Here is a 56,952-nt window from a genome sequence, read left to right as displayed (position 1 = left end):
AGGACATCGCCCAGCACACCGCCGCGATGGCGCCGAAGTACCTCAGCCCCGCCGAGGTGCCCGCCGAGGTCATCGAGAAGGAGCGGTCGCTGTTCGAGCAGATGACCCGCGAGGAGGGCAAGCCCGAGGGCGCCATCCCGAAGATCGTCGAGGGCCGGGTCAACGGCTGGTACAAGGACTTCACCCTGCTGGAGCAGGCGTTCGTGAAGGACAACAAGAAGACGATCGCGAAGGTCGCGGACGAGGCCGGCGTCAAGGTCCTGGCCTTCACCCGCTACAAGGTCGGCCAGGCTTAGGCTTACTGCCAGGAGCTTTTCGACCCGCGCGAACATACGAGGAGGCCGCCGCCGTGCAGGAGAACACCAGACCCGCCACGCCGGCGGCTTCGTCGTACGACGGGCCGCTGCGCTGGAAGCGGGTGATGCTGAAGCTGTCGGGTGAGGCGTTCGCGGGCGGCGAGTCCCTCGGGATCGACCCGCGCGTCGTCGCCCAGCTGGCGGACTCGGTCGCCGAGGCCGTCCGTGAGGGCGTCCAGGTGGCGGTCGTCGTCGGCGGCGGCAACATGTTCCGCGGCGCCGCCCTGTCGCAGGGCGGCATGGACCGCGCCCGTGCCGACTACATGGGCATGCTCGGGACCGTGATCAACTGCCTCGCCCTGCAGGACTTCCTGGAGAAGCGCGGCATCGACACCCGTGTGCAGACCGCGATCACGATGCAGCAGGTGGCCGAGCCGTTCCTGCCGCGCCGCGCGATCCGCCACCTGGAGAAGGGCCGCGTGGTCATCTTCGGCGCCGGGCTCGGCTCGCCGTTCTTCTCGACCGACACCTGCGCGGCGCAGCGCGCGCTGGAGATCGGCGCCGAGGCGTTGCTCAAGGGCACCCAGGTCGACGGCGTGTACGACTCGGACCCGCGCAAGAACCCCGACGCGGTCCGGTTCGACCAGCTTGATTACGGCGAGGTGCTGACGCGGGGCCTCGGGGTCATGGACGCCACCGCGATCAGCCTGTGCATGGACAACGGCCTGCCCATCGTGGTCTTCGATCTCATGGGCGAGGGCAACATCCTCCGGGCGGTCCGTGGTGAGAAGATCGGCACGCTGGTGAGTCCGGCAGGGAAGTAGGGAGCCGCAGTGATCGACGAAACCCTCCTCGAGGCCGAGGAGAAGATGGACAAGGCGGTGACGGTCGCCAAGGACGACTTCGCGAGCATCCGCACCGGCCGTGTGACGCCCTCGATGTTCAACAAGATCAGTGTTGACTACTACGGATCGCAGACGCCGATCCAGCAGCTCGCGTCGTTCCACGTCCCCGAGGCGCGCATGGTGCTCGTGCAGCCGTACGACAAGGGCTCGCTGAACGCGGTCGAGAGGGCCATCCGCGACAGTGACCTCGGCGTCAACCCGAGCAACGACGGCATCGTGATCCGCGTGGTGTTCCCCGAGCTGTCGGAGGAGCGCCGCAAGGAGTACATCAAGGTCGCCCGCAACAAGGCGGAGCACGGCCGGGTGTCCGTCCGGAACATCCGCCGGCACGCCAAGGAGATCCTCGACAAGCTCGTCAAGGACGGCGAGGCCGGCGAGGACGAGGTCCATCGTGCGGTCAAGGAGCTCGACGACCTCACCCAGAAGCACGTCGCGAAGATCGACGAGCTGCTGAAGCACAAGGAAGCCGAGCTGCTCGAGGTCTGACGTCGCGGCTCGGAAAGCGGGCCGTACGGCACGACCGTGATCCTTGTGCCGCATTCGCGACAAGCGGGGCGGCGCAAGGATCACGCGCATATAGAGAGTGGGACGCTGTGGACGGAACCGCTGCCGCCGGCGACCGGAATCCGGCGGATAACCCGGTGGGAGGCCCGGCGGGCTCTTCCGATGCCGGACACGGCCCCGAGGCGAGTGGTGGCACCGGCGCCGGTCAGGCGTCCGGGCCGAACGGCCTCGGCCGTGCCGGCGCGAGCCGTGACGCCGGTCAGAGCGGCATGGCCGAAGCCGGCACCGGTTCCGCCGATTCCACTGCCGGGGCCGGCCGGGCCGCTGCGCCGAACGGCCTCGCGGACCCCCCGGGCGCCGGCGCGTCCGGCGATCCCGCCAAGAAGTCCTCGGGCCGCACGGGCCGCAATCTCCCGGCGGCGGTGGGGGTCGGCGTCGCGCTCGGCGCGGCGGTCATCGTCTCGCTCTACACCGCAAAGGCCGCCTTCCTCGTCGTGGTCCTGCTGGCCGTCGGCGTCGGCATCCACGAGCTCGTCAAGGCGTTGGGGGAGTTCGGCATCCGGGTGCCGCTGCCGCCCCTGCTGGCCGGCATGGCGGCCATGACGATCGGGCCGTTCTGGGGCGGCACGTCGTTCCTGGTCGGCGCGTTCGGCGTGACCGTGATGGTGCTGCTGGCCTGGCGCATGTTCCAGGGCGCGGAAGGCTTCGTCAGGGACGCGACCGCCGCGATGTTCGTCGCGGTCTACCCGGCGCTGCTCGCGGGGTTCGTGCCGTTGCTGCTGGCCCCCGATGACGGGCCGGATCGCGTGATCGTCTTCGTCGCGGTCACCGTGTGCAGCGACATCGGCGGATACTTCGCCGGGATCTTCTTCGGCAAGCACCGGATGTCGCCGCTCATCAGCCCCAAGAAGACCTGGGAGGGCTTCGCCGGGTCCACCCTCGCCTGCGTCGTGGGCGGCGCGTTACTGGTCCACTTCCTGCTGCAGGGCGAGTATTGGGAAGGCGCCGTCGTCGGCCTGGCGGGAGTCGTGTGCGCGACGCTCGGCGATCTGGTCGAGTCGGTGATCAAGCGGGACATCGGCATCAAAGACATGGGCACGCTGCTGCCCGGGCACGGCGGGGCCATGGACCGCCTCGACTCGCTGCTGTTCACGCTCGTCCCCGTGTGGCTGCTGCTCACGCTCCTGGTCCCGGTCGCCTGACAGCCGAGTTCGCTCACAACCCGGCCTGCCGCCAGGAGGGCCCGGGGAGGGCGTGCGGACGCGTCAGATCCGGCTCGTCAGCGCCAGCCGCTCGCGGATCACCTGATGGCCGTGATCGGCCACGAGGCGGAGCTCCGGCTCGGTGAGCGGAAGCAGCCACAGCCACCGTACGGCGTCGCCGCCGAACATGAATCCCGACATGTCCGGTAGCCCGGGCGGGTCCATCAGCATGAGCACCCCCTGGTGCCCGCCGTCCAGCGGAAACGTGGCCGGGTCCTGGAACCAGCGGGCCGTGTGCCCATGCCCCAGCCAGGTGACCGACCGCCACGGATACTGCCCCAGCCAGGCGAACAGCCGCGCGGCGGCCCTCGGATCCTGCCTGGTCGCCAGCGCGAGTTCCACCCGGCACGCCGTGTCGTACATCTCCGCGGCGGGCATCCGCTGGCAGCTCATGCCGACGGTGGACAGCACGCTGTAGTCCCGGGTGAACGTGGGCGGGCGCTCGCTGACGCCCACCAGGGGGAACCGGTCGCCGGAGACGTCCCAATAGCGGCCGGGCGCCCCGAGCCTGCTGTCCAGGTGCCCGAGCACGAACTGCTGGTAGGTGGCCCAGCTGCCCTCCGCCTGCCGCCACCGCCAGTACGCGCGGGCCTTGGCCACCCGGGGGGACAGGCCCTCCAGCGCCTCGCCCAACGGCCAGGCGAACGGAGACTCCCCGACGGCGTCCCGCGCGTACCCGGGCAGGCCGCGCTCCAGGCCGGCCCATGCCGGAATGACCGCCAGGAGTGCGTCGTTCTCGTACAGGGCGACGCCGTCGCCCTCCTCGAACCACAGCACCGACAGCGACCCGGCGTCCAGGGGCGGCCGGCCGGAGGGGTGCGCGGTGTGCGCCTCGGGCATCACCGGCGGCAGCCCTGCCTCGGCGCGGGCCGCATCGGCCTCGGTGGGCGCGGGGACGTGGTTGGCCAGCCAGACCGCTCCGTGGACGATCCCCTTCGCGTCACGAAGGTAAGCTACTGAGGAGGTCCGGTCGGCTTCGATCGTCAGTGTGCGGCTCCCGTAGGGGTTGGTGCTGGTGAGCACGACAGTGGTGTCCACACCTCACCTCTCGTACGCCTCCGGGATTCGACCGCCAGACAGAATGTAAAGCCGCGTGCGCCGGTCGTTAAGACCACGGCCGCGGATGATGGAAAGGGTTTTGCGTGAGCGAGCAGCCGAAGACCGGGCAGCTGACCTTCGTGGCGCCCCGCAGGGCCAAGCCGCAGCGCCACCTCGCCGACCTGACCATGGCCGAACGCAGGGCGGCCGTGGCGGAGCTGGGGGAGAAGCCGTTCCGCGCCGACCAGCTCTCCCGCCACTACTTCACCCGGCTGACCGGCTCTCCCGAGCAGATGACCGACCTGCCGGGCGCGCTGCGCGAGCGGCTGGTCGAGCAGCTCATGCCTCCGCTGCTGACCTCCGTACGCGAGATCACCTGTGACGACGGCATGACGCGCAAGACGCTGTGGAAGCTGTTCGACGGCTCGCTGGTCGAGTCGGTCCTGATGCGTTATCCCGACCGCGTCACCATGTGCGTCTCCTCCCAGGCCGGATGTGGCATGAACTGCCCGTTCTGCGCCACCGGGCAGGCCGGGCTCACCCGCAACATGTCCACCGCCGAGATCGTCGAGCAGGTCGTCGCCGGCGCCCGGGCGCTGGCGCGGGGCGAGGTCCCGGGCGGCCCTGGACGGGTGACCAACGTGGTCTTCATGGGCATGGGCGAGCCGATGGCCAACTACAAGGCCGTGATCGGCGCCGTCCGCCGCCTGGTCGACCCCGCGCCGGAGGGTCTGGGCATCTCGGCGCGCGGGATCACGGTCTCGACGGTCGGCCTGGTGCCCGCGATCGGCAAGCTCGCCGACGAGGGCCTGCCGGTGACGCTCGCCGTCTCCCTGCACGCCCCGGACGACGAGCTCAGGGACACGCTCGTGCCGATCAACACCCGGTGGAAGGTCGCCGAGGTGCTCGACGCGGCCTGGAGCTACGCGGCCAAGACCAAGCGGCGTGTGTCCATCGAGTATGCCCTGATCAAGGACATCAACGACCAGGAGTGGCGGGCCGACCTGCTCGGCCGCCTGCTCAAGGGCAAGCTCGTGCACGTCAACCTGATCCCGCTCAACCCCACGCCCGGCTCGAAGTGGACCGCATCGCGTCCCGAGGACGAGCGGGCGTTCGTACGCCGCCTGGAGTCCCACGGCGTCGCCGTCACCGTACGGGACACCCGGGGGCGGGAGATCGACGGGGCGTGCGGGCAGCTCGCCGCGGCGCCCCAATAACCGGCCCGATAACCGGCGTGGTGGTGCCTCAGGGGCGCGTGCGGCGCAGCCAGGTGTAGGCCGCCAGGCCGATCGCGGGCCACAGCAGCGACTGCACGGTGATCAGGGGCAGCCCGGACAGCAACACCCCGTGATGGGCGTCCCGCATCCAGCCCATGACCGGCACGGTGAGCCAGCGGGCCCCGGCCATGCTGAGCACCAGCATCGACAGATAGCCGAGGATCAGGGCGATCGTGGACACCGCAGGGGAGGGCAGGATCGGGCGGCTCGTCAGCGCCCCGAGCGCGAGGCCCGCCGTCGCGGACAGCAGATGCAGCCACACGCCCGCCAGCAGCACGGTGAGGGTGGGGGATCCCGCGAGGCGGAGGAGCAGCGCGCCCTCGCCGATCGCCGCCAGGACGAGCAGCGACGCGAACGCCGCCACCAGGCCGCCGGCCAGTTCCTTCGGACCCAGGGCCGAGATGGCGACGCTGCGCTGCTCGTCGGGCTCGGTGTCGAGCAGGCCGCGCGCGGCCCAGGCGAGCACCGGCACGAGCATGGCCGCCGAGTCCGCGGTGGCCGCGATCTCCTGACCGGCCGGAATGGAGCCCGCGTAGAGGACCGCGAGCAGCGCCAGCAGCGCGATCAGCGGTTGCAGCGCGCGGTGTGAGGCGGCGTATCCGGCCAGGCGGAACCTCGCCAGCGCCATCATGGCGGTCATCCTGCGACCTCCCGGGTGGCGCGGGCCGTGATGTTCACCGTGCAGCCCTCGGCGCGCAGACGGTCGGCCAGGTCCTGCGCCTTCGACGCGGCCACCGCCACCTCCAGCACGGTCAGGGCCGGCTCCGCGGCATCCTCGATCGGATCGACCGGATCGAGTTCCCGCAGGGCCCGGTCACGGACCTCGCAGCGGCGCAGGCCAGGGAAGTAACGCAGATCACCCTGGTGGTCGCTCGCCACGACGATGCCGCCGCGCGCGCTGATCTCCCCGATGATCCGGGGGAGTTCGGCCCGGGTGGCGGCGTCGAGACCGGCGAAGGGCTCGTCGAGCACGAGCAGCCCCGGCTCGGCGAGAAGCGCCTGCGCGAGGCCCACCTTGTGGGCGCTGCCCTTGGACAGGTCGGGCAGTCGCTGCCCGAGCAGGTGGTCCATGCCGAGCCGCTCGCTCCACCGGCCGATCGACTCCGTACTCACCCTCCGGACCGCCGCCATGTGCCGCAGGTAGGCGGCCACGGTGAACGGCTGGTCGGAGGGGAACCGCTCGGGGGCGTACCCGACGATCCGGGGGCGGTCCTCGACGCTTCCGCGTGTGGGCCGGAGCAGCCCGGCGACCAGTCGCAGGAGGGTGGACTTGCCGGTGCCGTTGGGCCCGGTGACCTCGACCACGTCGCCCGCGTCCAGGACCAGGCCGGCGTCGGACAGGATCCAGGGGGCGCGCCGTCCGTACCGGAAGGAGAGGCTGGCGATCCGCATAGTCATTTGAGCCTATCGGGATCGTTCCTCCCCGCGTACGAACTTCGGGCGATCATTGGGTCTCGCCTTTTTGTTCGGAGTCCCGTCAGAATGGACGGGCTTGAGCAACGGGCAGGGAGGTGTGGTGTGAACCGCTTTCCCCGCGTCATGGCCGCGCGGCTGGGATACGACCCCGCACAGGTCGACGAATTCGTGCGCAGGATCGAGCGGACGCTCGGCCTCGGCCCGCTCGACGGCCCGCCGGTGACCGCCGACGAGATCAGGAACGCCAGGTTCGCCGTCAAGCGCGGGGGTTACAACGAGACGGCCGTGGACTTCGCGCTCGACGCGTTCATCGTGGCGGTCGAGGCCAGAGGAGGCCGGGACACCGCCACCCCGGCCCTGAAGCCGCCGCCCACCACCCCGGCCGTGCCACCGCCACCCGCCCCCTCGGGGCCCACCGGCTCCGGATCCGCTGCCCTGGGGGCAGTCGCCGAAGATCGCGCACCGGCCGCCCGGCGGCCCGCCGGACAGGCCACTGCCGGAACGCCCCGGCCCGCCGCCTCGGGGTCCGCCGCCGTGTCCCAACCCGCCGGCGTGTCCCAACCCGCCGGCGTGTCCCAACCCGCCGCCGCCCGGGCCGCCTCGACGGCCCGGCCTCGCCGTACGCGTGCCGAGGACGCCGGCCCTGAGGAGAGGACGGGCACGCTCCCGCCGGAGCCGGGCTCTCCGGGCTGGCTGGAGACGCAGGCGGTGCGGGTGGAGCGGGTGGCCTTCCACCCCGGGCGGCTCGGCATGGGCTACCGGGAGGAGGAGGTCGACGCCTTCCTCGACAGGATGGTGGCGACGCTGCGCGGGACGGCGGCCGAGCCGCTCACGGCGGAGCAGGTCAGGAAGGCGACGTTCGCCACCGTGGTGTTCCGGCCGGGCTACGCGATCCACGAGGTGGACGGCTTCCTGGCCGAGATGGCGAACGTGCTGGAGCGCTGCCGCTGAGGCGATTCGCAAAGCTCGTCAGCGGCCGTCCGACGTGGGAGCCGGTTCGAACCCCGCCGTGCGATACCGCTCGACCTCCGACCACGCGGCGGACATCCCGGCCAGGCACCGGTCGAACACCTCCGCCTGCCGGACGTACGCCTCGCGGGCGGGACCGGGGCGGACGCACAGGTCGTCGCTGTCGCTGACCGACCACGGCACGTCGCTGTGCCCGAGCGCAGCGGGCAGCAGCGAGGCGACCCCGCGTGCGCCGAGTTCGCTGGTGAGCTGACGGCGGACGGGACGGCCGAGCACGTCGGCGAAGATCTGCGCCCAGACCTCCGACCGCGCGCCGCCCCCGGCCAGCCGCCAGGGAAGGTCGCCCACGGCGGCCCCGCTGGCCAGGACGCGGTCGAGTTGCACCCGGTGATACTGCGCGACCCCCTCGATGACCGCACGGGTGAGATGCCCGCGACGGTGTACGGCGGAGATGCCGAGGAAGGTCCCCGAGGCCGTCGGGTGCTCGGGGGCGCCGTTGACGAACGGCAGGAACAGCAGCCCGTCCGCGCCCGGCGCCACCGTCGCCGCCTCGGCCAGCAGGTCCGCCGCCGGAACGCCGGCGGTCGCCCGGTGCGGCGCCGACGCGGTGCTCAGCCAGTCGAGGTTGGCGGCCGACGTGGGGGCGACCTCCATGGCGAGCATCGTTCCCGAGTCGGGCATCAGCGCGCTGAGCGTGACCTCGGGCGCGGGGGTGGCGGCGGGGACGACGACCCCGTTGATGGCCCAGGTGCCCACGATGATCGTCACGTCGCCCGGCGCCCGGCCGCCCGCGCCCAGGGTGGCGGCCACGCAGTCCATGCAGCCCGCGATCACGGGCAGCCCCTCCGGCAGCCCGGTCAGCTCCGCGACCCGCGCGCTGAGTCCGGCCACGACCTGCCCGGACTCGCGCAACGGCGGGAAGCGGTCGAGGTCGCCGGCCGGAAGCCCCACCAGTTCGAGCGCCGTCGGCGTGTATTCGCGGGTGTCCAGCGCCACCATGCCGAACGCGCTCGCGTCGCTGTAGTCGGCGCTTGGCACGCCGGTGAGCTGCGAGGTCACCCAGTCCTTGCACGACAGCGCCCACCGGGTCGCGGCGTACGCCTCGGGTTCGGCGTCGTGCATCCAGCGCAGGAGCACGGACGGCTGGGCCGCCCAGGGGATGGAGCCGGTCTCGGCGGCCAGGCGGCGGGCGGCCTCCGGCTCGATCGCGTCCACGATGTGCTGGGCCCGGCTGTCCGACGACGCGATGGCCGGCCCGACGGGCCGCAGCGACGCGTCGACCGGGTAGAGCCCGTTGCCGTGCGCGGCCACGCCGATGCCGGCCGGCGCGTACCCGTCGGCGGCGAGTTTGCCCGCGAGGTCGCCGAGCAGCGACACGACGGTGCCGGCCAGCCCGATCATGTCCACGTCGTGCCGGTGGGCGGTCACGCTGGTGCGGGGAGTGCGGGCGTGCACCACCCCCACCTCGCGCCCCTCGGCGTCGAACGCGGCGGCCTTCGACGCGGTCAGGCCGACGTCGACCCCGACGTAACACGTGGCCAGGTTCGTCATGGTGTCCTCCCGTCGCTTGCCCTGCCTCCGGCCGCGCCTCCACCCGCCGCGGCGGCCAGCGCCCGGGGACGGTGGCGCCGCAGTTCGTTCTCGTAGGCGGCCACCTCGGCGCGGGCCCGCCCCTCGTCCCAGCCGAGGTGGCGTACGGCGACGTCGGCGCAGGTCGCGGCGCTGGAAAGGCCCATGTCGCCGTTGAGCCCGACAAGGATACGTCGCAGCATGACGTCGGCCAGCGTGACCGCGCCCTCCTCGCGTACGGCCATGACGACCTCGGCGGCCAGGGCGCCGGTCTCCTTGTCGACGACCTCGGCGAGCGAGGGGTCCTCCGCCGCGAGGTCGAGCACCCGGCGGGCGCGCACGCCGTAGAGCTGCAGCAGCCTGCGGGAGGACGCACCGTCCAGCGGCGACTCACGCAGGAAGTCGCGCACGAACTCCGGCCAGTCGGAGGTGTCCGCGCCGGGGAACGGCCGGGTCCGGGTGACGCACGGGCGGGGCCGCTTGCCGAGCACGCGCAGCGCCTCGTCGGTCACGTCCTCCGCGAGCGCCCTGTGGGTCGTGAGCTTGCCGCCGATGACCGTCAGCAGGCCCCGATAGGCGGGCGCGTGGTTGAGCACGGTGTGCCCACGGCTGATCTTGGCGTTGTCCGACACCTCGGCCGTGTACGGCAGGGGCCGGATCCCGGCGACGCTCCACAGCACGTCGGCGGGTGTGAGGTTCGCCTGCGGGAAGATCCGGTTGGTCTCGGCGAGCAGGTAGTCGATCTCGGCGTCGCCGGCCACCACCTCGTCCAGGTCGCCCTCGTAGGTGAGGTCGGTGCTGCCGAGCATGTAGCGGCCCTGCCAGGGGAAGACGAAGATGGGCCGGCCGTCGGCCGCCGCCTCGAAGAAGATGCAGGTGTCGGGGGCTCCGGGGAACGGGTCGAGGACGACGTGGCTGCCCTTGGTGCCGCCGTTCAGCCGCCGGCTCTCGATCTGCCCGTCGAGGATCCGGTCGATCCACGGCCCGGCGGCGTTGACGGTGACGGCGGCCCGGATCTCCCCGCGCTCCCCGGTCCGCACGTCCTCGGTGTGAAGGCCGGCGACCCGGTCGCTCTCGACGATCAGTCCGGTGACGGAGGTGTAGGTGAGGACGCGGGCGCCCAGGTGGCGGGCGTCGAGGAGCAGCTCGACGCAGAGGCGCTCCGCCCACGGCACCTGCGCGTCGTGGAACAGCGCCGCCCCGCGCAGGCCCTCGCGCGCCAGTGTGGGCCACCGGCGGGCCACCGTGCGGACCGGCACGCCCCGGCTGAGCCCGCGTCCCCGGCCCAGGGCCATCGTGTCGAACGCCAGCAGGCCGAGCCGGATCAGCGCTCCCGGCCGTGTGTTCCCCTCGTAGAAGGGGATCAGCATCGGGTAGTCGCGGATGAGGTGGGGAGCGGTGCGGAACAGCAGGTGCCGCTCCCGGATGGATTCGTGCACGAGCGTGAAGTCGTAGCGCTCGAGATACTTGAGGCCGCCGTGGATCAGCCGGCTGGAGGTGCTCGACGTGCCCGAGCCCACGTCGGCGCGGTCGACGACGACGACGCGCAGGCCGCGGGCGGCGGCGTCCCGGGCGATGGCGAGCCCGTTGATGCCGGCTCCGATGACGGCGAGATCGACGACGTCGGTCTCACCGAAGGGGACGTGTTGCGACATGGGTGGCTCCCGGAGGGTGACGGGCGCGGGTCCGCGGGCGGACCCGCGCCGGAGAAGGATCGGACTAGGCGGCGGAGCCGCCCGCCTTCTCCTTGTAGATCTCGTACGCCTCCTCGGGCTTGAGCCCGTCGTGCACGACCGCGCGGACCGCGGCGAGCATGCCGGCGGGGCTGTCGCTCTGGAAGATGTTGCGGCCCATGTCGACGCCGGCGGCGCCCTCCTGGATCGACCGGTAGGCCATCGTCAGGGCGTCGATCTCGGGCAGCTTCTTGCCACCCGCGACGATGATCGGCACCGGGCAGCTCGCGGTGACGGTCTCGAAGCCCTCCTCGACGTAGTACGTCTTGACGATGTGGGCGCCCATCTCGGCGCTGATCCGGGTCGCGAGGCGGAAGTAGCGGGCGTCGCGGACCATGTCCTTGCCGACGGCGGTGACGCCGAGCACGGCGACGCCGTGCCGCTGACCGGCGTCCACGAGCGCGGCCAGGTTGGCGACCGACCGCGACTCGTGCTCGCCGCCGATGAACACCTGGATGGCCACGGCGGCGGCGTTGAGGCGCAGCGCGTCCTCCATGTCGAGCGCGATGTGCTCGTCGGACAGCTCGCGCAGGATGCTCGGGCCGCCGCTGGCGCGCAGCACGATCCCGGCGCCGGTGGTCGCGGGGATGCTGGTGCGCAGCGCGCCGCGGGTCATCATGATCGCGTCGGCGTCCGGGACGAGCGGGGCGATCCGGGTGTCGAGGCGCTCCAGGCCGGCCATCGGGCCGACGAAGTAGCCGTGGTCGAACGCCAGCATGACCGTGCGCCCGGTGTCCGGCCGGAAGATGCGCGACAGGCGGTTGCGCAGGCCCCAGTCCTGCCCGTGCGCGCCCTTCACGTGGAAGCCGCTCGCCGCGGGCCCGGCGGACGTCCCGAAGTCGCGGGCGTCGAGCAGGCCGTCGGTGTCAGCCATCAGTGTCGTCTCCTGTACTAGTGGTGGTGGCGGTCGCGGTGCGCGATCGCCGTTTGAACAGAGATGCCGTACGGTCGCCTCCGCCGGCGAGGAAGAGGACGAAGAGCACCAGGCCGCCCTTGAGCAGGTTCTGCGCCGCGGTGCTCCAGCCGACGAGGTTGACCAGTCCGTCGAGCAGGATGAAGAAGAGAGACGCGCCCCACACGCCCACCGGGACCGCGCGACCGCCGGAGATGAGCGTGCCGCCGATGACCACGACGGCCACGGAATCGAGCAGGTAGCGGGTGCCGAGATCGGCCGAGGGCGCGATGTAGGCGGCGAGCAGCGCGCCGGTCAGCCCGGCCAGCGCCCCGCTCAGCAGGTAGGTCGACCCGATGATCCGGGCGACCGGGATGCCGGCCCGCTCGGCCGCCCGGCGGCTCTGGCCCACCGCGATCAGCGACCGGCCGTAGACCGTGCGGCGCAGCAGCGCGACGACGAGCACGGTCAGCACCGCGATCGCCAGCGCGAGGAGCGGGATGCCGGCCGGGCGCAGGTTGAGCGCCGAGCGCAGACCGGGGTCGGGCACGGCGGTGAAGCCGTTGGCCGTCGACAGCGTGATCGACGAGGCGACGAGCCCCGCGGCCAGCGTGGCGATGATCGGGGGGACGGACAGGCCGAGGATGGCCACGGCGCTGACCGCCGCGACGATGACGCCGACGCCGATCCCCGCGAGGATCCCCACAGCCGCGGAGCCGGTGGCGGAGGCCGCCGCCACCGAGACGAACCCGGCGAGCGAGATGACCGACCCCACCGACACGTCGATGTTGCCGGGGCCCGCGCTGATGACCAGCATCTGCCCGAGCCCGACGATGACGAGGTACGGCGCGAGCGACAGGGCGAGGGAGACCGTCTGCCCGCCGCCCTGGCCCGAGATGGCCAGGATCACCAGCCACACGAGCGCGGCGGCGGCGAAGCCCCAAATCCAGGGGGCACCGTTCCAGGGGCCGCTCCATTGGCGGGTCACGCGGATGTTCATCGCAGCACCTTCCCCACGACGACGCGGCCGGCGAGCACGGCCAGGACGATCACGCCTTGCACGGCCGACTGCATGTCGGACCGGACGTCGAGCAGGCTGAGAACCACGCTGACCAGCCCCAGCGTCACTCCGCCGATCGCGGCGCCCCACGGCACGGCGGTGCCGCCGGAGAAGGAGCCCCCGCCGAGGATCACCGCGGCCACGGTCGTGAGCGTGTAGCCGGAGGCCGACGACACGTCTCCGCCGCCGGTCTGGGAGGCCAGGACGAGGCCGGACAGCACGCCGAGCGCGCCCGCCGTCGCGTAGGCGAAGACGCGGGACGTGAGCGGCCGCAGGCCGGCCCGCCGCAGCGCGACCGCGTTGCTGCCCAGGCCGCGCATCCGCACGCCTGCGGCGCTGCGCGCGGTGAGCAGGTAGACCACCAGCGCGACGACCAGGATCGGCAGCAGCGGCGCCGGGAAGCCCGCGGGCTGCCAGGCGCCGAACGACGCCAGCCACCCGGGGGTCGTGCCGCCCGGAGTCGGCAGCAGGAACAGGCCGAGCCCGAGCCAGAGGAACGAGGCGCCGAGGGTCGCGATCAGCGCCGGCACCTCGCGGAGGTGGATGAGCAGGCCGAGCACGGCGTACGCCGCGACCAGCCCGATCAGGACGAGCACGCCGAGGAGGGGGGACGACACCAGCAGGGTGGCGGAGACCACCGTGACCAGGCCGACGAAGTTGCCGATTCCGAGGTCGATGTCGCCGACGGCCATGAGCGTCATCTGCGCCTGCGCGGCGATCACCAGCGGGACGGTCGCGGACAGGACCAGCGTGAGGCCCTCCACGGTCAGCACACCCGGCTGGAGCGACGAGCAGACGCAGAGCATCGCGACCAGCGCGACGGCGCTGACCGCCGCCGGGGCCGAGCGGCGCATCCGCGCGCGGTCGGGCAGCGCCGGGGCGAGAAGATGGGCCATCAGTCGTTCCCTCCGTCCTCGTTGAAGGAGACGGCGATGATGCGTTCCTCGGAGATCTCCTCGCCGGTCAGTTCGGCCACGATCCGGCCGGCCCGGAAGACGTAAACCCGGTCGCAGTGGGCCATCTCGGCGTTCTCGCTGGAGTACCAGACGATGCTCCGGCCCTTCGCCGCCTCCTCCCTGATGAGGCGGTACAGATCGCTCTTGGTGTGCACGTCCACGCCCCGGAACGGGTCGTCGAGCAGCACGAGCCCGGAGGGGGAGGCGAAGGCGCGGGCGACGATGACCTTCTGCTGGTTGCCGCCGCTCAGCTCGATGATCCCGGCCTCCGCGCCGCCCCTGATGGCGAGGCGCTTCACCCAGTCGCCGACCACCGCGCGCTCCTCGGCCGGGCGGCGCAGCCCGCGGCGGGCGATGCCGCGCAGCGCGGTCACGATCAGGTTGTCGCCCACGCTCCACAGGGGCAGGACGCCCGAGCGCTGCCGGTCGCCCGGCACGTACGCCCGCGTCACGTTCACCGTGGTGTCGCGCCGCACCGGCCGCCACAGGCGTTCGAGCACTTCCTGCTGGCCCTGGCCGGCCAGCCCGGCGAGGCCCACGACCTCGCCCTTGCCGACCCGCAGGGTGACCTCCCGCAGGCCGGGTCCGATGGCGCCGCGCAGCTCGGCCACCGTCTCCCGTGCCGCGGTCCCGGCGGAGGCCGTTCGCGCGCCGGTCGACGAGGGAGCGGCGACGTGGGCGCCCATCAGCTCGAGGACGTCCGGCTCGCCGAGCCCGGCGGCCGGCCGTTCCGCGGTGACCGCGCCGTCGCGCAGCACGGCCACCCGGTCGGCCACAGAGAGGACCTCGCGGATGCGATGCGAGATGAGCAGCACGGCGGTGCCGGCCCCGATCAGCCTGCGCACGTAGGCGTACAGCGACCGGGCGGCGTCCGGGCCGAGCGACTCGGTGGGCTCGTCGAGGATCAGCAGGTCGAGCCGGTCCACCAGGCAGGCCCGGGCGATCTCCACCATCTGGCGCCGGGCCAGTGACAGGTCCTCCACGCGGTCACGGGGGGAGACGCCGTGGCCGGGGAACATCTCGTCGAGGCGGCGGCGCACCGCGTCGCTCGCCGCCCGCCGCCACCGCAGGCGGGGCAGGCAGTGCCGCGAGGACACCCACATGTTCTCCGCCACCGTGAGGTCGGGGCACAGCGACGTCTCCTGGTAGGCCATCCGCACCGACCGGAAGTCCCCGGCGGACGCCTTCCTCCCGTGCACGAGGACCGTGCCCGTGTCGCAGGCCTCCAGCCCGGCGAGCACGCGCATGAGCGTGCTCTTGCCCGCGCCGTTGTGACCGACCAGCCCGAGCACCTCGCCCGCGCGGACCTCCAGGTCCACGCCCGTCAGGGCCCGGGTGCGCCCGTACGCCTTGGTCACGCCCCTGGCGGTGACGACGGGCGGCCGGGCGGCCGGTCCGGTGCCCGTCTGCGGCGGCGCCGTGCCGCCGGCCGGGAGATTGTCGACGTGCATGCCCGGTCTCCTCCGTCTCCTCGGTGCCGTGGTCGTCGCGAAGCCGGGTCAGCTCGCGGCCGACGGGATCGGCGGCTGGACCGGCTTGCCGCCGGTCTTCACGGCCTCGACCTGCTGCCGGAACAGCTCCCGGGTCCACGGCCAGGCGGCGTACTCGTCGGGCTTGAGCACCGAGGCCCAGGCGTCGCGGTCCTTCTGCTCGATCAGGACGATCGGGAAGGTCATCTGCTTGGGCACGTCCTTGCCGTCGAGCAGGTCCAGGGCCTCCCAGAGCGCGGCGACCGACTGACCGGGGTCGGACATGACCGCGACGGAGCCGTTGTCGATCTTGTTGTCCCGCCAGTAGCTCAGCGCGCGGCCGTTGGTCTCGAAGTCGACCGCGGGCACGGGCTTGCCCGCGGTGGCGAACGCCTGGGCCACGCCGTAGCCGTCGCCGCAGCCGATGACGCCGTCGACCTTCGGCACGCTGGACAGCACGCCGAGCACGGCCTTCTGCGCGGTGGCGCCGTCGCACATGCCGGTGACCGTCGCCACGGTCTTCACCCCGGGGTAGCCCGCGAGGATCTTCTTGGTCGTGTCGAGCATCTCGGCCTCGGGCTGGGAGCCGACCACCCCGCGGCTCACGATGACCGAGCCCTTGCCGCCGATGCCTTCGAGCAGCGGCTTGGCGGCGTACGTCGCCCAGTCCACGAAGCTGTTCTGCAGCACGTGGGCGCAGGGCGCATCAATGGCGGAGTCGAAGACCACGACCTTGACGCCGGCCGTACAGGCCTGCTGGATCACCGGCTGCAGCGCGGTGGGCGAGGCGGGGTCGATGAGCAGCGCGTCGGGCTTCTGCAGCAGCAGGCTCTTGATCTGGGCGACCTGCTCGGTCGCCGAGTTCTCGCCCGGCGCGTTCACGACCTTGTACTTGCCGATCAGCCCGTCGGCCTTGGCCTGCTCGGCGGCGGCCTCGAACTTGGCGATCATCGTCTGCCGCCAGCCGTTGCCGATGAAGCCGTTGCTCAGCGCGATGAAGGGCTTGTCACCGCCGCCGCCCGCGGCCGCGCCACCGGCGTCCGCGGTGGCGCTACCGGAGCCGCCGGAGCCGCAGCCCGCGGCCAGTACGGCGAGAGCGGAGATCGCCGCGGCGGAGGCGGCGCGCCAGGGCCGGCGTGTGGGACGCATGTGCATGGTGTCTCCAGACAGAGCGGGTTCGCGAGGGGGGAGAGTCGGCGTCAAGGCTTCGCCCGATCGACCTGTCATTACAGGCCTGTAGTGACAAGCAAACTAAGCGGGCGTTACGGGCCTGTCAAGAGCCTGTTTTCGGTCGCCTCGGACCACCGGTGACGGCTAATCTTGGTAACAGCCGGGCGCACTTGTAGTTACAGGTTCGAGTGGGGCATCCTGCTGCGGTGCCGCCGAGGAGGTTCCCGTGACGATGACCTATCCCCCGCTCAACCGCGACGGGGCGGAACCGCTGTGGATGCAGCTCATGCGGGCGTTGCGCGCGGAGATCGAGAGCGGTGTGCGCGGGCCCGACCAGCCGCTGCCGTCCGAGGCCGAGCTGAGCGACCTGTTCGGCGTCTCCCGCACGGTCGTCAGGGAGGCGCTGCGCGAGCTGGTCCAGCAACGCCTGATCTACAAGGTAAAGGGCAAGGGAGCCTTCGTCGCGCCCCGCAAGACCGAGCTGAGGTTCGTCGGATCGATGTCCGGGTCGGCCGACGACCTGCGGGAGTCGGGGCGCCGGGTGACCACGCAGACCGTCGGCCAGGCGCTCGGCGAGGCCGACGAGCGGGAGGCCGCGCTCCTGCGCATACCGCTGGGGGAGCAGGTCGTCCGGCTGCGCAGGCTCCGCCGGGTCGACGGCCAGCCGTGGCTGCTCGTCGACACCGCCCTGCCCGCCCGGCTCGTCCCCGGGCTCGAACGCGCCATCCTGGAGAACCAGTCGCTGTACGACGTGCTGCGCCGCCGGTATGGCATCGAGCCCGCCGCGGCCGACCGCTGGATCGAGGCGGTCTTCCCCAGCCGGGAGGACGCGGCCCTGCTCGAGGTGTCCACCTCGACGCCTCTGCTCGGCATCGAGTCGGTCGCGTGGCTGGAGGACAACACCAGGTTCGAGGCGTATCACGCCCTCCACCGCAGCGACCAGACGCGCTTCTACGTCGGCATCCGCTGACCCCGCCGGGCGTTCAGACCCGGCCGAGCTGTCCCGCGGCGCGGAGGGCCAGCCACACCTCGGCGAAGTCGCCCGTCGCCGACAGGTCGCGCCCGGTGAGCGCCCCGAACCGGCGCAGCCGGTACGCCAGCGTGTTGGGGTGCACGTGCAGGGCCCGCGCGGCGTCGTCGACGCGGCGGTCCCGCTCCATCCAGGTCCGCACCGACGCGACCAGTTCGGATCCGTGCTCGGCGTCATACCGCAGGACGTCGCCGAGCACGTGCTCGACGAGAGCGGTCAGCACGCCCACGTCGGCGGGCAGCCACCGGCCGGTGGTGTCCGCGCCGTAGGCGACCAGTGGCCGGCCCGACTCGGCGGCGCGGGAGGCCGCCCACAGGGCCTCGCGCTGGGCGACGCGCAGCGACGACCCGGGTGCGAGAGCGCGGCTGACGCCTGCCGCGATCCCCGGCACCGCCTCCAGCTCCGCCGTGTCGGCGTCCGCCGCCGTCAGCACGTACAGGTCGCTCTGGCGGCGGAGCATGAGGTGCGGATGCTCGCCGAGCGCCTGTACGACGGCGTCGTCCGCGGCGTCGCGCACCACGAGCAGCACGATGTCGCGGTCGGCCGCCAGGCCCGCCAGGGCGAGCCTGCGCCGCGCGGTCTCCGGGTCGAGCACGTCCTGCAGCAGCTCGGCCAGCGTCTCGGCGCCCTGCCGCCGCAGCGTCTCGCGTTCGCTGCGCACCATGGCCACCCGCAGGGCGGCGACGGTCGCGATGTGCTGGACGACGGCGAGCCCGGCGGGCCTGGCGCCCTCCCGCTCGAAGGCGACCAGGAACCCGGCAGGCCCGCCGGGAGCGGGCACCGGGAGCGCGAACCCGCCGGGGATGGTCGGCGGGGCCTCCATCGAGGCGGGCAGGCGTACGCCCGGCGGGGGCGCCGGCACGCCGGGCAGCAGCGGACGGCCCTGCGGCGTGGTCAGGTAGATCTCGTAGCCCGACAGCCGTTCGAGCCGCCGGAACAGTCCGGCCGTGTCCAGGCTCTCCGAGGCGAGCCAGCGCAGCGCGCCGAACACCTGGAGTTGTGCCCCGAGCCGCTGCCGGGCGTCCGCCTGCACCGCGGCCGCGACCTCCTGGGCGATCGCGATGAACGGCACCGCCAGCGGCACCTCCAGCACGGGGAATCCGCGGTCCTCGGCGACGTCGAGGAAGGCCCGGCGCAGCGGGGGGACGTGCAGGCCCGCGCTGAGCGCGAGCGCGGCCACCCCGGCGTCGTCGAGCCGCTCCAGGTACGCCCGCTGGGCGGCGGCGGCGCGCGGCACCCCGATGCCGGTCGTCATGATGACCTCGGCCCCGAGCAGCCAGGGCGTCGGATCCTCCAGCTCGCTGACGTGGGCCCACGACACCGACCTGCCGAGCCCGCGCTCGCCCGCCAGCACCTTCAGCTGCAGCGCGGGGGAGCGCACCAGGTCTTCCACCGTGTTGTGCCCGTCCACAACGCTCAGCCTATTTCCGGTGATTGACCCAATTGTTCTGATTTGGAGCCGTTAGGCACACTCAAGCAGTCTCCCCCCCGACCTGGAGGAATGTATGACGACGGCTGCCCCCTCCGCCTCGCCCGGCGCCATCGAGGTCCGTTCGATCGACTACGTCCCGGAGGGCGAGCGGCACGGCAAGGTCTGGCACCAGGGCCCGTTCTGGTTCTGCGGCAACTTCCAGCCGTACACCGTCGCGATCGGTTTCGTCGGCCCGGCGATGGGGCTGCCGCTCGGCTGGACCTCGCTGGCGAGCACGCTCGGCATCCTGTTCGGCACCTTCTTCATGGCCTTCCACGCCTCGCAGGGCCCCTGGCTCGGGCTGCCCCAGATGGTGCAGTCGCGGGCCCAGCTCGGATATCGCGGCGTCATCGTGGCGCTCGCCGGCACGCTCTTCACGTACGTCGGCTTCAACGTCATCGACACGGTCATCATCGACAACGGCCTCCACGCGGTATTCGGCTGGGGCAAGCCGGTGATCGGGCTCGTCATCACCGTGGTGGCCGCGGTGCTGGCCATCTACGGCTACGACTGGCTCCACCGGGCGTTCCAGGTGCTGTTCTGGATCTCGCTGCCGCTGTGGCTCGTGCTGACCGCCGCCATCCTGTTCGGGGGCGCGGGCGGGCAGGCGGCCCCCTCCTCCGGCGGCTTCACCTGGGTCGCCTTCATGGTCCAGTTCGCGGTCGCCGCGTCGTACAACATCACCTACGCGCCGTACGTCTCGGACTACTCGCGCTATCTGCCCCGGCGCACCAAGACCTCGCACATCGTGTGGTCGGTCTTCTGCGGCGCCTCGGCCTCGCCGCTGTGGCTGATCCCGATCGGTGCGTGGATGGCCACCCGGCTCGGCGTCACCGACACGCTCGTCGGCATCCACGACGCGGGTGAGAACGTGTTCACCGGCCTCGGCAGCGTGCTCACCGTCGTGTCCGTGCTCGTGCTGGTGGCGACCATGGGCCTCAACGCCTACAGCGGCATGCTGACCGTCGTCACCGCCATCGACACCCTGCGGCCGGTGCGGCCGACCCGCTCGATCAGGATCCTCACCGTCCTCGTGCTGGCCGTGGTGTGGGCCCTCGTGGGAATGCTGCTCATCGGCGACTTCTCCACCGCCTTCACCAACGTGCAGCTGATCATGCTGTACGTGCTCGTGCCCTGGACGGCCGTCAACCTGGTCGACTACTTCTTCGTACGGCGCGGCCACTACGCGATCACGCACCTGTTCCGCAAGGACGGCATCTACGGCATGTGGGCGTGGCGCGGGCTGGTCTCCTACCTGCTGGGCCTGGCCGCGATGGTCCCCTTCGTGGTGCTCAGCTTCTTCACCGGCCCGGTGGCCGAGGCCATGGGCGGCGTCGACATCGCGTTCGCCGTCGGGCTGATCGTGGGCGGCGGCGTCTACCTGCTGCTGTGCCGCACGCTCGACGTCTCGTCCGAGGAGGGCGTCGTGGCGGCCAGCGAGCGTGAGCTCGTCGCGTCCTGAACCCCGCCGGGTGTCGTCCGAGGAAGGAATCACATGACCGTCACCAACGCGGCCGTCCTCGTGCCGGGGCAGGGCCTGCGAAGCCGGGCGCTGCGCCTGGCCGGCCCCCGGGACGACCAGGTCCTCGTGCGCATCGAGGCGAGCGGCGTCTGCCACTCCGACCTGCACGTCCTCGACGGGGACTGGCCGGTCGAGGAGCCGATCGTCCTGGGCCACGAGGGCGCGGGCGTGGTCGAGGCCGTCGGCCCGGCCGTACGCGACGTCAGGCCCGGCGACCACGTCGTGCTGTCGTGGTTCGCGCCGTGCCGCCGCTGCGAGGCGTGCGCCGCCGGCCGCGCCTGGCTGTGCTCGAACACCAAGGCCGTGTCCAACACGCTGCCGGACGGCTCGACCCCGCTGTCGGATGAGGACGGCGCGCCCGTGCTGCCCTTCCTCGGGCTCGGCACGTTCTCCGAATATGCCGTGGTGCCCGAGACCGCCGCGATCGTCGTTCCCGACGAGGTGCCGTTCCCGGTGGGGGCGCTGATCGGGTGTGCCGTGACGACCGGGGTCGGGGCCGCCGTGCACACGGCGGGGGTGCGGCCGGGGGAGTCGGCCGTCGTCATCGGCTGCGGCGGCGTCGGGCAGGCGGTCGTGCTCGGCCTCGGCCTGGCCGGCGCCCAGCCGGTCGTCGCCGTCGACCTGTCGGACCGGCGGCTCGACCTGGCCCGGGAGCTCGGCGCCACGCACACCCTGCGCGGCGACGACCCGGCGCTGGCGGAGAAGGTGCTGGAGATCACCGGTGGGGCGCATCACGCGTTCGAGGCCATCGGCCGGGCCGCCACGATCGAGGCGCTGCCCGGGCTGCTGCGCGCGGGCGGCAACGCCGTCCTCGTCGGCATGACCGCGCTCGGCACGCGGGTCTCCTTCGACCCGTTCGACCTCGCCGACCAGGGCAAGAACATCCTCGGCTGCAACTACGGCTCCAGCGTGCCCGCGGTCGACTTCCCCCGGCTGGCGAGCCTCTACCTGTCCGGACGCCTGCCCCTCGACCGGCTGGTCGGCGCCGAGGCCGGGCTCGCCGACCTGCCCGCGGCCTTCGCCGGCCTGCGGGCCGGCACCGGCCTGCGCACGGTCGTACGGCCGGGGGCGCCCGCTGGGACGGACACGGGGGCGAACGCGGGTGCGGACACAGGGACGAACGAGGGGGTGCGGCCGTGACGCGGGTCGCGGTGGCGCAGCTCCCGCTGCGGGTGGGCGAGCCGGAGGCGAACCGCGCCGCCGCCGAGGCGGCGATCAGGGAGGCGGCCGAGGCCGGCGCCCGGCTGGTGGTGCTGCCCGAGCTGGTCAACAGCGGCTACGTCTTCACCGGAGCCGAGGAGGCCAGGAGCCTCGCCGAGCCCGCCGACGGCCGGACCGTGACCGAATGGCGGCGGCTGGCCCGCGCCCACGACCTCGTGATCGTCGGCGGATTCTGCGAGCTGGCCGGCGGGGCCGTACGCAACAGCCAGGTCATGGTCGACGCCACCGGCACCAGGGCCGTCTATCGCAAGGCCCACCTGTGGCACGACGAGCAGGACGTGTTCGTCCCCGGCGACGAGCCGGCCCCGGTCGTCGGGACCGCGCTCGGCCGGATCGGCATGATGGTCTGCTATGACCTGGAGTTCCCCGAGTGGGTGCGGTCCGTGGGCCTCGCGGGGGCCGACCTGCTCGCCGTCTCCACCAACTGGCCCGCCTCGCCCGTCCCCGCGGGGGAGCGCCCGGTGCTGGTCGCCTTCGCCCAGATCGCCGCGGCGGCCAACCGCATGTTCGTCGCCGTGGCCGACAGGTGCGGGGTGGAGCGCGGTGTCGGCTGGGTCTGCGGCACCTCCCTGATCGGTCCCGACGGATATCCCCTGGCGGGCCCCGTGCTGCGGGACGGGCCCGCCGTGCTGGTCGCCGACTGCGACCTCGCGCACGCGCGGGACAAGGCCACCGGCCCCCGCAACGACGTCCATCGCGACCGGCGGACCGACCTCTACTGGAAGGAAGAGCGCACGTCATGACAGAGCCCCGGGGACCCGTCGACTCCTCCCGGATCCCTCGATTCGCCGGACCGGCCACGTTCGCGCGGCTGCCGCGGCTGGACGAGGTCGGGCACGCCGGCGTCGCGGTGGTGGGCGTGCCGTTCGACGGCGGGGTCTCCTACCGTCCCGGCGCCCGGTTCGGCCCGGCGGCCGTCCGGGAGGCCAGCCGCCTGCTCCGGCCGTACCATCCGGGCCTCGACGTCTCGCCGTTCGCCACCATCCAGGTGGCGGACGCCGGGGACATCGCGTGCAACCCGTTCGACATCCGCGAGGCCGTCGAGACCGTGGAGGAGGCCGCCTCCGGGCTGATGGACGGCGGCACGAAGCTCGTCACCATCGGGGGCGACCACACGATCGCGCTGCCGCTGCTGCGGGCCGCCGCCCGGCGGCACGGCCCGGTCGCGCTGCTGCACTTCGACGCGCACCTCGACACCTGGGACACCTACTTCGGGGCCGAGTACACGCATGGCACGCCGTTCCGCCGCGCGGTCGAGGAGGGCATCCTCGACACCGAGGCGGTCTGCCACGTCGGCACCCGCGGCCCGCTGTACGGCAAGAAGGACCTGGAGGACGACCGGCGCCTCGGCTTCGGCATCGTGACCAGCGCCGACGTGATGCGCCGGGGCGTGGACGAGATCGCCGGCGCGCTGCGGCAGCGCATCGGCGGCCGGCCGCTCTACCTGTCGATCGACATCGACGTGCTCGACCCGGCGCACGCGCCCGGCACCGGCACCCCCGAGGCCGGCGGCCTGACCAGCCGGGAGCTGCTGGAGATCCTGCGCGGCCTGGCCGGGTGCGACATCGTCGGCGCGGACGTGGTCGAGGTCGCCCCGGCGTACGACCACGCGGAGATCACCTCGGTCGCGGCCTCCCACGTGGCCTACGATCTGATCGGCCTGCTCGCGCTGGGGAAGGCCTGACGCCAGGGGGAGAAGCGGTGATCGTCGACCTGTCGGTGCCCGTCGTGAGCGGCATGCCCGTCTACCCCGGCGACCCGGAGGTGGAGATCGTGCCCGCCCTCACGGTGGCGGCCGAGGGCGTCAACGTCCTCGGCCTGCACCTCGGGTCGCAGTCCGGCACGCACGTGGACGCGCCGTTCCACATCGACGACGCGCTGCCCACGCTCGACGACCTGCCACTGGAACGCTTCCTCGGTCCGGCGGCGGTCCTCGACGCCCGGGGCCTGCCGCCGCGCGCGCCGGTCACCCCCTCCATGCTGGAGCCGGTGGCCGGGCGGCTGGCCCCGGGGACCGTCCTGCTGGTCGCGACCGGCTGGGACGAGCACTGGGGAACCCCGGACTACTCGGCCCACCCATACCTGGACGCGGAGACCGCCCGCCTGATCGTCGCCGCGGGCGTGCGGACCGTCGGCGTCGACGCGCTCAGCGTCGATCCCACCCCCGCTCCCGCCGATCTGCCGGCGCACCGCGTGTTGTGCGGCGCGCACGCCGTGATCGCGGAGAACCTGCGGGGCCTCGGCCCGCTCCTGGACGCCCAGGCCGCCGGCCGCCCGATCGAGGTCTCGCTGTTCCCGCTGCGCCTGGCCGGTGCCGACGGCGCTCCCGTCCGCGCCGTCGCCCGGATCGGCTGACCGGGGCTTCCCCAGGCGTCACCGCAGCGTGGAGACGCCCCAGAGTTCGGCGATCCGCTCGTTCTCGACCCGGAACATCTCGATGGCCTCCGGGGCGCGTCCCCGCTCGGTGGCCGGCGCCCCGGTCAGCGTGAACCGCACGACGACCTTGTCGCCCTCGGCCACCACGTCCTCGATCACCGTGTGCAGCTCCGGATGGCGATCGAGCATCGCCGACCAGGCTCGTCGTACGCTCTCCGGTCCGGTCGTCCCCATGGGATGGCTGACGAAGCCGGGAGCGAAGATCGTGCCGGTGGCCGCGAGGTCGCGGGTGTTGAACGCGTGGTGCATCCGATGGGCCAGTGCCCGCATGTCGTCCATGTGGCTCTCCTTACCGATCGTTCGGAAGGTGACCGTAATCGACTGACCGATCGTTCGGCAAGTACGGTGGGGCCCGGGGAAGGAGGACCGATGCAGGGGACGCAGGGCAGGGCCGCCGGGCGCCGCGGAGAGGACGGCGGCGAGACGCGCCGGCGGATCCTCGCGGTCGCGGCCGAGCTGTTCGCCACGAAGGGCTACGCGGGCACGTCGATCGCGGACATCGCCGCCCGCATGGAGATGAGCAAGGCGGCGCTCTACTACCACTTCACGTCGAAGGAGCAGATCCTCGACGAGCTGCTCGCGGCGCCGCTGGCCGCGTTCGCCCGCCTGGCCGAGCGCGCCGAGACGGGCGCGCACACCCCGGCCGAGCTGCTCGCCGCCGTCATCGACACCACGGTGGAGGCGCGTGCGCTGAGCGGCCTGATCGGCGGCGACCCGTCCGCGCAGGCGGTGGTGAACCGGTCGCGGCACGGGGACGCGCGCCGGATCAACGACGCGCTGGCCGCGGCGCTGGCGCGCGGCGCGCCGGGCGAGGGAGCGGCTGTGCGCGCCCAGGCCGCGCTGACGGTCGCCAAACAGGTCACGCTGACCGTGCTGGGAGACGGCGGGCCGATGAGCGCCGGCACCCGGGCCGAGATCCTCGCCGCCGCCCTGCGCGCCCTGGGCGCCACCTGAGCCGGCAACCTGCCGTCCGGCCGCCCGAGCAGGACGGAACCCCGGGCAGGACGCGAACCCGGGCAGGACGCGAACGAGAAGTCTCGTCGGCGTCGCCGGACTTCGCCTCAGGCGACGAGCCCGGCCGCGTCCGGTTCGGCTACCGGGACGTACCCCCGCCGACTGTGATGACGGCCGGGGCGGGGGCCGTGGTCAGTGCGTGCCCCAGGAGTAGGTCTGCTTGTGCAGCTTGAGGTAGACGAACGTCTCGGTCGCCCGCACGCTGGAGATCGCCCGGATCTTCCCCAGGATCTCCAGCAGGTGGGTGTCGCCCTCGCAGACGACCTCGACCATGATGTCGACCGACCCGGCCGTGAGCACCACGTAGTCGATCTCGGGGATCTGCGACAACTCGTCGGCGACCTGCTCCAGGTCGCCCTCGCACTTGATGCCGATCATGGCCTGGCGGGGGAAGCCCAGGGTGAGCGGGTCGGTGACGGCGACGATCTGCATGACGCCGAGGTCGAGCAGGCGCTGCACGCGCTGGCGCACCGCGGCCTCCGACAGCCCCACCGCCTTGCCGATGGCGGCGTACGGCTTTCGCCCGTCCATCTGAAGCTGCTCGATGATCTGCTTGGAGATCTCGTCGAGCACCACCGGCCCACCCTTCGCGGCAGCCGCGCGAGCCTTTGGCGGAGTCGTCATCCTCGGGGGGTGTCCTCTCTTGGCGGGCTTCGGCTTCGATCGCCGTAGCGACCTGGTGTTACACCATCGTTTTTGACATGTTGCGATCGTGGTCCGACATGTTGTCAGCTCCATCGCTCGCGTCAAGCGATTTCGTAGCAATTTGGTATCTTAGCGACGAAATCCCTTGTCGTAGGCTCTTTCCTCTGCCAGAGTCGCGACAACTCAGCCACCACCAGGAGGTCACCGGTGACCACCCGTCTCCAGAACTTCGTGAACGGGAAGTTCGTCGACGCCGCCAGCGGCCGTTTCTCCGACGTCGTAGACCCTACGACGGGGGAGGTATACGCCCAGGCACCGGTGTCGGGCCAGGAGGACGTCGACGCCGCGTACGCCGCCGCGACGGCCGCCTTCGAGACGTGGGGCCAGACGACCCCGGGCGAGCGCGCGGCGCTGCTGCTGAAGGTCGCCGACGCGATCGAGGCCCGCGCTGACGAGATCGACGAGGCCGAGTGCCGCAACACGGGCAAGCCCCGCGCGCGCATGGCCGAGGACGAGACCCCCATCGCCGCTGACCACTTCCGGTTCTTCGCCGGTGCGGCCCGCACCCTGGAGGGCCCGACCGCCGGTGAGTTCCTCGCCGACCACACCTCGATGATCCGGCACGAGCCTATCGGTGTCATCGGTCAGGTCACGCCGTGGAACTACCCGATGATGATGGCGGTGTGGAAGATCGCCCCCGCTCTCGCGGCCGGCAACACGGTCGTGCTCAAGCCGTCCGACACCACCCCGGTCTCCACGCTGAAGCTGGCCGAGATCCTCGGCGACGTCCTGCCCGCCGGGGTCTTCAACGTCGTGACCGGCGACCGGGAGACCGGCTCGCTGGTCGTCGGCCACCCGGCCGCGAACATGGTCGCGATCACCGGCTCGGTCGGCGCGGGCATGTCGGTCGCCAGGACGGCCGCCGACGACCTCAAGCGCGTCCACCTCGAGCTGGGCGGCAAGGCCCCGGTCGTGATCTTCGAGGACGTCAAGGACATCAAGGCCGTCGCCGAGGCGGTCGCCGGGGCGGGTCTCTACAACGCCGGCCAGGACTGCACCGCCGCCTGCCGCGTGCTCGTGCAGGAGAGCATCCACGACGAGTTCGCCGCGGCGCTGGCCGAGGCCGCCGCCGCCACCAAGCTGGGCGGCCACGAGGTCGAGGACGCCTACTTCGGGCCGCTGAACAACGCCGCCCAGCTCGCCCGGGTCGAGGGCTTCTTCCAGCGCCTCCCCGAGCACGCGAAGGTCCTCACCGGCGGCGCCCGGGTCGGCGACAAGGGCTTCTTCTTCGCCCCGACGGTCGTGGACGGGCTGAAGCAGGACGACGAGATGGTCCAGGACGAGATCTTCGGACCCGTCATGACCATCCAGACCTTCACCGACGAGGCCGACGCGCTGGCCAAGGCCAACGGCGTCCGCTACGGCCTGTCGAGCTCGGTGTGGACCACCGACCACGGCCGCGCGATGCGGATGTCCAAGCGGCTCGACTTCGGCATCGTCTGGGTCAACACCCACATCCCGTTCGTGTCCGAGATGCCGCACGGCGGCTTCAAGCACTCGGGCTACGGCAAGGACCTGTCCGTCTTCGGCCTGCACGACTACACGCGCGTCAAGCACGTGATGCACTACATCGGCGAATAGGCGCCATCGGCCGCGGCCGGACGCCTATCGAAAAAGAGGGATAAGCCTGGAATGACAGAGATCCAGGCGGGCTCGGGGGCGGCCGTCGCGGCCGCCCCCGTATCAGGAGACGTGCCCGCCATCGAACTCGACCACGTGGTCAAGGAGTACGTCTCGCACGGCGAGGTCGTACGGGCGGTCAAGGGCGTGAGCCTCGCCATTGCGGAGGGGGAGTTCTTCTCCCTCCTCGGCCCGTCGGGCTGCGGCAAGACCACCAGCATGCGAATGATCGCCGGGTTCGAGGACCCCACCCAGGGGGTCGTCAGGCTCCACGGGGAGGACGTCACGAACGTCCCGCCCAACAAGCGCGACATCAACATGGTGTTCCAGTCCTACGCGCTGTTCCCGCACATGAACGTCTGGGACAACGTCGCGTTCGGGCTCAAGCGCAAGAAGGTCCCCGACGCGGAGATCAAGCGCCGCGTCGGCGAGATCCTGGAGGTCGTCGACCTGGTCGGCCGCGAGAAGCGCCGGCCGAAGGAGATGTCGGGAGGCCAGCAGCAGCGCGTCGCGCTCGCCCGGGCCCTGGTCAACCGGCCCCGCGCGCTCCTGCTCGACGAGCCGCTCGGCGCGCTCGACCTCAAGCTCCGCCAGGCCATGCAGATCGAGCTCAAGCGCATCCAGCGCGAGGTCGGCATCACGTTCGTCTACGTGACACACGACCAGAGCGAGGCGCTGACGATGAGCGACCGCATCGCGGTCATGAACGACGGCCTCGTGGAGCAGCTCGCGGACCCTCGCGAGATCTACGAGCGGCCCGCGAGCAAGTTCGTGGCGGGATTCATCGGCACGTCCAACCTGCTGAGCGGCACCGTCCAGCAGATCACCGGCGACACCGCCGTGCTCGCGCTCGGCGCGGGCGACCGCATCCTCGTCCCCGCCGACGGCGCGCTCGCGGCCGGCGCCACCGTCGACCTCACGGTCCGGCCCGAGAAGATCAAGATTGCCAAGGGCCGGCCGGAGGGCGACCTCAGCCTGGTGCGGGGGACCGTCTCCGAAGTCGTCTACCTCGGCACCTCCAACAGCTATGTCGTGGCGCTCGGAGACGGCGCCGAGATCACGGTGTTCGAGCAGAACGCCCACGACAGCACGATCACCGCCGAACGCGGCGACACCGTCTGGCTCTCCTGGCAGCCCTGGCACTCCTACGCGCTGCGGTAGATCCCCCCCACCGGCTCCACCCGTCGAACCCCCGCCACGCATCCCCGCGACGCATTCCCCGCCACGAACCCCGAACCCCCCGGTACAGCGAACCCGGTTGAGCGAACCCGGAGCACGAACTCCTATGAACGACCCATACAGGCAGGACCCCGCCCTCCTCCGCGGCATGACCCAGCGCCGGCTCGGCAGGCGTGACGCCTTCCGGCTCGCCGGCCTGTCGGCCGCCGGGCTCGCTCTCGCCGCCTGCGGCGTGCAGGGCAAGGGCACGACCAGGCCGTCCTCCTCCGCACAGGCCCAGTCAGAGGTGGAGAAGTTCTGGTCGGGCAAGACGAAGAACGGCCACGTGGACTTCGCCAACTGGCCGCTCTACATGGACCCCAAGCAGCCCGAGCTCAAGCAGTTCACCCAGCAGACCGGCATCACGGTGAACTACAAAGAGGTCATCCTCGAGATGCCGAGCTGGTTCGCCAAGATCCAGCCGCAGCTCGCCGCCGGCCAGTCGATCGACTACGACCTCATGGTCGTCACCAACGGCCTGCACTTCGACCAGCTCGTGCAGCTCGGCTACCTGGCCCCGCTCGACCACTCCAAGCTGCCGAACTTCGCGGCCAACGCCGCGCCGGAGTACAAGAACGAGTCGTTCGACCCCGGCAACGTCTACAGCATTCCGTGGGCCTCCGGTATGACCGGCATCGCGTACAACCCGAAGTACGTGGACACCCCCCCGACCAGCATGGCCGACCTGTGGAACCCCAAATACAAGGGCAAGGTCGGCATGATGTCCGACTCCCAGGAGATCGCCAACTTCGGCCTGTTCGCGATCGGCGTGGACCCCGACAAGTCCACCGAGGCGGACTGGGAGAAGGCCGCGGCCAAGCTCCAGGAGCAGCGCGACGCCGGCATCGTGCGCAAGTACTACGACCAGGCGTACACCGACCCGCTCGCCAAGGGCGACATCTGGCTCACGATGGCGTGGTCGGGCGACGTCTTCCAGAAGAACGTCTCCGACGGCACGGACCTCAAGTTCGTGGTCCCGCAGGAGGGCGGCACCATCTGGACCGACAACATGACGATCCCGAAGACCGCCACCAACCCGGTCGACGCGATCATGCTGATGGACTTCTTCTACGACGTGAACATCGCGGCGCACCTCGCGGAGTACATCAACTACGTGACGCCGGTCCCGGCCGCCAAGGACGTCATCGCCGCCGACGCCGCCAAGGCCACGGGCGACGACAAGAAGCTCCTGGAGGAGGTGGCGAGCAGCCCGCTGGTGTTCCCGAGCGAGCAGGACTCCGCCAGGCTCCGCAACTACGTGAACTTCAAGACGCCGCAGGAGCAGAAGAAGTTCGAGTCCATCTTCCAGGCGATCACGACGTCATGAGCAGGCTCAGGGCTTCGCTGACGCCATACCTGCTGCTCTTCCCGGGCACGCTCTGGCTGGCGATCTTCTTCGTCATCCCGACGGTCGTCATGCTGTCGCTCTCGCTGCAGTCGGGCGACGTGGTCAACGGCTACGCGTTCACCTTCAACTGGCACAGCTACGTCGACGGGATCGGCACCTACCACGACCAGATCATCAGGTCCCTGGTGTACGGCGTGATCTCGACGGTGATCCAGATCGTCATCGGGTTCCCCGTGGCGTACTGGATCGCCTTCAAGGGCGGCACCCGCAAGTCGGTCTACCTGTTCCTCCTGCTGCTGCCCTTCCTGGTGTCGTTCGTGCTGCGCACCATCTCGTGGCAGTTCTTCCTGTCCGACAACGGCATGCTGCTCGGGCCGCTGAAGTCGCTGGGCCTGGTGCCGGAGGACTTCCACATCCTCGCCACGAGCGCGGCGGTGATCGGCGGCCTGGCCTACAACTTCCTGCCGTTCATGATCCTGCCGATGTACGTGGCGCTGGAGCGGATCGACCCGCGCGTCCTGGAGGCCGCGCAGGACCTCTACGCGAGCAAGGTGCAGACCTTCCTGCGCGTGGTGCTGCCGCTGTCGCTGCCGGGCGTGTTCGCCGGCGTGCTGATGACGTTCGTCCCGGCCACGTCGGACTACGTCAACGCCTCCGTGCTCGGCGGCACCAGCAACACGATGATCGGCAACGTCATCCAGAACCAGTTCCTGGTCAACCAGGACTATCCGACCGCCTCGGCGCTGTCGTTCACGCTGATGGCCCTGCTGCTCGTGGGCATCTTCGCGTACGCCAAGGCGCTCGGCACCGAGGACGTGCTGGAGGTGGCGGCGCGATGAAGGGTGGCCTGCTGCGGGGCCGCGGCCTGCAGATCTACACCTGGCTGGTGATCGCGTGGCTCGTGCTGCCGATCGCCGTGATGATCCTGTTCGGCTTCAACGACACCAAGGGCCGCTACAACACGGCCTGGCAGGGTTTCACGTTCAAGTGGTACGGCAAGCTGTTCGAGATCGGCGACCTCACCCAGGCGCTGGTGAACTCGCTGCTCATCGCCGTGCTGACGATGCTGATCGCCGGGGTGCTCGGGTCGTTGATCGGTCTGGCGCTCGGCCGCTATCGCTTCCGCGGCTCCGGGGCGATGAACCTCGTGATGTTCGCGGCGATCTCCTGCGCCGAGATCGTGATGGGCGCGTCGCTGCTGTCGCTGTTCGTCACGCTCGCGGTGCCGCTCGGCTTCTGGACGATCCTGATCTCGCACGTCATGTTCTCGATCTCGTTCGTGGCGGTGACCGTGCGGGCCCGGGTGATGACGCTCGACTCCTCTCTCGAGGAGGCCGCCCGCGACCTCGGCGCGGGGCCGTGGACGACGTTCCGGCTGGTCACCCTGCCGATGATCTTCCCGGGCGTGCTGGCGGGCTCGATGCTGGCCTTCGCGCTGTCGATCGACGACTTCGTCATCACCAACTTCAACTCCGGCGGCACCATGACGTTCCCGCTGTGGATCTGGGGCGCCACCCGGGTGGGCCTGCCGCCGCAGGTGAACGTCATGGGAACACTGATCTTCGCGGCAGGTGTGCTGATCGCCGTCGTCAACGCCCTCCTGGCCCGCCGCCGCGCCAACGCGTGAGGAAGTGAGACCGTGGTTCCGTCGAAGGCGCTCGCCGACGCGGAGCGCAAGCCGTACTGGCTGGACCGGCCGATCGCGCCCGAGCCGCTGCCCCCGCTGACGGGGGACGTCACGGCCGACCTGGCGGTTGTCGGCGGCGGGTTCACCGGCCTGTGGACCGCGCTGATGGCCAAGGAGCGCGACCCCTCGCTCGACGTGGTCCTCCTGGAGGGCCGCGCGGTCGGGTGGGCCGCCTCCGGCCGCAACGGCGGGTTCTGCGCCGCCAGCCTGACCCACGGTCTCGGCAACGGGCAGGACCGCTGGCCCGCGGAGATCGCGGCGCTGGAACGGCTCGGCCGGGAGAACCTCGACGAGATCGAGGCGACCCTCGCCCGTTATGGCGTCGACTGCTCCTTCGAACGGACCGGGGAGCTGCGGGTGGCCACCGAGGAGTGGCAGCTCGCCGGGCTCGACGAGGAGGTGAGCGGGGCGGCCTCGCTCGGCGTCCGGCTGGATCGGCTCGACCGCGAGCAGGTGCGGGCCGAGGTGGACTCCCCGACGTACCTCGGAGGCGTGTGGGACCGCGAAGGCGTCGCCATGGTCGACCCGGCGCGGATGGCGTGGGGGCTGCGCGACGTCTGCGTGCGGCTCGGCGTGCGCGTCTTCGAGCACACGCCGGTGCGCGCCTTGCACGACGACGGCGTCGCGCTCGAACTGGAGGCGCCGAAGGGGCGGGTCAGGGCCGGGCGGGTGGCGCTCGGCACCGGCGCCTTCCCGCCGCTGCTGCGCCGGCTCAAGCACTTCCTCGTGCCGGTGTACGACTACGCGCTGATGACCGAGCCGGTGCCGGCCGACCTGCTGGCGGAGGTCGGCTGGCGGGGCCGCCAGGGCATCGGCGACTCGGCCAACCGGTTCCACTACTACCGGCTGACCGACGACAACCGGATCCTGTGGGGCGGCTACGACGCCGTCTATCACAACGGCGGCCTGGTCAAGCCGGAGTACGAGCAGCGCGACGCCACCTTCGAGAAGCTCGCCACGCACTTCTTCGAGACGTTCCCGCAGCTCCACGGCCTGCGCTTCACGCACAGGTGGGGCGGGGTCATCGACACCTGCAGCCGGTTCAGCGCCTTCTTCGGCACCGCGTACGGCGCACGCCTCGCGTACGCGGCCGGATACACGGGCCTCGGCGTGGGGGCCACCCGCTTCGGGGCCAACGTCATGCTCGACCTGCTGCAGGGCCGGGTGACCGAGCGGACGGACCTGCGGATGGTGCGGCAGAAGCCGCTGCCCTTCCCGCCCGAGCCGGTGCGGTCGGGCGTCATCCAGCTGACCCGCTGGGCCATCGCCCGGGCCGACGAGCACGAGGGCCGCCGCAACGCCTGGCTGCGCACCCTCGACGCCTTCGGCGTCGGCTTCGACTCCTGAGGTCATCTGCAGGTGGCAGGCAGTGTGTCAGCTCGATGAGCGGCGGGGTTCTACTACCAGAGGTAGCATGCATCGTATGAGCGGTAGTAAGAAGTACTCCGTGAGCCTGCCTGAGGAGCTTGCCGAGGCGATCCGTGCCCAGGTCGGACCGGGTGGGTTCTCCGCCTATGTCGCCGAAGCCCTGGAGCATCGGGTTGCCATGGACAAGCTTCGCGAGATCGTGGCCGACTTCGAGACCGACAACGATCCGCTGACGCGCGAGGAGATCGACGCGGCGCGTGCCCTCCTGCGTCACGACCACAGGGACAAGGGCGGGGCGGCCGCCTGATGCCGGGCACGCTCGTCCTGGACAGTGAGGGCCTGTCACGGCTCTACCGCAAGGACCGCAGCGTGCTGGCCCTTCTCGCGGCCGCGGAGGAGGAGGGCGTACGTGTCGTGACCACAGTGATGACCACGCTCGAGGCCGACGATGAACGGGTGCATCCGGCACGGGTCCGATGGGTTCTGTCGCGCATCGACGTCCTCGACGTCACCCGGGGACTGGGAGCCGAGGCGGCGGCGCTGCTGCGTGCCCATCGCCTTCGCGGTCACAGGTACGCGATCGACGCCGTCCTGGCCGCGATCGCGCGCGTCGCGGCCCGTCCGGTCACGGTCCTGACCTCCGACCCCGCGGATCTCACGCCACTCTGCGGCGGCGACGTCGAGATCGTCAAGATCTAGTGCGTGAGCTCGCGCTGGACCGGATCACGCTGGCGGCCGCGCATGAACTCGCCCATCTCGGCGTCAGCGCCGACGTCGTCAACCCGGGGCCCGTGGACACAGGGTGGATGTCGGATGAGGTACGGGCGAGATGCCTCGCGCAGACACCACGGGGCCGCCCGCTGGGCAGTCCCGGCGCCCGTTCCGTGCGCTCGCGCTGCCGATCCGCGCGCCGCGTCAGGCGGTGAGCCAGCGGAGCGGATTCTCGTGGGTGATGAGACGCAGCGTGTCGTCGTCCACGCCGACCTCTCGCAGGGCCGGGAGGACCGTGGAGAACAGCCGGCCGTAGCCCTGCCCGCCGTAGCCGGACAGGTGCTCCCGCAGGCGTACGCCGCTGCTGAGCAGTACGCGCTCGGCGTGCCCGCCATCGAGGAGGGTGAGGACGTCCTCGGCGTCGTCCACGCTCACGTACGCCCCGGTCTCGGCGATCTTGCGCTGGACCAGCGGGTCGCCGGAGCGGGCGGCCAGGCGCCGGGCGGGGACGTTCTGCGACAGCAGGAGCTCCAGCAGTTCTAGGCCGCCCGTCGCCACGGGGAGGTCGGTGCGCAGGGAGGCGCGGGCGGCGGCGGTGACGGCCCGCTCCTCGGCCGGGGCGGGCGTCTCGTCCCACGCGTCGGCGACGATGACGCCCGGTCGTGCGCCCGTCCCGTCGAGCCCGGCGCCGATCTCGTGCAGCAGGTCGGCGGTCAGGTCCTCCACGCCATACCGCGTGATGGCCTCACCCGCGAACGGCTGCGCGGCGAACCCCGTGGCGGCCACGATCGGGACCCGCGAGGCCATCGAGATCCGGGCGAGCGCGGCGGGGTCGCGGGCCATGCCGATGCAGCTGTGCTCCACGATCAGGCCCAGCGCCTGCTCCCTGCCGAGGTTCTTGACCTCGGCCAGCACATATCGCTCCTCGTCCAGCCACCGATGGGGATCGGAGTCCACGCCGATCCCCCAGCGGGTGTCGGTGCGCAGGTGCTCGTACGGCAGCACCGGCCCGTCGATCTCGGCGACGGGGACGGCGCCCGTGACGGTCTGGATACGGGGAAAATATGCGCCGGACATGAACGGACATTAACCGATTTTTCGCCGAAACAGCTCGCGAATCACATGATTCTTTAGTTCGACCGGCGGAATCAGCTCATCGTCTTGCCGCCGTTGACGGCGAGCCGCTGGCCGGTGACGAACCGGGCGCCGGGGGAGGCGAGGAACGCCACCGCCTCGGCCACGTCCATCGGCACGCCCATGTGCCCCAGCGGGACGTCGCTCAGATAGCCGGTGTAGTCCTCCGGGGGGACGTCCGCGTGCCGCTCCACCGGGATCCAGCCGGGCTCGACGGTGTTCACCGTGATCCCGTACGGCCCCAGCTCCCGGGCCCACGACCGGGTGAGCCCGTGCATCGCGGCCTTGGCGGCGACGTAGTGCCCGAACTCCGGGTTGCCGAGGTCGGTGACCTCGCTGCCCACGTTGACGATCCGGCCGGAGCCGGCCTCGCGCATGCCGGGCAGCACGGCCTGCAGGATCAGCAGCGGGGCCTTGACGAAGAAGCGGAGCTGGCCGAGGTGGTCCTCCCAGGTCTGCTTCTCCACCGGCACCAGCGGCTGAGGGCCGGTGGCGTTGTTGACGACCACGTCGACAGGCCCGATCGCGGCCACGCCCTCCCGTACGGACTCCTCGTCGGTGACGTCGAACCTGGCCAGGACGGCCGAGCCGCCGCCGGCGGCGATGCGGTCGACGACGGCGGAGGCCCCGGCCGTGTCGTTGGCGTAGTTGACGGCGACATGCCAGCCGTCCGCGGCGAGTCGTTCGGCGATGACGGCGCCCAGACCTCGTGAGGCGCCGGTGACCAGTGCGTTACCCATGACATGCGTCCCTATCACAGGTCGCGTGGCGTCCGGCGCCTGGCACCCGCGCGGCGACGGGGCGGTGCGCAGGCACAGGCGGGAGGACTAACGGGTGACCGCCGGGGCCTCGGTGTGCAGCCGCCCCAGGACCCGGCGGAACGCCCAGACGGACGCCGCGAACGCCAGGCCGGTGACGACGGCCACGGCGGCGGTGCGGATGATCAGGTAGTCGCCGATCGACTCGTGCAGCAGCAGCCAGATGCTCATGGCCGAGTTGGCCAGGAGGACGAACGCCCACAGCAGGGTGATCCGGGCGAAGAAGGTGCGGACGCGCTCGTGCCGCAGCACGAACGACGGCAGGTGGATGTAGTCGAGCGTGAGCCGCTGGACCAGCGGGCGGCGCATCCGCACCGACGCCAGCAGCACCATGCTGATGCAGATCGTGCCGAGCTCCGGCTGGATGAAGTAGAGGACGGGACTGCCGGTCCACAACCCGATCACGGTGCGGAAGGTGATCGCGATCGTCGCCATGATCATCGTCCCCGGCACGGGCTGACGCCGGACGAGCCGCCACAGGACGCCCAGGTAGACCCACGACACCGCGGCCATCAGCGCGCCGCGCAGGCCGAGCACCGCGAGGGCCGCGTAGAAGACCACGAGGGGAGCCACCACGCCTTCGAGGAGCCTGGGCACCGCCTGCTTGATCAGCGCGGTGAGCCGTGGCAGGGCGAAGGGTGCGTGGTTCATGGCGACTCCAACGGGCCGGTGGGGGAGACCGACGCTGTAGTTGGGCAACGCGCCTACCCGGACATAACGGATGGAAACTCCCGGGTTGGGCGGCATCGTCGGTGGCTTACCGTACCTGACCGTCACGCCCGCGGGGGCCGAATGGCGGACCGCCCCCGCGCTTCATAACGGTACGGTATGCCTCCCGTAGGCGTCATGGTCGATGGAGAACCTCTGATCAGCGCATTACCAGGGGGTGCAGGGGGCTTTTCCCGGCGGACAGGGAACGCGGGTTACGTTGACGGCATGGACTCGGGTTTCGGCTACTTCGCAGCGGATTATGCGGTTCGTCCTGATTCCTTGGCCCGGCTCGTCGAGCAGCGCGGCCACACGGCGCTGCTGTTCACCGAGCACACGCACATCCCGGTGCCACCCGCCGGCCAGACGCCGAAGGACCAGGAGGGAGGCGAGCTGCCTCCGCGCTACTGGCACAGCTACGACCCGTTCATCGCCTCCATGGCCGCGGGCGCGGCGACGACGCGGCTGCGCGTGGGCACGGCCATCTGCCTGGTGCCCGAGCACGAACCCATCAGCCTGGCGAAGACGGTGGCGAGCGTGGACAACCTGACCGGCGGGCGGTTCGAGTTCGGCGTCGGCGCCGGATGGCAGCGTGAGGAGCTGCGCAACCACGGCGTCGACCCGGCCCGCCGCTTCGCCGTCATGCGGGAGCGCGTGCGGGCGATGCAGGAGATCTGGACCCGTGACGAGGCCGAGTTTCACGGCGACTTCGTGTCCTTCGATCCGATCTGGTCGTGGCCCAAACCGGCGCAGAAGCCCTACCCGCCGATCCTGGTGGGCGGCGCCGGGCCGCGCGTCTTCGACCGTGTGCTCGGTTATGGGGACGCGTGGCTGCCCAACTACGGCCCCGGAATCCTGGAGCGCATCCCCGAGCTGTTCCGGCGGGCCGAGGAGGAGGGCAAGGACGTCGAGGTCATCGTGGTGTCCGTGCCGGCCGACCCGGACGTGCTGGAGCGGTGCGAGAAGGCCGGGGTCGCCCGGGTGATGCCCTGGTTGCCGTCGGCCGGGTGGGACCGGATCCAGCGGGCGATGGACGCCTTCGAGAACGCCCTCGCCGACATGCGCGGCGAATGAGCCCGCCGGATGAGCCCGCCGGATGAGCCGGCCGGATGAGCCGGCCGGATGAGCCGGCCGGATGAGCCGGCCGGATGAGCCGGCCGGATGAGCCCACCGAATGAGCGCGGCCTGTGGTGGGTGTCAGCTCAGGGTCGCGGTGGCCAGCTTGGCGCCGAAGCCGAGGAAGAGCGCGCCGACCCCCGAGGTGAGCCCGGCGGTCAGCTTGCGGCGGCGCCGGAAGTGGGCCGCGAGGAACGTGCCGCCGAAGATGAGCGTGCTCAGGTAGGTCACGCTGAAGATCTGCACGATCAGCGCCAGGATCAGGAACGACAGCGCCGGCGCGCCGTACGACGGGTCCACGAACTGCACGAAGAACGCCACGAAGAACAAGATGGCCTTGGGGTTGAGCAGGCTGATCGTGAACGCCTTGCGGAAGGGGCTGCGCACCGGCGCCGGCTCGGTTGTCGCGGCGGCCTGGGCCGTCTCCGCGACCGGGGCGGCCGCGGCCCCGTCGCGGGAGGCGCGCAGGGAGCGCCAGGCGCCGCGGAGCATGCCGAAGCCGATCCACGCCAGATAGATCGCGCCCGAGTACTTCACGATCGAGAACAGGACGGGCGTCGACTTCAGCAGCGACGCGACCCCCGCGGCCGACAGGAACATGAGGACCGAGTCACCGGCGAAGACCCCGGCCGCCGCCCGGTAGCCCTGTCGCACGCCGCGCTGCGCGGCGGTGGACAGCACGAAGAGCGAGTTGGGCCCCGGAAGCAGGATGATCAGGAACGTTCCCGCGATGTAGGTCCAGATGTTGGTGATACCGAAGAACATGCTCGCTCCCGTCACGAAATCGCATGTCCTGTTATAGCCCTATCCAGGCACCGGTCACAGTCAGTAGATTCCTATTGACTTGGTAGAGAACGCGGGAGAATCCTGGGATGCATGACGTTGTGGAAGCCTGACCCCACGTTCTATCCCTCGCCGCGGGACGCCGCCGAGGCGCCGCCGGAGAAGCGGGCCTACGTGGCCGCCTTCGACCGGTCGGCCCAGCGGCCCGACGCGCTCGCCGTGCTCGACACCGATCCCGGCTCCCCGTCGTACGGGACCGTGGTGGGCTGGACCGACCTGCCGTACACGGGGGACGAGCTGCACCACTTCGGCTGGAACGCCTGCAGCAGCGCGCTGTGCCCCTACGCCCCGCACCCCCACGTCGAGCGGCGCTACCTCATCGTCCCAGGCCTGCGGTCGTCGCGGATCTACGTCTACGACACCAAGGACCGGGTCAGCCCCGAGCTCGTGAAGGTCATCGAGGCCGAGGAACTGGGCAAACGGGCCGGCTACTCCCGTCCGCACACCGTGCACTGCGGCCCAGAGGGCCTGTACGTCAGCGCGCTCGGCGGCTACGGCGACGACGGGCCCGGCGGCATCGCGATCCTCGACCACAACTCGTTCGAGGTGCTGGGCCGCTGGGAGGTCGATCGCGGCCCGCAGTACCTCGCGTACGACTTCTGGTGGCACATCAACCACGACGTGCTGATCACCTCCGAGTGGGGCACGCCGTCCATGATCGAGGACGGGGTGGTCGGCGAGCTGCTGCTCGGCCGCAAGTACGGCCACAAGATCCACTTCTGGGACCTGCGCAAGCGCAAGCACGTCCAGGAGGTGGACCTCGGCGACCAGCACCAGATGACGCTGGAGCTGCGCCCCGCCCACGACCCGACCAAGACGTACGGCTTCGCCTCGGTCGTCGTCAGCGTCGAGGACCTGTCGGCCTCCGTGTGGCTGTGGCACAGAGATGTCGGGCACGGGGACGGCTCCCGCTGGGCGGCGCAGAAGGTGATCACGATCCCGGCCGAGCCGGCCTCGCCCGACGACCTGCCCGACGTGCTCAAGCCGTTCGGCGCGGTGCCGCCACTGGTGACCGACATCGACCTGTCTGTGGACGACCAGCGCCTGTACGTGTCGTGCTGGGGCACCGGCGAGCTCAAGCAGTATGACGTGTCCGACCCGTTCAAGCCGGTCGAGATCGGCTCGGTCCGCCTCGGCGGCATCGTGCGGCGGGAGGCGCACCCGGCCGCGCCGGACGAGCGGCTCTCGGGCGGCCCGCAGATGGTCGAGGTGAGCCGCGACGGCCGCCGGGTCTACGTCACCAACTCGCTGTACGGCGCCTGGGACGACCAGTTCTACCCGGACGGCGTGGGCGCCTGGATGGCGAAGATCGACGCCGAGCCGTTCGCGCTCGACGAGCGGTTCTTCCCGCACGGCGACGACTTCCGCGGCCTGCGCCCGCACCAGGTCCGGCTGCAGGGCGGCGACGCGTCCTCCGACTCCTACTGCTACCCGTGACCCTGACCGCGGTCATCCTGCTCGGGGCCTTCCACGGGATCAACCCCGCGATGGGCTGGCTGTTCGCCGTCGCCCGTGGGTTGCAGGAGCGCAGCCGCGACCTGCTGCTGCAGTCCCTGCCGGTCATCGCGCTGGGCCACCTCGCGTCGGTGGCTCTCGTGGTGCTCGCCGTGTCGGCGACCGGGTCGATCGTGACGGCCACGGCCCTCTCGATCGGGGCGGGCGTCGTGCTCGTCGGGTTCGGCCTGTGGCATCTGCTCTCCCGGCGGCACTTCCGCTGGGTGGGCATGCGGCTGTCGCTGCCGCAACTGGCCGCCTGGTCGTTCCTGATGTCGTCGGTGCACGGCGCGGGCCTGATGCTGCTGCCCGTGCTGACCCGCATGCCCGCCGCGGGTCACCACGGGCACGCCCTGTCGGGCGGCATGCTCGTCGCCGGGGTGCACACGCTCGCGATGTTCCTCACGGCGACCGTCGTCGCCGTCGTGGTGTACGAGTTCCTCGGCGTCGCCGTCCTGCGCCGGGCCTGGTTCAACCTCGACAGGATGTGGGCCTTCGCCCTGGTGGGGGCCGGTGTCGTCACCCTCGTGGGCGCCGTCTGAGTGACCGCGTGACGGGCGGGCGACGCGGCCTCCCGGACGGCTGGCAGGATAGTCCGGCGTGCGGGTTCGTCTCCTCGGCGCGCTCGAGGTCCTCGACGACGACGGGGCGCCGGTCGCCGTCGCGGGCACGCGCGTGCGCGCGTTGCTGGCCGTGCTGGCCCTGCGGCCCGGCCGCCTCGTCCCGGCCGACCGGCTCGTGGACGCGCTGTGGGATGACGACCTGCCGGCCAACGTGGCGAACGCCCTGCAGACGCTGGTTAAACGCCTGCGCGCGGCGCTCGGGCGGCCGCACGCGGTGCTGTGGCGCGACGGCGGCTACGTGCTCGACCTCGACCCGCCGCGGGTCGACGCCCACGTGTTCCTGCGGCTGACCCTGCCGTACGCCACGGGCACGCTGCCGGACGAGGTGACGGACGCGGAGACCGCGTGCGGGGAGCTGGACGCGGCGCTGGCGTTGTGGCGCGGGCCCGCCCTCGCCGACCTGCGCGCGGTGCCCTACCTCGCGGCCGCGGCGGCCCGGCTGGAGGAGCGGCGGCTGGCAGCGGTCGAGGCCCGCGCCGCCGCGCACCTCGCGCTCGGCCGCGAGGTGGACCTGTCGGCCGAGGCGGCCGCCCATCCGCTGCGCGAACGGCTGTCCGCCCTGGCGATGCGCGCGCTCGCCCGCTCGGGCAGGCAGGCGGACGCCCTCGCCCTCTGGGAGCGGGTCCGCCGTGCGCTCGCGGACGACCTCGGCGTCGACCCGGGGCCGGAGCTGCGGGCCGCCCATCTCGACGTACTGCGCGGGCAGGAGGATCCGCTCGCGCCCAGCCCGCCGCCGAAGCGCACGCCCAGCGCCCCCGACGCCCCCGACGGCGTGGCCGCCCCCGGCACGCGCGCGGGCAGGGTGTGGGCGCCCCCGACGACGTTCGTGGGCCGCGAGGAAGAGGTCACGCGTCTCACGGCCCTGCTGCGGAACTCGCGGCTGGTCACGGTCGTCGGTCCGGGCGGGGCGGGCAAGACGCGCCTCGCGGTCGAGACCGCCCTGCGCGTCGCCCCGGCCGGCCCCGCCGAGCACCGGTACGGGTACGGAACCGGTGGTTCCGCAGAGAGCGGGCGTGGCGAGGGCCACTGCGGTGAGGTCGGGTGCGGTGAGGTCGGGCGCGGTGAGGGCCACTGCAGTGAGGGCGCGTGCAGTGAGGGCGCGTGCGGTGGGGGCGCGTGCGGCGAGGGCGCGTGGCTGGCCGAGCTGGCTCCCCTGACGGACCCCGCCGACGTCGTGCGGTCCGTGCTCGAAACGCTGGGCGTCGCCGCCGAGCCGCGGGTGGGCGGCGACTGGCGGCACGACCCGCCGGACCCGGCCGAACGCCTGGTCGCCGCCCTCTCCGGACGCGAGCTGCTGCTCATCCTCGACAACTGCGAACACGTGATCGACGCCGCGGCGGGCCTGGCCGAGCTGGCGCTGCGCCGCTGCCCGGGAGTGCGCGTGCTGGCGACCAGCCGCGAGCCGCTCGGCGTGCCGGGGGAGACGCTCGCCCCGATCCCGCCCCTCGGCCTGCCCCCGGAGGGCGTCACCAGCGTCACCCCCCGCGAGGCGGGCGAGTATGCCGCCGTACGCCTCCTGGTCGACCGGGCCCGCGCGGTGAGTCCCGGCTTCGCCCTCGACGAGCACACGACCCCGCACGTCGTGACGATCTGCCGCCGCCTCGACGGGATGCCGCTGGCCATCGAACTGGCCGCGGCGCGGATCAGGGCGCTCGGCCCCGAACGGCTCGCGGCCCGCATCGACGACCGGTTCCGCCTGCTGACGGGCGGGAGCCGTACGGCCCTGCCCCGGCACCGGACGCTGAGCGCGGTGGTCGAGTGGAGCTGGGACCTGCTCGCGCCCGAGGAGAGGACGCTGGCCGAGCGGCTCGCGGTGTTCGCGGGCGGGGCCACGCTGGACGACGCGGAGCCGGTCTGCGGGGGCGACGGCCTCGACGTGGTGGCGGTGCTGCCGTCGCTGGTCGACAAGTCTCTCCTGGAGACGCCGGGCGACGGCCGGTTCCGGATGCTGGAGACGATCCGCGCGTACGCGCTGCGACGGCTGACGGACAGCGGTGAGCTCGACCGTTATCGGCGGCGGCACGCGGCGCACTTCCTGCGGCTGGCCGAGGAGGCCGAGCCGCGCCTGCGCGGAGCCGGGCAACTGGAGTGGATGGCCAGGCTGACCGCCGAACAGGACAACCTGAACGCCGCCCTGCGCTGGGCCGTCGACTCCCGGGAGACGGAGACCGCGCTGCGTCTGTGCGGCACGATGAGCTGGTATTGGTGGCTGCGCGGACATCGCGGTCAGGCGGCCGTCTGGGCCGGGCAGGTGCTCGACCTCGTCCCCGAGGGCCCGCCCGCCGGGCTGGTGCGCGCCTACGCCGGGTGCCGGTTCGCGGTCACGGTCACGCGGCTGGGCACGATCTGGACGGAGCCCCACCGGATCGAGGAGATCCGCCGGGAGCTCGGCGACCTCATCGAGGAGGCCCTCCGCGAGGGTCCGGTGCATCCGATGCTGCCGATCCTGCGGGCGGTCGTGGCGGCGATCGCCGGACGCGGGGAGGAGGCGGCCGCGATGCTCGACGCGTACGCCGGCTCGGACGATCCCTGGCTGGCCGGCTCGGCGCTCATGATCAGGGGCGGCTCGCTGGGGCCGCACGGCGGCAGCGAACGGGACGTCGCGGAGGCGGTGCGCAGGTTCCGCGCGCTGGGGGAGCGCTGGGGGCTCAGCGAGGCCCTGCTCACGCTGGCCACGCTCCGCGCCCGCCGGGGCGCGGCGACGACCGACCTGATCGACGAGATCGCCGGGCTGACGGCGGGGTGGGTCAGCGCGGACGACATGATCTCCACCCTCACCCGCCTGGCCGAGCTGCGCCTTCAGGCGGGCGACCACGAGGGCGCGGCGGCGGACGTGGCGGCGGCCCGCTCGCACGTGGCCGCCGGCGTCTCGCCGTACGCGCTGGTGCAGGTGAGCATGGGCGAGGCGAATGTGGCGCGGAGCGGGGGCGATCTCGACGGCGCGGTGGCGGCGTACGAGAAGGCGCTGTCCGCGCTGGAGGCCGGCCCCGCCATCCCGCAGCAACTCGCCTCGGCGTACGCCGCGTATGGCAGGACGCCGCTGGCCAAGGGCGACCTCGTCGACGCGCTCGCACGTCACCACCAGGCGCTGGACGCCCTCGGCGCCGCCCCTGACCCGCCGGTCCTCTCGACCGTGCTGGCCGGGATGGCCATGATCGCCCTGGCCGGGGGCGACGCGGTGCGGTCCGCGGCGCTCTTCGGCGCGGCCGACGCCGCCCACCAGGGCTGGCGGGCGGACCCCGAGGCCGCCGCGGCGCTGGAGTCCGCGCGCGAGGCCGCGGGCCCGGCCTTCGACGCCGCCTACGAGCGGGGCCGTACGGCGTCGCGCGAGGACTTGGGCCTGCCCGTCACCGGCAGCAGCAGGTAGGACGGCGCGCTGCTCCGCGCCGGGGCCGGGTGCCGGGCGAGGCGTTCACCGGATCCTCCTGGCGTAGGCGCGTACGGCGAGCGGGACGAAACACGCGGTGACGGCGGCGGCCCAGGCCAGCGTGACCCAGACGTGCGGCCCCACGGGGGTGCCGAGGAGCAGTGCGCGTACGGCGTCGGCCAGGTGTGAGATCGGGTTGACCGACGACCACCAGCGCAGTGCGGACGGCAGATTGGCCGGGGGGATGAACGCGCTGCTGCCGAACGTCAGCGGCAGCAGGATCGCGGTCGCCATTCCCTGCATCGAGGCGACGGACTTGGCCTTCAGCCCGAGCCAGGCCGACACCCAGCTCAGGGCCAGCGTGAACAGCAGCAGGAGGGCCACGCCGGCCAGCGCCTCCAGGGGTGGAGCGGTGATGCGGAACCCGGCCGCGACCCCGGCGACCAGGGCCACCGCGATGGTGGCCGTCGTCATCAGCGCGTCGGCGGCGACCCGCCCGATCAGCGGGGCCGAGCGGGCGAGCGGCATGCTCCGGAACCGGTCGAACACGCCGTTCACGATGTCCTCGGCGAGGTTCATGCCCGTGATGTTCGTCGAGATGAGGGTCACCTGCGTGAGCACGCCGGGCATCAGATAGCGCGCGGCGTGATCGGGGTCGCCGGACATGGCCCCGAACATCAGGGCGAAGACCACGACCATGAAGACCGGCTGAAGCACGAACTGGATGAGCCGGCCGAGCTCGTTCCGCAGCGGCACCAGGCTCCGCCAGGCGAGGGTCATGCCCTGCGCGAGCGCGCCCCGGCGCCCGGTCGTGAACGGTGTGGTGGTCATCGGTTCTCCCCGCGGTCGTCGTCGGTCGGTCTCACTCGTGTCGTGGGTGCGACGGTCACCGCGTCCTCCCCGAGGTCGTGGTGCCGGTGAGGGCGAGGAACGCCTCGTCGAGCGTGGGCCGGCGGACGGCGTGCTCGGCGAGCGAGACACCGGCCTCCTCCAGCCGCCGGAACACGGCCAGGCTCACCGACGAGTTCAGCAGCGGCACGCTGAGCAGCCCATTCTCGCCGCGGTGCGGGGTCAGCCCGGTGACCTCGGCGAGGATCAGTTCCGCCTTGTCCGCGTCGTGCTCGGGCCGGATCTCCAGGCGCCGGTCGCCCGCCCTGGCCTTCAGCTCGCCCGGTGTGCCCCTCGCGGCCACGAGGCCGTGGTCGATGAGCACGATCTCGTCGGCGAGCTGGTCGGCCTCCTCCAGATACTGCGTCGTGAGCAGCACGGTCGCCCCGCCCGCCACCTGCTCGCGCACGATGCGCCACAGGTCCGCCCTGGCGCGCGGGTCGAGCCCGGTCGTCGGCTCGTCCATGAAGACGATGGACGGCCGGCCGACCAGGCTGACGGCAAGGTCGAGCCGCCGCCGCATGCCGCCGGAGTAGGACCCCGCCGCCCGGTCGGCGGCATCCTCCAGCGCGAACTCTGTGAGCAGCGCCGCCGCCCTGCCCCGGGCGCCGGCCCGGCTCATGCCGAGCAGCCGCCCGATCATCACGAGGTTCTGCCGCCCGGTCAGCTTCTCGTCCACCGACGCGTACTGGCCGGTCAGCCCGATCAGCTTCCGCACCTCGGCCGGCGCCTTCACCACGTCGTGCCCGCCGACCACCGCCCGACCCTCGTCGGGGGAGACGAGCGTGGCGAGGATGCGGACCGCCGTGGTCTTGCCCGCGCCGTTCGGGCCGAGCACGCCGAGCACCGTGCCCGGCGGCGCGGCGAGGTCGACCCCTGCCAGCGCGGCCTTGTCGCCGTATCTCTTCACGAGGCCGTGGGCCTCAATCGCGTACGTCATGCTCCGACGTTCGCCGCCCGCGCTGGCACAGGGCTGGCACAGGGCTGGCACAGGGCTGGCACAGGGCTGGCACCGAGCTGGGACAGGGCTGGGACAGGGCTGGGACAGGGCCGGCACGGGGCCGGCACCGTGCCGGCACCGTGCCGGCAGGCGCCGGCGCCCTGCGAGCGCGGGCGGCGGTCTCGCCGATCACGGCGCGGGCGAAAGCGGCAGGGGTGAAACTTCCAGAGAAGGGCGGCATCGCGGATAACCGCAGGTGGCATCCCTGGAACGCGCCTACCTGCGACATGAGCCGCGCATAATCCGGGCTTAAGACTGCGCCGGTTGTCCGTCCGGCGATGACGTCACTACGCTCCGCGGCATTCCTCTTTCCGCCTCCACATCCCGTCGCGGAGGCTCGTCCTGGTTCGGAGCCCACCATGGGAGCGATCACGCGTGGCGCCTTCGCCGTCGTGGTCCTGAGCGCCGTGTTGTCCTCGTTGTTCGTGGCCTGGTACGGCCCGGCCCGCGCCACCGAGACCGGCGCCACGGCCGTCGGCCAGACTTACGCCAGAACACGTGTCGTGGTGCGCAAGGCCGCCGCCGCGCCGGCCCAGGCCGCTCCTGCACAGGCCGCGGTCGCTCCCGTACAGGTCGCGCCGGCCCAGGCCGCACCGGCGCAGCCGGCCTCTTTCGTGCAGGACGCACCCGCGCGGGCCGCCGCTCCCGCTCCCGTGCCCGAGGTGACGGTCACGGTCACCGTCACGCCGTCGCCGTCCCCCTCGCCGAGCCGCATCAGGGTGGGCTACGTCTCGCAGCGCGGCGCGTACGGTGCCACGTCCACCGTGCGCGACCTGGAGTCCAGCGGGCTGGCGGGCAGGCTGACCCACGTTCTGTACGCCTTCGCGAACATCGATCCCGAGTCGCTGACCTGTCTCAGCGGCGTCACCCGGCCGCTCGCGCCCGACCCCGGCGACCCCGACCAGGGCGACGGCGCGGGCGACGCCTGGGCCGACTACCAGCGCGGTTTCACGGCCGCGGAGTCGCTGGACGGCGTGGCCGACCCTCCGGACGCTCCGCTCGCCGGAAACTTCAACCAGCTGAAGAAGCTCAAGGCTCGCCATCCCGGCCTGAAGGCACTGATCTCGATCGGCGGCTGGACCTACTCCAAATACTTCTCGGACGTCGCGCGCACCGCCGCCACCCGGCAGAGGTTCGTGAAGTCGTGTCTCGACACCTACGTCAGGGGTGACCTGCCAGGCGCCGGGGGCAGGGGAGGGCCGGGCAGCGCGGCGGGCGTCTTCGACGGCATCGACATCGACTGGGAGTGGCCCGGTGGCGGCGGGCACCTGGGCAACCACGCCGGTGCCGACGACAGGCGAAACCTGACGGCCCTGCTGGCCGAGTTCCGCGCGCAGCTCGACGCGCTCGGCGAGGCCACCGGCCGCCGCTATCTGCTCACGGTCTACCTGCCCGCCGACGCCGATCGCATCGACGCCTGGTTCGAGCTGGAGAAGATGGTCGGCCTCGTCGACTTCGTCAACGTGCAACGCGAGGGCCGGCACGCCGTCCGCGAGGGCGCGATCCTGCGCTGAGCCCGCCTCGCCGACCTACGCCCGGCCCACGCCCCGGAGGCCGCAGAGATCTGCGACGACGCCCTGCCGATATGCGATGGCGCCTAGTCTGCGCGCGCTGCCCTGCCTGGCAACCGGCGCGGCGTTCCGGCTGGGGAGCCGCGATGGGCGCGTTCCCGGGCTGGGGGCGTCAGCCCGAGAAGCGGACCTTCGCGCCCCGGCTGGTGATCGACAGAACGCGAACCGACAGGCCGTTCAGGCTGCCGCGCGCGCCTTCGCCGAGCGTCACGCTGACACCGGGCCCCCACACGCGGACCATGGGGCTGTTGAAGAAGCCGCTGTGCACCTTGGCGACGCGCACCCTGGACAAGTGGTAGCGGCCGGCGACGCGGAAGCTGACCGGCTTCGTGATGGTGATCGTGCACTTCCCGTCGTAGCAGGCGCGGAGATTCGGCTTCGCGGCCGCGCTCGCCGGGGTGGCGATGAGGGACACCGCCGCCGCGGCGGTCGCGAAGGCGCATGGGCGCGGTGCATGAGCTCCCCTGATATCCGCGGCACGGAACGCCTGACTTATCCATTTACACACGGTTATGGACCGACAGTAACGAATTGCCAAGAGAAGGTAAAGCACGTTCCGCAGTCGAGAACACACGCTTCGTCTCGTCCGGCGTCCGATGGTCCACGGCGGCAAGCGACGGGCGCACCTGCCGGCCAGGTTCCGTCCGCGACTCAACGCACCCGAGGCGCTCGGTGTGCTTCGTACGGCGGAGCCCGCACGCCCCTGACAGACCGCGTGACCCTTAACGGGCGAGCAGCCGGTCCTTAACGCGCACATAACCAGGTCTCGCACGTCGAGCAGCGATGACACGGTTCGTTAGGAACGCTGTCGAATTGGGTCTTGTGGACCCGCGAGCGCGAAGCTACGATCCGTACAACTCTTAGGAAACTTTCCTAAAAGAACGACCGGGAGCCGCATATGGCCCTTCCTCACCCCTAGCGCCTTTCTCTCGCGTCCCGTCACCAGACGCCCTTGAGTGCCGTACGGCCGGTGCCGTTCCGATCGGCCGCCTCCGTCAGGCGCCGGCCGTACGGATTCCCATGACCTCCCCGTTCACCCCCCACAGAGGTTGTGTCCATGCAGATCAGGTACGTCTGGCGTGCGCTCACAGCGATGGCCGCACTCGCGCTCGCTCTCGTCGCGCTGCCCGCCGAGGCCGCCACGGTCAAGGCCGTCTTCTCGGCCGACTCCGACTGGGGCTCCGGCTACCAGGGCCGATACACCATCACCAACACCGGGACCGCCGCGATCACCGGCTGGACGGTCGAGTTCGACCTCCCCGCGGGTTCGACGGCCGGGACCTACTGGGACGCGCTCATGACGCGTGCCGGTGACCACTACACGTTCAGGAACCGCGAGTACAACGGCGGACTGGCTCCCGGAGCCTCGACGACATTCGGCTGGGTGAACGGCGGACCCGGCACGCCGGTCAACTGCCGCCTCAACGGCGGCCCGTGCGACGGCGCGACGACCTCGCCGTCCCCCTCGCCGAGCCCGTCCCCCAGCACGTCTCCGAGCACCTCCCCGAGCGCGTCGCCGAGCCCGTCTCCGAGTTCGCCGCCGCCCGCGCCGGGGGCACTGCGCGCCGCGCCGTACGTGGACATGGGCGCCTGGCCCACTCCAAGCCTGAGCGCGATGGCCTCGGCCTCCGGCCTGAAGAGCTTCACCCTCGCGTTCGTCACCGCCTCGGGCTGCAAGGCCATGTGGTTCAACGCGTACGACCCACGGCAGAAGTGGGCGAAGGACCAGATCGACGCGATCCGGGCCGGTGGCGGTGACGTCAAGGTGTCCTTCGGCGGCGCGACCGGCATCGAGCTCGCCCAGGCGTGCACGGACGTCGACGCGCTGGTCACCGAGTATGACGCCGTCGTCACCGCGTACGACCTGAAATACATCGACCTCGACATCGAGGGATCCGCGTCGGCGGAGCCCGCGTCCATCGCCCGCAGGTCGCAGGCGCTCGCCCGGTTGCAGCAGGCCCACCCCGACCTGAAGATCTCGCTCACGCTGCCCGTGCTGCCGAACGGGCTGACCTCCGACGGCCTCAACGTGGTGCGGTCGGCCCGTGACGCCGGGGTCAGGCTCGACACGGTCAACGTCATGGCCATGGACTACTACCAGTCCGTCGACTACGGCGACGCGGCGGTCCAGGCGGCCAACAGCGTCTTCGCGCAGCTCAAGAGCCTCTATCCGAGCCTGTCCGACGCCCAGGTGTGGCGGATGGCCGGGGTCACGCCGATGCTCGGCCAGAACGACGACGGCCGGATCTACAACCAGGACGACGCCCGCCGGCTCGTCGCCTTCGCCAAGGGCAAACACCTGGGGCTGCTCGCCTTCTGGGAGATGACCCGCGACCGCAACGCCTGCACCGGCGCGCTCTACTCCTGCACCAACGTCCCCCAGTCGCCCTACGAGTTCTCCAAGATCTTCGCTTCGTACACGGGATGACGCACATGAAGAAGCTCATCGGCCTGGGCGCGGCGGCGTCCGTCGCCTTCGCCGGCCTGCTCACGGCGACGTTCACCGGCCCGGCCCTCGCCGCCAACATCGCGGCCAATCCGGGGTTCGAGTCGGGTCTGCCGGGCTGGACGTGCGCGTCCACGGCGCAGGCGGTGCCGAGCCCGGTCCACGGCGGATCGAGGGCGTTGTCCGCGACCCCGGCAGGCAGCGACTACGCCCGGTGCGAGCAGACGATCACGGTCAAGCCGTCCACGACGTACGCGCTGTCGGCGTGGGTGCGGGGAAACTACGTGTTCCTCGGCGCGACCGGCGCCGGGGTGAACGCCCAGACATGGGGCTCGCCGGGATCGTCGTGGTCGCAGCTGTCGACGTCGTTCACGACGGGGTCGTCCACGACGAGCGTGACGATCTACGTCAACGGCTGGTATGGCCAGGGCACCTACTACGTGGACGACGTCGTCCTCGACGGCCCCGGCACGCCGCCCTCGCCCTCTCCGTCACCTTCGGCGAGCCCATCAGCGAGCCCGTCCGCGTCCCCGTCGGCGAGCCCGAAGCCGTCCCCGTCGCCGTCACCCTCGACGTCGCCGAGCCCGCCCCCGCAGCCGGGCGGGAAGCGGCTCATGGCGGGCTACCTGCACGCCTCGTTCGCCAACGGCTCCGGCTACGTCCGGATGGCCGACGTTCCCGACGCGTGGGACATCATCGACCTGGCCTTCGGCGAGCCGACCTCGCCCACCTCCGGCGACATCCGGTTCACCCGCTGTCCTGCCGCCGAGTGCCCGAACGTCGAGAGCGACGCCGAGTTCGTCGCGGCCATCCGCGCCAAGCAGGCGGCCGGCAAGAAGGTGCTGATCTCGATCGGCGGCCAGAACGGAATCGTCCAGCTCACCACGACCGCCGCCCGGGACACGTTCGTCCAGTCCGTCTCGGCGATCATCGACAGGTATGGCCTGGACGGGCTCGACATCGACTTCGAGGGCCACTCGCTGTCGCTGAACGCCGGTGACACCGACTTCCGCAACCCGACCACCCCGGTGGTCGTGAACCTCATCTCGGCGATCAGGACGCTCAAGGCCAGGTATGGCGCGAGGTTCACGCTCACCATGGCCCCCGAGACGTTCTTCGTCCAGCTCGGCTACCAGTTCTACGGCCCGGGCCGCAACGGCACCGCCGACGCCCGCTCCGGGGCGTACCTGCCCGTGATCCACGCGCTGCGCGACGACCTCACGCTGCTGCACGTCCAGGACTACAACTCCGGGCCGATCATGGGCCTCGACAACCAGTACCACACGATGGGCGTGGCCGACTTCCACGTCGCCATGACCGACATGCTGCTCACCGGCTTCCCGGTGGCCGGTGGCGCGACGTTCCCGCCGCTGCGTCCCGACCAGGTGGCGATCGGCCTGCCGGCCGCGCCGTACGCCGGCAACGGCTACACGAGCACGGCCGAGGTGCAGAGCGCCTTCACCTGCCTGGCGAAGGGGACGGGCTGCGGTTCCTACCGGCCGCACGGAACCTTCCCCGGCCTGCGCGGCCTCATGGCCTGGTCCGTCAACTGGGACAGGTACGCGGGCTCCGAGTTCTCCCGTTCCCACAGGGCGTATCTCGACGCCCTGAAGTGATCCCCCCACCCACCCCCCCAACCCTTGCGAGGAGAAATGCACCTTCGCTTTGGTACCGGCCGGCGTGCGAGGACGGCCCTCGCCCTGCTCGCCTCCCTCCTCCTGGCCGTCGCCGGACTGGTCGCGGGCACGGCCGCGTCCGCCTCGGCGGCCCCGAACAGCGTGGTCATGCTGGCCTACCCGGCATGGGCCCCGAACACCTGGTATGCCATCGGCGCCCGGGTGACCTACAACGGCGCCGACTACGAGTGCATCCAGGCGCACACCTCCCTGACCGGCTGGGAGCCGCCGATCGTCCCGGCCCTGTGGAAGAAGGTCAGCGGCGGCGGCAACCCGTCCCCGAGCCCGTCGCCCACGCCGCCCGCGGGCGCACCCGGCAAGCCGGGCAACCCGTCGGTCACCGGCACCACGAACTCCTCGATCTCGCTGTCGTGGGGCGGGTCGAGCGGCACCGTGACCGGCTACCGCGTCTATGAGGGCACCTCGGTCAAGGCGACCGTCGGCGGCACCAGCGCCACGGTCTCCGGCCTCGGCACCTGCACCACCCACACGTACAGCGTCAAGGCGTACAACTCGAACGGCGAGTCGGCGGCGAGCGGCTCGGTGACCGGCACCACCACGGGCTGTCCCGCGAGCGGCGGGAAGCTCCCCGGCGCGCCCTACCTGTACATGGGCTGGGGCAACCCGCCGAACCCGGCCACGGTCATGAACGCCACCGGAGTCAAGCAGTTCACGATGGCCTTCATGCTCTCCGGCGGCGGCTGCAGCCCGGCCTGGGACGGCTCCCGCCCGCTGTCCGGCAGCCCCGACGCCACCGCGATCTCGCAGATCAAGGCCGCGGGCGGCAACGTCCAGATCTCCTTCGGCGGCTGGTCGGGCAACAAGCTCGGGCCCAACTGCTCCAGCTCGTCCGCCTTCGCCTCAGCCGTCCAGCAGGTGATCAACGCCTACAACCCGGCCGTCGTCGACTTCGACATCGAGAACAGCGACGAGTTCGAGAACGAGGCCGTCCAGGACCGCATCCTCGGCGGGCTGAAGATCGTCAAGCAGAACAACCCGAACGTCAAGGTCGTCGTCACCTTCGGCACCACCACGACCGGCCCGAGCTGGTGGGGCACCCGGCTGATCAACCAGTCGAAGGCGCTGGGCGTGAACATCGACAACTACACGATCATGCCGTTCGACTTCGGCGGCGGCGCGAACATGTACCAGAGCACCGTCAACGCGGCCGAGGGCCTGAAGAACGCGCTCAAGTCGGCCTGGGGCTGGAGTGACGCCCAGGCGTACGCGCACATGGGCATCTCGGGCATGAACGGCCTGTCCGACCAGCAGGAGCTCACCTCCGTGTCCACGTGGACCCAGATCCGCGACTGGGCCAAGTCCAAGGGCCTCGGCCGGCTCGCCTACTGGGCGGTCAACCGCGACCGCGGCTGCCCCGGTGGCGGCGTGGTGTCGAACTGCAGTGGCATCGCGCAGAACGACTGGGACTTCACGCGGATCACCGCGGGCTTCTGATCCGTCCACCTCTCGACGGCCAGAGGGATCCGGGCACGGCCCGGCCGGACCGGATCCCTCGCCGCCCGCGCGATGCGAGCGCGCACCGATGTGAGCACGTACCGCCGCGAGCACGGGACGATGTGAGCCCAGACCATCGCGAGCTCAGATCGATGTGAGCTCAGATCGATGTGAGCACGTACCGCCGCGAGCACGGGACGATGCGAGCCGGGCCACCATGAGCAGGCGGCCGGTCCGGCGGGGATGACCCCCCTACCCGCCGTGCCGGTCGCCCCCGTGCGTGGGGGCGAGCAGGCCGATCAACATTCCGACGATCACGGCCACGGCAACGGTGATCCACAGGCGAATTTTCATCGAAGTCTCCCGAATGTAACGCTCCGTGGTCACAATACCCCGAAATGTGACGGACCGCGACGGCCGGTGGCCCGAATCCGGGAACGAGTCGCCTGTACGTCGATCCGTCGGGCAGGCTTGGCACGTCATGGAATACGCGATCCCCACCAGCATCGTCCTCGTCGCCGGCGTCGTGCTCGCCCTCGTTGCCCAATGGAAGGGCTGGCGGCCGTCCCTCGCCGTCACGCTCACGTTCGGTATCGCCGTACGCGTGCTGATCATGGTTCTGTCGGCCAGGGACACCCAGTGGCAGCCGGTCGACTACGTCAACAGCTTCCAGCCCGCCGGCGTGGCGATCCTCGACCACCGCGATCCGGTGCTCGAGAGCAACGGCGGATGGCACTTCCTCCCCACGATCCCGTACATGTACGGCCTGCTGCTGTGGCTGGGCATCCCGTGGGAGTACGCCGGGCGCATCGTCACCGTCGTGGCCGACGTCGTACTGATCCCGCTGGTCGGCAAGCTGGCCGGGGGGCGGACCGAGAAGCTGCGTGCCTTCCAGTACGCCTGCAACCCCCTCGCGATCCTCGTCGCGTCCGTGCACGGCCAGGTCGAGCCGGTCTCCCTGGTCTTCGGGGTCGCGGCGTACGTCGTCGCGCGCGGCCCGGGAGAATGGCGGCGGCCCGAGCCGCTGCCGTGGGCCCACATGCGGCTCGCGAACCACGAGCTGCCGCTGCCCTGGATTTCGCCGGCCGAGATCGTGCGGCGCGTCGTCCACCCGTCCGACGAGGACCGCGCGGCGACGGGCCGGGCCATATGGGCGGGTCTGCTCATGGGGCTCGCGCTCTGTGCGAAGAGCTGGCCGGTGATCCTCGTGCCCGCCCTGCTGATGTTCCTGCCCGGGCTGCGCAGCCGCCTGTTCACGCTGGTCGCGACCGGCGTCTCGCCGGTGTTCTTCCTGCTGACGCTCCCGATCGGCGGCTGGACGGAGTGGCGGCAGCTGCCCGAGGTGCTCAACACCATCGGGCTGCGGCCCAGCGACGTCCGCCCGATCACGGGTGACTGGGGCTGGACCGCCCTGGTGAGCGGCGGCCACTGGAACCTCGACCCGACCCCGGCGAGGATCGGCCAATACCTGATCTACGCGGCGATCGTCGCCTGCCTCGTCTGGTGGCGCAAGGCCCATCCGGTCGACGTCACGATCGCGATCCTGCTGTCCTTCATGATCTTCACGCCACGTCTCGGCGCGCAGTATCTGCTGTGGTTCATGCCGTTCCTGGTCGCCCGGCCCACCCGCTGGGCCTGGCCGGCGATCATCGGCAGCTCGCTGTGGGCGGCGATCGGATACATCGTGCTCACCCAGTTCGCCGGGCCCAAGTGGGGCGAGCTGCACGTGCCGTGGTCGATCGGCTCCCTGGTGCTTTTCCCGGTGCTGATCGCGGCGATCCCGTGGCGGCGCAGGAACGCGGCTATCACGCCGGAGTCGCTTCCGGGGGAGAAGGAGAGCATCCCCGCCACCTGAGCCGCGGGCCCCTGTCTCCGGTCGCGTCTCAGGTCGCGTCTCAGGTGACGATGAGGCGGACCATGTGGCCGTGGCTCGCGTAGCCGGAGTCGCCGTCGAGCATCCCGGTCACGCACTCGAACACGCCGGGTGCGGCCTGCCGTACGAAGAAGACGGTCTCGGCGATCGCCGACAGCAGCCGGATCACGTCGCGCTGCACGTGGACGCCCTCCCTGTCGCCGGCCAGCGAGACCGTCACCTCGTACACGCCGTCGTCGAGCAGGCGCTCACCGGTCAGCAGCCACTCCGATCCGCACGCCCGGCGCAGGTGGGGGAGCAGATGCGCCTCGGGTTCCTCCGCCACCCACCCGTCTCGTGCCATCGCGTCGAGCAGGGCGGACACCTGTGGCTCCATCGCCGAGGCGTCCGCGATCCCGGTGAGGCGCTCGTCGTTGTCCCATCGCCGCATGATCAGACCCTAAGCCGGAGCACGACGGCGCACTCGGCAGACGCTCCGTGTCGGGGTCTCCCGCCCACGGCCAAGCCGAGGCTCCGCCCGAAATGCCGCCCAGGGCTCTGAGCCCGGACGGCCTCGGCCTCAGCGAGGTTCGGACTGCTCGGACTGCTCGCGCTGCTCGCGCTGTCCGGGCTGCTCGGGCTGTTCCGGTTGCGGGTCAGGTTGCGGGTCAGGATCGGAGTTGGGATCGGAGTTGGGGGAGTGCTCCGGTAGCCGCCCTGAGATGAGCGCGGCGGCCCAGGCGCCGTCCGGATCGCTGTCGACGAGCAGAGCGCGGACGAGCAGGCTCAGCGGGATCGCGAGCAGCGCGCCGAGCGGACCGAGCACCCACGCCCAGACGATCAGTGAAAGGAAGGTGGCCGTGGTGGACAAGCCCACCGCGTCACCCAGGAACTTCGGCTGGATGAACGACTGGATCACCACGTTGATCGCGATATAGGCGATGATCACCAGCAGCATCGTCTTGGGCCCGCCTTCCAGCAGCCCGAGCAGCGCCGGCGGGATGAGACCCAGGATGAACCCGATATTCGGGATGTAGTTCGTGATGAGGGCGAGCACCCCCCACAGCAGCGGGAGCGGCACGCTCAGCACGTACAACACGATGGTGTCCAGGACCGAGCAGATGAGGCCGAAGCCGGTCGAGACGACGAGGTAACGACGGGTCCTGTACGTGAAGGACTTGAGGGCACGAGCGAGGGCGGGGCGTTCGGCCGACGCGGCGTCCACGATCCGGGCGAACACGGGAGCATCGAGGCTCATGGCCAGCAGCAGCACGACGATGAGGAACAGGCTCGACAGCACTCCCAGAAGGCTGCTCAACACGCTCTGCGCGAGGCCGATCAACCTGCTGAAATCGAGCGACGACAGCGCCTTGCTGAGCTGTTCACTCCCGTAGCCGAGGTCCGCCGCCCAGCGCTGGAGATCGGCCACCATCGCGTTGAACTGCACCGCGTACGTGGGAGCGAGGATGGCGAGCTGCGCGGCGGCGAGGCTGAGCACCGCGACCATGCCGAGCAGGACCAGCAGCACCACCGCGAGGGGAAGGGCCACCTGCACCCACACCGGCGCGTTGTGGCGGGCCAGCCAGCCGCGCACCGGGGCGACCGCGATGACGAGGGTCAGCGCCAGGACGACTGGGCCGACGATCGAGCCCACTGCCTGGACGCCGGCGAGGGTGATCACTGCGGCCGCGGCACAGACCAGCACGATCAGGGCGCGAGGGAACCCCTGTCGAGTCACGTCCCGTTCCTACCCCTTCTCCTTCTGGAAAGGCTGCGCAAGGTGTGCAAGGTGGATCAGTCGTAGCACGCCCCGGCCCCTACCCTTGTCCGCGCGGGCGAGTCGTGACGGGAATGAAGCCGGGTCGGACTCCGTTCAATACCTCCGGAGCTTCGATCCGCAGGATGACCTGCGGGAATAGGTTCCCGCACGGATGCGTTGGAGCTTAGTTGGGCCAAGCCGCTGGCAGGCCCTGGTAATCTTGTGGTGTCGGCGCGGTTCGGCGCACTCCTCTTCGATCACTTCGGTGGTTGTCTTGTGCGTGCGCGGGCTGTTGCCGGCGCTCTCCTCTGCTTAATTGATCTTTCGGGTCTGGC

General features: G+C 71.5%; 52 protein-coding genes (1 of these 52 only partly in view). 30 read left to right on the top strand and 22 right to left on the bottom strand.

The window, feature by feature from the left end; translation table 11 throughout:
- From tsf to FLX08_RS29590, 4 genes are all read left to right on the top strand, one after another.
- On the top strand, positions 1-296 hold the 3' portion of the coding sequence (gene tsf, locus FLX08_RS29605) for a translation elongation factor Ts (protein ID WP_142623556.1). 538 nt of this gene lie to the left of the window's left edge; only the last 296 of its 834 coding nucleotides appear in the window; the start codon falls outside the window, past its left edge; it ends in the stop codon at positions 294-296.
- Between the two features lie 53 nt (positions 297-349).
- Complete coding sequence (gene pyrH, locus FLX08_RS29600; RefSeq protein ID WP_030511713.1) at positions 350-1,120, top strand: UMP kinase; 771 nt, start codon at positions 350-352, stop codon at positions 1,118-1,120.
- Positions 1,121-1,129: 9 nt separating this feature from the next.
- Complete coding sequence (gene frr, locus FLX08_RS29595) at positions 1,130-1,687, top strand: ribosome recycling factor (RefSeq protein ID WP_142623555.1); 558 nt, start codon at positions 1,130-1,132, stop codon at positions 1,685-1,687.
- A gap of 155 nt (positions 1,688-1,842) precedes the next feature.
- Positions 1,843-2,907, top strand: a complete 1,065-nt coding sequence (locus tag FLX08_RS29590) for a phosphatidate cytidylyltransferase (protein WP_244312985.1) — start codon at positions 1,843-1,845, stop codon at positions 2,905-2,907.
- Positions 2,908-2,970: 63 nt separating this feature from the next.
- Here FLX08_RS29590 and FLX08_RS29585 read toward each other — a convergent pair whose 3' ends face one another.
- Entirely contained in the window at positions 2,971-4,005 is a 1,035-nt protein-coding gene (locus FLX08_RS29585) for a suppressor of fused domain protein (protein ID WP_142623554.1), read from the bottom strand.
- A 104-nt stretch (positions 4,006-4,109) separates the two neighbouring features.
- Here FLX08_RS29585 and rlmN point away from each other — a divergent pair, with 104 nt between their 5' ends.
- Complete coding sequence (gene rlmN / locus FLX08_RS29580) at positions 4,110-5,222, top strand: dual-specificity RNA methyltransferase RlmN (RefSeq protein ID WP_142623553.1); 1,113 nt, start codon at positions 4,110-4,112, stop codon at positions 5,220-5,222.
- Positions 5,223-5,250: 28 nt separating this feature from the next.
- Here the strand turns inward: rlmN and FLX08_RS29575 are convergent, their stop codons facing one another.
- Together FLX08_RS29575 and FLX08_RS29570 are read right to left on the bottom strand one after the other, a co-directional pair.
- Positions 5,251-5,922, bottom strand: a complete 672-nt coding sequence (locus tag FLX08_RS29575; protein WP_142623552.1) for a hypothetical protein — start codon at positions 5,920-5,922, stop codon at positions 5,251-5,253.
- Complete coding sequence (locus FLX08_RS29570; RefSeq protein ID WP_142623551.1) at positions 5,919-6,674, bottom strand: ABC transporter ATP-binding protein; 756 nt, start codon at positions 6,672-6,674, stop codon at positions 5,919-5,921. The genes FLX08_RS29575 and FLX08_RS29570 overlap by 4 nt, the downstream gene beginning before the upstream one ends.
- A 126-nt stretch (positions 6,675-6,800) precedes the next feature.
- Between FLX08_RS29570 and FLX08_RS29565 the strand changes: the two genes are divergently transcribed.
- A complete protein-coding gene (locus FLX08_RS29565; RefSeq protein WP_167530617.1) occupies positions 6,801-7,649 on the top strand; it encodes a DivIVA domain-containing protein in 849 nt (282 codons plus the stop codon).
- 18 nt (positions 7,650-7,667) lie between these two features.
- On the opposite strand, the gene FLX08_RS29560 is transcribed toward FLX08_RS29565, so the two are convergent.
- The 7 genes from FLX08_RS29560 to FLX08_RS29530 form a co-directional block, all read right to left on the bottom strand.
- Positions 7,668-9,218 carry an FGGY-family carbohydrate kinase gene (locus FLX08_RS29560; RefSeq protein WP_142623549.1) on the bottom strand — a complete coding sequence of 517 codons (1,551 nt, stop codon included), beginning with the start codon at positions 9,216-9,218 and terminating at the stop codon, positions 7,668-7,670.
- Entirely contained in the window at positions 9,215-10,891 is a 1,677-nt protein-coding gene (locus FLX08_RS29555) for a glycerol-3-phosphate dehydrogenase/oxidase (RefSeq protein WP_142623548.1), read from the bottom strand. The genes FLX08_RS29560 and FLX08_RS29555 overlap by 4 nt, the downstream gene beginning before the upstream one ends.
- Before the next feature lie 64 nt (positions 10,892-10,955).
- Entirely contained in the window at positions 10,956-11,843 is an 888-nt protein-coding gene (lsrF, locus tag FLX08_RS29550; RefSeq protein WP_142623547.1) for a 3-hydroxy-5-phosphonooxypentane-2,4-dione thiolase, read from the bottom strand.
- Positions 11,836-12,861, bottom strand: coding sequence for an ABC transporter permease (locus tag FLX08_RS29545; RefSeq protein WP_142623546.1), 1,026 nt, complete (start codon positions 12,859-12,861; stop codon positions 11,836-11,838). The genes lsrF and FLX08_RS29545 overlap by 8 nt, the downstream gene beginning before the upstream one ends.
- On the bottom strand, positions 12,858-13,817 hold the full coding sequence (locus FLX08_RS29540; RefSeq protein WP_142623545.1) for an ABC transporter permease: 960 nt from the start codon (positions 13,815-13,817) through the stop codon (positions 12,858-12,860). Before FLX08_RS29540 ends, FLX08_RS29545 begins: the two co-directional genes overlap by 4 nt.
- A complete protein-coding gene (locus FLX08_RS29535; protein ID WP_142623544.1) occupies positions 13,817-15,328 on the bottom strand; it encodes a sugar ABC transporter ATP-binding protein in 1,512 nt (503 codons plus the stop codon). Before FLX08_RS29535 ends, FLX08_RS29540 begins: the two co-directional genes overlap by 1 nt.
- A 48-nt stretch (positions 15,329-15,376) precedes the next feature.
- Positions 15,377-16,501: an ABC transporter substrate-binding protein gene (locus tag FLX08_RS29530; RefSeq protein WP_142623543.1), complete on the bottom strand. Its 1,125-nt coding sequence runs from the start codon at positions 16,499-16,501 to the stop codon at positions 15,377-15,379.
- Between the two features lie 247 nt (positions 16,502-16,748).
- Between FLX08_RS29530 and FLX08_RS29525 the strand changes: the two genes are divergently transcribed.
- Positions 16,749-17,486: a GntR family transcriptional regulator gene (locus tag FLX08_RS29525; RefSeq protein WP_142623573.1), complete on the top strand. Its 738-nt coding sequence runs from the start codon at positions 16,749-16,751 to the stop codon at positions 17,484-17,486.
- 13 nt (positions 17,487-17,499) lie between these two features.
- Here FLX08_RS29525 and FLX08_RS29520 read toward each other — a convergent pair whose 3' ends face one another.
- Complete coding sequence (locus tag FLX08_RS29520) at positions 17,500-18,957, bottom strand: PucR family transcriptional regulator (RefSeq protein ID WP_142623542.1); 1,458 nt, start codon at positions 18,955-18,957, stop codon at positions 17,500-17,502.
- Positions 18,958-19,051: 94 nt separating this feature from the next.
- On the opposite strand from FLX08_RS29520, the gene FLX08_RS29515 reads away from it, so the two are divergent.
- From FLX08_RS29515 to FLX08_RS29495, 5 genes are read left to right on the top strand one after another with little or no spacing between them, the layout of a single operon-like run.
- Positions 19,052-20,479: a purine-cytosine permease family protein gene (locus tag FLX08_RS29515; RefSeq protein WP_142623541.1), complete on the top strand. Its 1,428-nt coding sequence runs from the start codon at positions 19,052-19,054 to the stop codon at positions 20,477-20,479.
- Positions 20,480-20,512: 33 nt separating this feature from the next.
- Positions 20,513-21,679: an alcohol dehydrogenase catalytic domain-containing protein gene (locus FLX08_RS29510; protein WP_142623540.1), complete on the top strand. Its 1,167-nt coding sequence runs from the start codon at positions 20,513-20,515 to the stop codon at positions 21,677-21,679.
- A complete protein-coding gene (locus FLX08_RS29505) occupies positions 21,676-22,503 on the top strand; it encodes a nitrilase-related carbon-nitrogen hydrolase (RefSeq protein ID WP_142623539.1) in 828 nt (275 codons plus the stop codon). Before FLX08_RS29510 ends, FLX08_RS29505 begins: the two co-directional genes overlap by 4 nt.
- Positions 22,500-23,444: an agmatinase gene (gene speB, locus FLX08_RS29500; protein WP_142623538.1), complete on the top strand. Its 945-nt coding sequence runs from the start codon at positions 22,500-22,502 to the stop codon at positions 23,442-23,444. Before FLX08_RS29505 ends, speB begins: the two co-directional genes overlap by 4 nt.
- 17 nt (positions 23,445-23,461) lie before the next feature.
- Positions 23,462-24,115: a cyclase family protein gene (locus FLX08_RS29495; RefSeq protein ID WP_142623537.1), complete on the top strand. Its 654-nt coding sequence runs from the start codon at positions 23,462-23,464 to the stop codon at positions 24,113-24,115.
- Between the two features lie 18 nt (positions 24,116-24,133).
- Here FLX08_RS29495 and FLX08_RS29490 read toward each other — a convergent pair whose 3' ends face one another.
- Positions 24,134-24,475: an ester cyclase gene (locus FLX08_RS29490; protein WP_142623536.1), complete on the bottom strand. Its 342-nt coding sequence runs from the start codon at positions 24,473-24,475 to the stop codon at positions 24,134-24,136.
- Positions 24,476-24,565: 90 nt separating this feature from the next.
- On the opposite strand from FLX08_RS29490, the gene FLX08_RS29485 reads away from it, so the two are divergent.
- Positions 24,566-25,150, top strand: a complete 585-nt coding sequence (locus FLX08_RS29485; RefSeq protein WP_142623535.1) for a helix-turn-helix domain-containing protein — start codon at positions 24,566-24,568, stop codon at positions 25,148-25,150.
- A gap of 192 nt (positions 25,151-25,342) precedes the next feature.
- Here FLX08_RS29485 and FLX08_RS29480 read toward each other — a convergent pair whose 3' ends face one another.
- Entirely contained in the window at positions 25,343-25,834 is a 492-nt protein-coding gene (locus FLX08_RS29480) for an Lrp/AsnC family transcriptional regulator (protein WP_030511698.1), read from the bottom strand.
- A 228-nt stretch (positions 25,835-26,062) separates the two neighbouring features.
- On the opposite strand from FLX08_RS29480, the gene FLX08_RS29475 reads away from it, so the two are divergent.
- From FLX08_RS29475 to FLX08_RS29440, 8 genes are all read left to right on the top strand, one after another.
- Complete coding sequence (locus tag FLX08_RS29475; protein WP_142623534.1) at positions 26,063-27,496, top strand: gamma-aminobutyraldehyde dehydrogenase; 1,434 nt, start codon at positions 26,063-26,065, stop codon at positions 27,494-27,496.
- Between the two features lie 51 nt (positions 27,497-27,547).
- A complete protein-coding gene (locus tag FLX08_RS29470; protein WP_142623533.1) occupies positions 27,548-28,696 on the top strand; it encodes an ABC transporter ATP-binding protein in 1,149 nt (382 codons plus the stop codon).
- A 124-nt stretch (positions 28,697-28,820) separates the two neighbouring features.
- Positions 28,821-30,080 carry a polyamine ABC transporter substrate-binding protein gene (locus FLX08_RS29465; RefSeq protein ID WP_208761743.1) on the top strand — a complete coding sequence of 420 codons (1,260 nt, stop codon included), beginning with the start codon at positions 28,821-28,823 and terminating at the stop codon, positions 30,078-30,080.
- Positions 30,077-30,940: an ABC transporter permease gene (locus FLX08_RS29460; RefSeq protein WP_142623532.1), complete on the top strand. Its 864-nt coding sequence runs from the start codon at positions 30,077-30,079 to the stop codon at positions 30,938-30,940. Before FLX08_RS29465 ends, FLX08_RS29460 begins: the two co-directional genes overlap by 4 nt.
- Entirely contained in the window at positions 30,937-31,728 is a 792-nt protein-coding gene (locus FLX08_RS29455; protein WP_142623531.1) for an ABC transporter permease, read from the top strand. The genes FLX08_RS29460 and FLX08_RS29455 overlap by 4 nt, the downstream gene beginning before the upstream one ends.
- A gap of 12 nt (positions 31,729-31,740) precedes the next feature.
- The gene (locus FLX08_RS29450) at positions 31,741-33,135 is read left to right on the top strand and encodes an NAD(P)/FAD-dependent oxidoreductase (protein ID WP_142623530.1); all 1,395 of its coding nucleotides are present in this window, start codon (positions 31,741-31,743) and stop codon (positions 33,133-33,135) included.
- A 100-nt stretch (positions 33,136-33,235) separates the two neighbouring features.
- Positions 33,236-33,463 carry a CopG family transcriptional regulator gene (locus tag FLX08_RS29445; RefSeq protein ID WP_244312984.1) on the top strand — a complete coding sequence of 76 codons (228 nt, stop codon included), beginning with the start codon at positions 33,236-33,238 and terminating at the stop codon, positions 33,461-33,463.
- Positions 33,463-33,855 carry a type II toxin-antitoxin system VapC family toxin gene (locus FLX08_RS29440; RefSeq protein ID WP_142623528.1) on the top strand — a complete coding sequence of 131 codons (393 nt, stop codon included), beginning with the start codon at positions 33,463-33,465 and terminating at the stop codon, positions 33,853-33,855. Before FLX08_RS29445 ends, FLX08_RS29440 begins: the two co-directional genes overlap by 1 nt.
- Before the next feature lie 216 nt (positions 33,856-34,071).
- Here the strand turns inward: FLX08_RS29440 and FLX08_RS29430 are convergent, their stop codons facing one another.
- The 3 genes from FLX08_RS29430 to FLX08_RS29420 all read right to left on the bottom strand — a co-directional run bounded on the left by FLX08_RS29430 (position 34,072) and on the right by FLX08_RS29420 (position 36,470).
- The gene (locus tag FLX08_RS29430; RefSeq protein ID WP_142623527.1) at positions 34,072-34,944 is read right to left on the bottom strand and encodes a phosphotriesterase family protein; all 873 of its coding nucleotides are present in this window, start codon (positions 34,942-34,944) and stop codon (positions 34,072-34,074) included.
- Positions 34,945-35,015: 71 nt separating this feature from the next.
- On the bottom strand, positions 35,016-35,741 hold the full coding sequence (locus FLX08_RS29425; protein WP_142623526.1) for an SDR family oxidoreductase: 726 nt from the start codon (positions 35,739-35,741) through the stop codon (positions 35,016-35,018).
- Between the two features lie 87 nt (positions 35,742-35,828).
- Positions 35,829-36,470, bottom strand: a complete 642-nt coding sequence (locus FLX08_RS29420) for a VC0807 family protein (RefSeq protein ID WP_142623525.1) — start codon at positions 36,468-36,470, stop codon at positions 35,829-35,831.
- Between the two features lie 339 nt (positions 36,471-36,809).
- Here FLX08_RS29420 and FLX08_RS29415 point away from each other — a divergent pair, with 339 nt between their 5' ends.
- Entirely contained in the window at positions 36,810-37,601 is a 792-nt protein-coding gene (locus FLX08_RS29415; RefSeq protein ID WP_244312983.1) for an LLM class F420-dependent oxidoreductase, read from the top strand.
- A 123-nt stretch (positions 37,602-37,724) separates the two neighbouring features.
- On the opposite strand, the gene leuE is transcribed toward FLX08_RS29415, so the two are convergent.
- A complete protein-coding gene (leuE, locus tag FLX08_RS29410; protein ID WP_142623523.1) occupies positions 37,725-38,408 on the bottom strand; it encodes a leucine efflux protein LeuE in 684 nt (227 codons plus the stop codon).
- 111 nt (positions 38,409-38,519) lie between these two features.
- Here leuE and FLX08_RS29405 point away from each other — a divergent pair, with 111 nt between their 5' ends.
- Genes FLX08_RS29405 through FLX08_RS29395 form a run of 3 tightly spaced genes read left to right on the top strand, consistent with a single transcriptional unit; the run spans position 38,520 to position 43,970 of the window.
- Positions 38,520-39,923: a selenium-binding protein SBP56-related protein gene (locus FLX08_RS29405; protein WP_142623522.1), complete on the top strand. Its 1,404-nt coding sequence runs from the start codon at positions 38,520-38,522 to the stop codon at positions 39,921-39,923.
- Positions 39,920-40,522 (top strand): hypothetical protein, encoded by a 603-nt coding sequence (locus tag FLX08_RS29400; RefSeq protein ID WP_142623521.1) that lies wholly within the window; start codon positions 39,920-39,922, stop codon positions 40,520-40,522. The genes FLX08_RS29405 and FLX08_RS29400 overlap by 4 nt, the downstream gene beginning before the upstream one ends.
- Positions 40,523-40,580: 58 nt before the next feature.
- Positions 40,581-43,970, top strand: coding sequence for an AfsR/SARP family transcriptional regulator (locus FLX08_RS29395; protein WP_142623520.1), 3,390 nt, complete (start codon positions 40,581-40,583; stop codon positions 43,968-43,970).
- A gap of 45 nt (positions 43,971-44,015) precedes the next feature.
- Here FLX08_RS29395 and FLX08_RS29390 read toward each other — a convergent pair whose 3' ends face one another.
- On the bottom strand, positions 44,016-44,801 hold the full coding sequence (locus tag FLX08_RS29390) for an ABC transporter permease (RefSeq protein ID WP_142623519.1): 786 nt from the start codon (positions 44,799-44,801) through the stop codon (positions 44,016-44,018).
- Positions 44,802-44,856: 55 nt separating this feature from the next.
- Positions 44,857-45,798: an ATP-binding cassette domain-containing protein gene (locus FLX08_RS29385; protein ID WP_142623518.1), complete on the bottom strand. Its 942-nt coding sequence runs from the start codon at positions 45,796-45,798 to the stop codon at positions 44,857-44,859.
- Positions 45,799-46,217: 419 nt separating this feature from the next.
- On the opposite strand from FLX08_RS29385, the gene FLX08_RS29380 reads away from it, so the two are divergent.
- Positions 46,218-47,372: a glycoside hydrolase family 18 protein gene (locus FLX08_RS29380; protein ID WP_208761742.1), complete on the top strand. Its 1,155-nt coding sequence runs from the start codon at positions 46,218-46,220 to the stop codon at positions 47,370-47,372.
- Between the two features lie 169 nt (positions 47,373-47,541).
- On the opposite strand, the gene FLX08_RS29375 is transcribed toward FLX08_RS29380, so the two are convergent.
- Positions 47,542-47,844 carry a hypothetical protein gene (locus tag FLX08_RS29375; RefSeq protein ID WP_142623517.1) on the bottom strand — a complete coding sequence of 101 codons (303 nt, stop codon included), beginning with the start codon at positions 47,842-47,844 and terminating at the stop codon, positions 47,542-47,544.
- Between the two features lie 642 nt (positions 47,845-48,486).
- On the opposite strand from FLX08_RS29375, the gene FLX08_RS29370 reads away from it, so the two are divergent.
- The 4 genes from FLX08_RS29370 to FLX08_RS29355 all read left to right on the top strand — a co-directional run bounded on the left by FLX08_RS29370 (position 48,487) and on the right by FLX08_RS29355 (position 54,861).
- Positions 48,487-49,857 (top strand): cellulose binding domain-containing protein, encoded by a 1,371-nt coding sequence (locus FLX08_RS29370; protein WP_142623516.1) that lies wholly within the window; start codon positions 48,487-48,489, stop codon positions 49,855-49,857.
- A 5-nt stretch (positions 49,858-49,862) separates the two neighbouring features.
- Complete coding sequence (locus FLX08_RS29365) at positions 49,863-51,491, top strand: chitinase (RefSeq protein ID WP_208761741.1); 1,629 nt, start codon at positions 49,863-49,865, stop codon at positions 51,489-51,491.
- 36 nt (positions 51,492-51,527) lie between these two features.
- Positions 51,528-53,006: a carbohydrate-binding protein gene (locus FLX08_RS29360; protein ID WP_142623514.1), complete on the top strand. Its 1,479-nt coding sequence runs from the start codon at positions 51,528-51,530 to the stop codon at positions 53,004-53,006.
- A gap of 481 nt (positions 53,007-53,487) precedes the next feature.
- Positions 53,488-54,861: a hypothetical protein gene (locus tag FLX08_RS29355; protein ID WP_142623513.1), complete on the top strand. Its 1,374-nt coding sequence runs from the start codon at positions 53,488-53,490 to the stop codon at positions 54,859-54,861.
- 40 nt (positions 54,862-54,901) lie between these two features.
- On the opposite strand, the gene FLX08_RS29350 is transcribed toward FLX08_RS29355, so the two are convergent.
- Positions 54,902-55,309, bottom strand: a complete 408-nt coding sequence (locus tag FLX08_RS29350; RefSeq protein ID WP_142623512.1) for a hypothetical protein — start codon at positions 55,307-55,309, stop codon at positions 54,902-54,904.
- A 129-nt stretch (positions 55,310-55,438) separates the two neighbouring features.
- Positions 55,439-56,596, bottom strand: a complete 1,158-nt coding sequence (locus FLX08_RS29345; RefSeq protein WP_142623511.1) for an AI-2E family transporter — start codon at positions 56,594-56,596, stop codon at positions 55,439-55,441.
- Positions 56,597-56,952: the final 356 nt, after the last annotated feature.

The sequence above is a fragment of the Microbispora hainanensis genome (assembly GCF_006874475.1).
GTDB classification, from domain to species: domain Bacteria; phylum Actinomycetota; class Actinomycetes; order Streptosporangiales; family Streptosporangiaceae; genus Microbispora; species Microbispora hainanensis.
This window is presented reverse-complemented; position numbering and strand designations above follow the sequence as displayed.

Coding starts and splice junctions, on each gene's coding strand:
- FLX08_RS29575 (WP_142623552.1), bottom strand. CDS start 5,922: ATGACCGCCATGATGGCGCTGGCGAGGTTCCGCCTGGCCGGATACGCC.
- FLX08_RS29570 (WP_142623551.1), bottom strand. CDS start 6,674: ATGCGGATCGCCAGCCTCTCCTTCCGGTACGGACGGCGCGCCCCCTGG.
- FLX08_RS29560 (WP_142623549.1), bottom strand. CDS start 9,218: ATGACGAACCTGGCCACGTGTTACGTCGGGGTCGACGTCGGCCTGACC.
- FLX08_RS29555 (WP_142623548.1), bottom strand. CDS start 10,891: ATGTCGCAACACGTCCCCTTCGGTGAGACCGACGTCGTCGATCTCGCC.
- lsrF (WP_142623547.1), bottom strand. CDS start 11,843: ATGGCTGACACCGACGGCCTGCTCGACGCCCGCGACTTCGGGACGTCC.
- FLX08_RS29545 (WP_142623546.1), bottom strand. CDS start 12,861: ATGAACATCCGCGTGACCCGCCAATGGAGCGGCCCCTGGAACGGTGCC.
- FLX08_RS29540 (WP_142623545.1), bottom strand. CDS start 13,817: ATGGCCCATCTTCTCGCCCCGGCGCTGCCCGACCGCGCGCGGATGCGC.
- FLX08_RS29535 (WP_142623544.1), bottom strand. CDS start 15,328: ATGCACGTCGACAATCTCCCGGCCGGCGGCACGGCGCCGCCGCAGACG.
- FLX08_RS29530 (WP_142623543.1), bottom strand. CDS start 16,501: ATGCACATGCGTCCCACACGCCGGCCCTGGCGCGCCGCCTCCGCCGCG.
- FLX08_RS29525 (WP_142623573.1), top strand. CDS start 16,749: ATGACCTATCCCCCGCTCAACCGCGACGGGGCGGAACCGCTGTGGATG.
- FLX08_RS29515 (WP_142623541.1), top strand. CDS start 19,052: ATGACGACGGCTGCCCCCTCCGCCTCGCCCGGCGCCATCGAGGTCCGT.
- FLX08_RS29510 (WP_142623540.1), top strand. CDS start 20,513: ATGACCGTCACCAACGCGGCCGTCCTCGTGCCGGGGCAGGGCCTGCGA.
- speB (WP_142623538.1), top strand. CDS start 22,500: ATGACAGAGCCCCGGGGACCCGTCGACTCCTCCCGGATCCCTCGATTC.
- FLX08_RS29490 (WP_142623536.1), bottom strand. CDS start 24,475: ATGGACGACATGCGGGCACTGGCCCATCGGATGCACCACGCGTTCAAC.
- FLX08_RS29485 (WP_142623535.1), top strand. CDS start 24,566: ATGCAGGGGACGCAGGGCAGGGCCGCCGGGCGCCGCGGAGAGGACGGC.
- FLX08_RS29480 (WP_030511698.1), bottom strand. CDS start 25,834: ATGACGACTCCGCCAAAGGCTCGCGCGGCTGCCGCGAAGGGTGGGCCG.
- FLX08_RS29470 (WP_142623533.1), top strand. CDS start 27,548: ATGACAGAGATCCAGGCGGGCTCGGGGGCGGCCGTCGCGGCCGCCCCC.
- FLX08_RS29465 (WP_208761743.1), top strand. CDS start 28,821: ATGAACGACCCATACAGGCAGGACCCCGCCCTCCTCCGCGGCATGACC.
- FLX08_RS29460 (WP_142623532.1), top strand. CDS start 30,077: ATGAGCAGGCTCAGGGCTTCGCTGACGCCATACCTGCTGCTCTTCCCG.
- FLX08_RS29455 (WP_142623531.1), top strand. CDS start 30,937: ATGAAGGGTGGCCTGCTGCGGGGCCGCGGCCTGCAGATCTACACCTGG.
- FLX08_RS29440 (WP_142623528.1), top strand. CDS start 33,463: ATGCCGGGCACGCTCGTCCTGGACAGTGAGGGCCTGTCACGGCTCTAC.
- FLX08_RS29430 (WP_142623527.1), bottom strand. CDS start 34,944: ATGTCCGGCGCATATTTTCCCCGTATCCAGACCGTCACGGGCGCCGTC.
- FLX08_RS29425 (WP_142623526.1), bottom strand. CDS start 35,741: ATGGGTAACGCACTGGTCACCGGCGCCTCACGAGGTCTGGGCGCCGTC.
- FLX08_RS29420 (WP_142623525.1), bottom strand. CDS start 36,470: ATGAACCACGCACCCTTCGCCCTGCCACGGCTCACCGCGCTGATCAAG.
- leuE (WP_142623523.1), bottom strand. CDS start 38,408: ATGTTCTTCGGTATCACCAACATCTGGACCTACATCGCGGGAACGTTC.
- FLX08_RS29405 (WP_142623522.1), top strand. CDS start 38,520: ATGACGTTGTGGAAGCCTGACCCCACGTTCTATCCCTCGCCGCGGGAC.
- FLX08_RS29390 (WP_142623519.1), bottom strand. CDS start 44,801: ATGACCACCACACCGTTCACGACCGGGCGCCGGGGCGCGCTCGCGCAG.
- FLX08_RS29385 (WP_142623518.1), bottom strand. CDS start 45,798: ATGACGTACGCGATTGAGGCCCACGGCCTCGTGAAGAGATACGGCGAC.
- FLX08_RS29380 (WP_208761742.1), top strand. CDS start 46,218: ATGGGAGCGATCACGCGTGGCGCCTTCGCCGTCGTGGTCCTGAGCGCC.
- FLX08_RS29370 (WP_142623516.1), top strand. CDS start 48,487: ATGCAGATCAGGTACGTCTGGCGTGCGCTCACAGCGATGGCCGCACTC.
- FLX08_RS29365 (WP_208761741.1), top strand. CDS start 49,863: ATGAAGAAGCTCATCGGCCTGGGCGCGGCGGCGTCCGTCGCCTTCGCC.
- FLX08_RS29360 (WP_142623514.1), top strand. CDS start 51,528: ATGCACCTTCGCTTTGGTACCGGCCGGCGTGCGAGGACGGCCCTCGCC.
- FLX08_RS29355 (WP_142623513.1), top strand. CDS start 53,488: ATGGAATACGCGATCCCCACCAGCATCGTCCTCGTCGCCGGCGTCGTG.
- FLX08_RS29350 (WP_142623512.1), bottom strand. CDS start 55,309: ATGCGGCGATGGGACAACGACGAGCGCCTCACCGGGATCGCGGACGCC.